The sequence below is a fragment of the Enterococcus sp. DIV0901a genome (assembly GCF_051711525.1).
Taxonomy (GTDB): domain Bacteria; phylum Bacillota; class Bacilli; order Lactobacillales; family Enterococcaceae; genus Enterococcus_B; species Enterococcus_B faecium.
Genome location: NZ_JBIOMW010000004.1, coordinates 1 through 51,687, shown reverse-complemented (window position 1 = coordinate 51,687; position 51,687 = coordinate 1). Strand labels below are relative to the sequence as shown.

The 51,687-nt window shown below is 33.5% G+C and carries 52 protein-coding genes; 46 read left to right on the top strand and 6 right to left on the bottom strand.

Annotated elements, in window-relative coordinates; genetic code table 11:
* The 4 genes from mobP2 to IGL70_RS14350 all read left to right on the top strand — a co-directional run.
* Positions 1-2,065: MobP2 family relaxase (gene mobP2, locus IGL70_RS14365; RefSeq protein ID WP_438734878.1), on the top strand; the 2,065-nt coding region annotated here is incomplete at its 5' end.
* A gap of 78 nt (positions 2,066-2,143) precedes the next feature.
* Positions 2,144-2,371 (top strand): type II toxin-antitoxin system PemI/MazE family antitoxin, encoded by a 228-nt coding sequence (mazE, locus tag IGL70_RS14360; RefSeq protein ID WP_071856366.1) that lies wholly within the window; start codon positions 2,144-2,146, stop codon positions 2,369-2,371.
* Positions 2,364-2,702 carry a type II toxin-antitoxin system PemK/MazF family toxin gene (locus IGL70_RS14355; RefSeq protein WP_081123657.1) on the top strand — a complete coding sequence of 113 codons (339 nt, stop codon included), beginning with the start codon at positions 2,364-2,366 and terminating at the stop codon, positions 2,700-2,702. The genes mazE and IGL70_RS14355 overlap by 8 nt, the downstream gene beginning before the upstream one ends.
* A gap of 84 nt (positions 2,703-2,786) precedes the next feature.
* Complete coding sequence (locus IGL70_RS14350) at positions 2,787-9,251, top strand: SNF2-related protein (protein WP_113844059.1); 6,465 nt, start codon at positions 2,787-2,789, stop codon at positions 9,249-9,251.
* A 38-nt stretch (positions 9,252-9,289) separates the two neighbouring features.
* Here the strand turns inward: IGL70_RS14350 and IGL70_RS14345 are convergent, their stop codons facing one another.
* On the bottom strand, positions 9,290-9,514 hold the full coding sequence (locus tag IGL70_RS14345; RefSeq protein ID WP_086325258.1) for a hypothetical protein: 225 nt from the start codon (positions 9,512-9,514) through the stop codon (positions 9,290-9,292).
* A gap of 131 nt (positions 9,515-9,645) precedes the next feature.
* Here IGL70_RS14345 and IGL70_RS14340 point away from each other — a divergent pair, with 131 nt between their 5' ends.
* The 10 genes from IGL70_RS14340 to IGL70_RS14295 all read left to right on the top strand — a co-directional run bounded on the left by IGL70_RS14340 (position 9,646) and on the right by IGL70_RS14295 (position 16,160).
* Complete coding sequence (locus IGL70_RS14340; protein WP_086325259.1) at positions 9,646-10,041, top strand: hypothetical protein; 396 nt, start codon at positions 9,646-9,648, stop codon at positions 10,039-10,041.
* 70 nt (positions 10,042-10,111) lie between these two features.
* The gene (locus IGL70_RS14335) at positions 10,112-10,411 is read left to right on the top strand and encodes a hypothetical protein (RefSeq protein ID WP_104853519.1); all 300 of its coding nucleotides are present in this window, start codon (positions 10,112-10,114) and stop codon (positions 10,409-10,411) included.
* Between the two features lie 17 nt (positions 10,412-10,428).
* A complete protein-coding gene (locus IGL70_RS14330; RefSeq protein ID WP_086325261.1) occupies positions 10,429-10,674 on the top strand; it encodes a hypothetical protein in 246 nt (81 codons plus the stop codon).
* Positions 10,675-10,676: 2 nt separating this feature from the next.
* Complete coding sequence (locus IGL70_RS14325; RefSeq protein ID WP_104853520.1) at positions 10,677-11,375, top strand: DNA/RNA non-specific endonuclease; 699 nt, start codon at positions 10,677-10,679, stop codon at positions 11,373-11,375.
* 531 nt (positions 11,376-11,906) lie between these two features.
* Positions 11,907-12,569, top strand: a complete 663-nt coding sequence (locus IGL70_RS14320) for a hypothetical protein (RefSeq protein ID WP_240185970.1) — start codon at positions 11,907-11,909, stop codon at positions 12,567-12,569.
* Positions 12,570-12,853: 284 nt separating this feature from the next.
* Positions 12,854-13,108, top strand: a complete 255-nt coding sequence (locus tag IGL70_RS14315; RefSeq protein ID WP_002326673.1) for a type II toxin-antitoxin system RelB/DinJ family antitoxin — start codon at positions 12,854-12,856, stop codon at positions 13,106-13,108.
* Complete coding sequence (locus IGL70_RS14310) at positions 13,095-13,373, top strand: type II toxin-antitoxin system RelE/ParE family toxin (protein ID WP_002326674.1); 279 nt, start codon at positions 13,095-13,097, stop codon at positions 13,371-13,373. Before IGL70_RS14315 ends, IGL70_RS14310 begins: the two co-directional genes overlap by 14 nt.
* A gap of 242 nt (positions 13,374-13,615) precedes the next feature.
* Entirely contained in the window at positions 13,616-14,230 is a 615-nt protein-coding gene (locus IGL70_RS14305; RefSeq protein ID WP_113844058.1) for a recombinase family protein, read from the top strand.
* 394 nt (positions 14,231-14,624) lie between these two features.
* Complete coding sequence (locus IGL70_RS14300) at positions 14,625-15,947, top strand: C39 family peptidase (protein ID WP_113844057.1); 1,323 nt, start codon at positions 14,625-14,627, stop codon at positions 15,945-15,947.
* Positions 15,948-16,106: 159 nt separating this feature from the next.
* On the top strand, positions 16,107-16,160 hold the full coding sequence (locus tag IGL70_RS14295) for a hypothetical protein (protein ID WP_219350043.1): 54 nt from the start codon (positions 16,107-16,109) through the stop codon (positions 16,158-16,160).
* A gap of 210 nt (positions 16,161-16,370) precedes the next feature.
* Here IGL70_RS14295 and IGL70_RS14290 read toward each other — a convergent pair whose 3' ends face one another.
* Both IGL70_RS14290 and IGL70_RS14285 read right to left on the bottom strand, forming a co-directional pair.
* Positions 16,371-16,757, bottom strand: a complete 387-nt coding sequence (locus tag IGL70_RS14290) for a DUF5388 domain-containing protein (RefSeq protein WP_010721052.1) — start codon at positions 16,755-16,757, stop codon at positions 16,371-16,373.
* 2 nt (positions 16,758-16,759) lie between these two features.
* Positions 16,760-17,590, bottom strand: coding sequence for a ParA family protein (locus tag IGL70_RS14285; protein ID WP_104660678.1), 831 nt, complete (start codon positions 17,588-17,590; stop codon positions 16,760-16,762).
* Between the two features lie 699 nt (positions 17,591-18,289).
* Here IGL70_RS14285 and IGL70_RS14280 point away from each other — a divergent pair.
* The 8 genes from IGL70_RS14280 (at position 18,290) to IGL70_RS14245 (ending at position 22,792) form a co-directional block, all read left to right on the top strand.
* The gene (locus tag IGL70_RS14280; RefSeq protein ID WP_113844055.1) at positions 18,290-19,786 is read left to right on the top strand and encodes a primase C-terminal domain-containing protein; all 1,497 of its coding nucleotides are present in this window, start codon (positions 18,290-18,292) and stop codon (positions 19,784-19,786) included.
* A 190-nt stretch (positions 19,787-19,976) separates the two neighbouring features.
* Positions 19,977-20,282, top strand: coding sequence for a hypothetical protein (locus IGL70_RS14275; protein ID WP_016631593.1), 306 nt, complete (start codon positions 19,977-19,979; stop codon positions 20,280-20,282).
* 892 nt (positions 20,283-21,174) lie between these two features.
* A complete protein-coding gene (locus IGL70_RS14270) occupies positions 21,175-21,432 on the top strand; it encodes a hypothetical protein (RefSeq protein ID WP_016631592.1) in 258 nt (85 codons plus the stop codon).
* A 250-nt stretch (positions 21,433-21,682) separates the two neighbouring features.
* On the top strand, positions 21,683-21,838 hold the full coding sequence (locus IGL70_RS14265) for a hypothetical protein (RefSeq protein WP_438734875.1): 156 nt from the start codon (positions 21,683-21,685) through the stop codon (positions 21,836-21,838).
* A 67-nt stretch (positions 21,839-21,905) separates the two neighbouring features.
* Entirely contained in the window at positions 21,906-22,124 is a 219-nt protein-coding gene (locus IGL70_RS14260) for a hypothetical protein (protein WP_096710568.1), read from the top strand.
* A gap of 50 nt (positions 22,125-22,174) precedes the next feature.
* Positions 22,175-22,351, top strand: coding sequence for a hypothetical protein (locus IGL70_RS14255; protein ID WP_113844087.1), 177 nt, complete (start codon positions 22,175-22,177; stop codon positions 22,349-22,351).
* A gap of 22 nt (positions 22,352-22,373) precedes the next feature.
* Positions 22,374-22,520: a hypothetical protein gene (locus tag IGL70_RS14250; RefSeq protein WP_185079731.1), complete on the top strand. Its 147-nt coding sequence runs from the start codon at positions 22,374-22,376 to the stop codon at positions 22,518-22,520.
* Positions 22,517-22,792, top strand: a complete 276-nt coding sequence (locus IGL70_RS14245; RefSeq protein WP_113844054.1) for a hypothetical protein — start codon at positions 22,517-22,519, stop codon at positions 22,790-22,792. The genes IGL70_RS14250 and IGL70_RS14245 overlap by 4 nt, the downstream gene beginning before the upstream one ends.
* A 50-nt stretch (positions 22,793-22,842) precedes the next feature.
* On the opposite strand, the gene IGL70_RS14240 is transcribed toward IGL70_RS14245, so the two are convergent.
* From IGL70_RS14240 to IGL70_RS14230, 3 genes are all read right to left on the bottom strand, one after another.
* Positions 22,843-23,046: a transposase gene (locus tag IGL70_RS14240; RefSeq protein ID WP_113844053.1), complete on the bottom strand. Its 204-nt coding sequence runs from the start codon at positions 23,044-23,046 to the stop codon at positions 22,843-22,845.
* 556 nt (positions 23,047-23,602) lie between these two features.
* Positions 23,603-24,025, bottom strand: a complete 423-nt coding sequence (locus tag IGL70_RS14235) for a hypothetical protein (RefSeq protein WP_113844052.1) — start codon at positions 24,023-24,025, stop codon at positions 23,603-23,605.
* A gap of 53 nt (positions 24,026-24,078) precedes the next feature.
* Positions 24,079-24,324 (bottom strand): hypothetical protein, encoded by a 246-nt coding sequence (locus IGL70_RS14230; protein WP_016631580.1) that lies wholly within the window; start codon positions 24,322-24,324, stop codon positions 24,079-24,081.
* A 156-nt stretch (positions 24,325-24,480) separates the two neighbouring features.
* Here IGL70_RS14230 and IGL70_RS14225 point away from each other — a divergent pair, with 156 nt between their 5' ends.
* From IGL70_RS14225 to IGL70_RS14110, 24 genes are all read left to right on the top strand, one after another.
* A complete protein-coding gene (locus tag IGL70_RS14225; RefSeq protein ID WP_113844051.1) occupies positions 24,481-25,374 on the top strand; it encodes a LysM peptidoglycan-binding domain-containing protein in 894 nt (297 codons plus the stop codon).
* Positions 25,375-25,597: 223 nt separating this feature from the next.
* On the top strand, positions 25,598-28,795 hold the full coding sequence (locus tag IGL70_RS14220; protein WP_240187871.1) for an MSCRAMM family protein: 3,198 nt from the start codon (positions 25,598-25,600) through the stop codon (positions 28,793-28,795).
* A gap of 145 nt (positions 28,796-28,940) precedes the next feature.
* On the top strand, positions 28,941-29,945 hold the full coding sequence (locus IGL70_RS14215) for a class A sortase (protein ID WP_104889626.1): 1,005 nt from the start codon (positions 28,941-28,943) through the stop codon (positions 29,943-29,945).
* A gap of 91 nt (positions 29,946-30,036) precedes the next feature.
* Positions 30,037-31,548, top strand: coding sequence for a peptidoglycan DD-metalloendopeptidase family protein (locus IGL70_RS14210; protein ID WP_338133335.1), 1,512 nt, complete (start codon positions 30,037-30,039; stop codon positions 31,546-31,548).
* A 54-nt stretch (positions 31,549-31,602) separates the two neighbouring features.
* The gene (locus IGL70_RS14205; RefSeq protein WP_113844050.1) at positions 31,603-32,466 is read left to right on the top strand and encodes a hypothetical protein; all 864 of its coding nucleotides are present in this window, start codon (positions 31,603-31,605) and stop codon (positions 32,464-32,466) included.
* 99 nt (positions 32,467-32,565) lie between these two features.
* On the top strand, positions 32,566-32,670 hold the full coding sequence (locus tag IGL70_RS14200) for a DUF3789 domain-containing protein (RefSeq protein WP_113844049.1): 105 nt from the start codon (positions 32,566-32,568) through the stop codon (positions 32,668-32,670).
* A gap of 37 nt (positions 32,671-32,707) precedes the next feature.
* On the top strand, positions 32,708-33,097 hold the full coding sequence (locus tag IGL70_RS14195; RefSeq protein WP_113844048.1) for a hypothetical protein: 390 nt from the start codon (positions 32,708-32,710) through the stop codon (positions 33,095-33,097).
* A complete protein-coding gene (locus IGL70_RS14190) occupies positions 33,090-34,700 on the top strand; it encodes an FIVAR domain-containing protein (RefSeq protein WP_438734873.1) in 1,611 nt (536 codons plus the stop codon). Before IGL70_RS14195 ends, IGL70_RS14190 begins: the two co-directional genes overlap by 8 nt.
* A gap of 2 nt (positions 34,701-34,702) precedes the next feature.
* Entirely contained in the window at positions 34,703-35,452 is a 750-nt protein-coding gene (locus IGL70_RS14185; protein ID WP_104889507.1) for a hypothetical protein, read from the top strand.
* A 360-nt stretch (positions 35,453-35,812) separates the two neighbouring features.
* Entirely contained in the window at positions 35,813-36,643 is an 831-nt protein-coding gene (locus tag IGL70_RS14180) for a hypothetical protein (RefSeq protein WP_086325195.1), read from the top strand.
* Positions 36,644-36,654: 11 nt separating this feature from the next.
* Complete coding sequence (locus IGL70_RS14175; protein ID WP_104857890.1) at positions 36,655-36,861, top strand: hypothetical protein; 207 nt, start codon at positions 36,655-36,657, stop codon at positions 36,859-36,861.
* Entirely contained in the window at positions 36,851-37,177 is a 327-nt protein-coding gene (locus IGL70_RS14170) for a hypothetical protein (RefSeq protein ID WP_207494788.1), read from the top strand. Before IGL70_RS14175 ends, IGL70_RS14170 begins: the two co-directional genes overlap by 11 nt.
* Positions 37,178-37,180: 3 nt before the next feature.
* Positions 37,181-38,272, top strand: a complete 1,092-nt coding sequence (locus IGL70_RS14165) for a hypothetical protein (RefSeq protein WP_104889504.1) — start codon at positions 37,181-37,183, stop codon at positions 38,270-38,272.
* Positions 38,269-40,806, top strand: coding sequence for a type IV secretory system conjugative DNA transfer family protein (locus IGL70_RS14160; protein WP_104889503.1), 2,538 nt, complete (start codon positions 38,269-38,271; stop codon positions 40,804-40,806). Before IGL70_RS14165 ends, IGL70_RS14160 begins: the two co-directional genes overlap by 4 nt.
* Positions 40,803-42,833 (top strand): pLS20_p028 family conjugation system transmembrane protein, encoded by a 2,031-nt coding sequence (locus IGL70_RS14155; protein ID WP_104889502.1) that lies wholly within the window; start codon positions 40,803-40,805, stop codon positions 42,831-42,833. Before IGL70_RS14160 ends, IGL70_RS14155 begins: the two co-directional genes overlap by 4 nt.
* Positions 42,834-42,881: 48 nt before the next feature.
* Positions 42,882-43,256, top strand: coding sequence for a DUF5592 family protein (locus IGL70_RS14150; protein WP_081123648.1), 375 nt, complete (start codon positions 42,882-42,884; stop codon positions 43,254-43,256).
* The gene (locus IGL70_RS14145; protein WP_104889501.1) at positions 43,253-45,805 is read left to right on the top strand and encodes a trse protein; all 2,553 of its coding nucleotides are present in this window, start codon (positions 43,253-43,255) and stop codon (positions 45,803-45,805) included. Before IGL70_RS14150 ends, IGL70_RS14145 begins: the two co-directional genes overlap by 4 nt.
* A 1-nt stretch (position 45,806) precedes the next feature.
* Complete coding sequence (locus tag IGL70_RS14140) at positions 45,807-45,995, top strand: hypothetical protein (RefSeq protein ID WP_086325187.1); 189 nt, start codon at positions 45,807-45,809, stop codon at positions 45,993-45,995.
* A gap of 24 nt (positions 45,996-46,019) precedes the next feature.
* Positions 46,020-47,192: a DUF3991 domain-containing protein gene (locus IGL70_RS14135; RefSeq protein ID WP_104889500.1), complete on the top strand. Its 1,173-nt coding sequence runs from the start codon at positions 46,020-46,022 to the stop codon at positions 47,190-47,192.
* Complete coding sequence (locus IGL70_RS14130) at positions 47,189-48,268, top strand: lysozyme family protein (RefSeq protein ID WP_104889499.1); 1,080 nt, start codon at positions 47,189-47,191, stop codon at positions 48,266-48,268. The genes IGL70_RS14135 and IGL70_RS14130 overlap by 4 nt, the downstream gene beginning before the upstream one ends.
* Before the next feature lie 12 nt (positions 48,269-48,280).
* On the top strand, positions 48,281-48,916 hold the full coding sequence (locus IGL70_RS14125) for a hypothetical protein (RefSeq protein ID WP_104889498.1): 636 nt from the start codon (positions 48,281-48,283) through the stop codon (positions 48,914-48,916).
* 33 nt (positions 48,917-48,949) lie between these two features.
* Positions 48,950-49,882, top strand: a complete 933-nt coding sequence (locus IGL70_RS14120) for a hypothetical protein (RefSeq protein ID WP_081123653.1) — start codon at positions 48,950-48,952, stop codon at positions 49,880-49,882.
* A gap of 299 nt (positions 49,883-50,181) precedes the next feature.
* The gene (locus tag IGL70_RS14115) at positions 50,182-50,502 is read left to right on the top strand and encodes a hypothetical protein (RefSeq protein ID WP_205224430.1); all 321 of its coding nucleotides are present in this window, start codon (positions 50,182-50,184) and stop codon (positions 50,500-50,502) included.
* Positions 50,503-51,146: 644 nt separating this feature from the next.
* Complete coding sequence (locus IGL70_RS14110; RefSeq protein ID WP_129160175.1) at positions 51,147-51,533, top strand: hypothetical protein; 387 nt, start codon at positions 51,147-51,149, stop codon at positions 51,531-51,533.
* Positions 51,534-51,687: the final 154 nt, after the last annotated feature.

Genomic DNA, 51,687 nt, shown 5'->3' with positions numbered 1-51,687 from the left:
AGGTAGTTATAATGCAATCGATGGAGCTGGCGAGACCATGTTTGCGACTTATAATGATTACATGAACGATCCTTTAAAAACGTCTAGTCTATTTACTCGAAGACATGACCAAGCACCTATAGAAGAAGTAAAATATTTAAAAGAATATTTTACAGAAGCACAAAAAAATGAATCACCATTATGGTCAATCGTTTATAGTTTTCGTAATGAGTGGTTGATTAAACAAGGATATTTAGATCAAAAAACGAATGAATTAGATCATGAAAAATTGATAGAAGCGATAAGACTTTCTGTAGAATCTTTAGAAAAAAAAGAAGGACTTAAAGGGGAATGGTCTGCCGCTATTCATTACAATACAGGACATATTCATATTCATGTGGGTTATGTTGAAAAGTTTCCTACGAGAGAATGGATTTATTATGAACACCCGACAGATATTGAAAAGACAGGGTGGCAATTTAAAGGAAAATTCAAACAGAAAAATGTCAACTTTGCGAAACGAACATTTGTGAATGAGCTAATACAAAATAAAGACCAGTTGGTTCAAATGGAAGAATTGTTGGCAAAACAAAAAAATCTTGCTTTAGAGCATTCCACTGATTTTTTATCTGGTCGATATGAAAAATTGTTTGAACATTTGTATCAAAAGCTACCTAGCAAGAAAAACTATTGGAAATATGGTTATGCAGAACGTCATGGTTTCAAACCAGAATTAGATCGAATAGTGAATCTATTTCTACAAACAGATGGTCAAAAAACAATGGAAAGATTATTACCACTGTTACAAAAAGTATCAGACGAATATGAGGAAGCTTATGGCAATCCACGAAATAAACCGACTTATTTTCATAATCAAATTTATGGTAAAGAAGGTTTGTATGCGAGGATAGGAAATATTATTTTAAAAGAAGCATTAATGTATGCGAAGCAACAACAAAAAGGTCGAGTAATGGGAAGTCTAAGTACGGATGATATTGAGCAATTACGATTAGAACAGGCTTGTATTCGAACGGATTTACCTGACGCTTCATTAGAAAACTTTCAATCAGAAGAAGTTTATCAAGCATATAATGATTTACAATCACTCGAAGATCAGATTCCTGATGAGATGGAGGAATCTATAGCTATTTCTGATAAAGAATACCAAGAAATCAATGACGATTTTTTAGAATCTGTTTCTTTTGACGAGACTGATAGTATGCACGAACAAAAAAATAAGTCATTATTTATTCAGGAAGAAACTTCTAAAAAAATAGATGAAGCAATGAGTCAATTAACTGACTATTTTCAAAAACGAGATGAAACATTAGAGGAACGAAAAGCTTCAGTGATTGAACAAATGAAATATGAACAGAAGTTGAATGGGAAGAACAAACGTGCGATGTATATTCGAGAAAAAGATGGAGATATCTTTTTTGAACCTGTATCTGTATTTACTCATGAAAAGTTACAACAAAGAAGAGTATTTCATAGCGGAGAAAAGCCTGACATTCAGTCACTAAATTTTTCCAGTTCAGAAGATAAGCAATTTTTTTCAGATGATGAAGAGAAACAATATTCTTCAGATTCAAAAGATAAACAATCTGTTTCGTATAAGAAAGATAAACAAAAAATAAATAGTAACTTAGATGCTTTTTCAAGAGGAAATCAGCGCCGAATTTTAGAACAATATTCTGAAGCAACTCTGGTATATGGTTCACAGCAATGGAGATTGAAAAATCGCAAAGTAAAAGAAGATGAACTTTCAAATGGTATACGAATTGTTGCGCCACGAAGAGATGAAATGGGTTATATAGAATTTATAGAAATTTTGGTTTATGACATTAGCCAAACAGAAGAATTGCCACTTCATGAGAGAAATAAAAATGATGAGATTGAATCTAAGCGACCTAAATCTAAAGTTCAAACTAGAATAGGATACAACGGATATCAACCAAAGAACCAAGAGTATGAATTAAAAAAGATAATGAATCAGCTAAGAAAAAGTTGCGACCGGAGTCTTCAACATTATTTGAATCAACGAGCATATGAAGAAATGGAATATGCAATTGAGCATAACCTTTAATTGTGTAAGCACAGATAAAATACGTTGTAAAATCTAATTTTACGTGGTAAAATATTTGGCGAACAGGGGGAATGCAGAATGATTCATGTAACAGCTAGAAAAGTTGGTAATTCAATCTCTATTTCAATTCCTAAACAATATCAAGTTGAAGCAGGAACAGAGTATGTCACCTATAAATCAAAAAATGGTGGATTGATTTTTACACCAAAAATTAAAAATCCATTTTTATCAGATGAATCTTTTCAAAAAGCAGAAGATGAGGAATGGCAATTTTTAGCTCAGGAGGAGATAGAAAAGGATGTATGAACCGCAACAAGGTGACCTTATATGGTTGAATTTCACGCCGTCTTTTGGAAGAGAGATGAGGGGGAAACACCCAGCCCTGGTTGTTTCTTCCAATGCGTATAATCGTAAAACGAATTATATTATTGTGTGTCCAATTACTTCAGGAGGAAATAATTTTTCTGGTTATATTCCATTGCATGGATACAAAATACATGGAAGAATCAATGCGACACAGATTCATAGTTTTGATACTGAACGAATTGTGAGTAAAGAGTTTATTGATCGATTAAGAGGTGAAGACTTTTTATTAGTGAAACAAATCTTAGATTATTCATTAGAAATTGATTTTTGATAAAAACTGAATAGAAAAGGGTACGCCTTTTCTAAGGAGGGGCGTATCCGCTCCTCCTTCTTTTATCTTTATGGGAGGGAAACTATGAATTATCAAAAGTACAAAGAATTAGGAAACTTATTCAAGGAGACATTCCAAACGGTTGTTTCTGATAAGAACAATTTATTTGATTTTTTTAATCAGGTTCAGATGTTTCATAAATACGATATTTATGAGCAAATATTTATTTACGGACAGAAGTCGAATGCTACCCATATCGCTGATTTTGATACGTGGAAAAAATTAGGACGATTTGTTAAAAAAGGAGAAAAATCCATTGCTGTTCTTAGCCAGTCAACAGGGAAAATAAATATAAAACATTATTTTGATCTTTCTCAAACAGATGGAAAAAAACTTGATTTTCCAGATTATACGTTAGAAAAGAACGACTGGAATCTTTTAGTTAGCCAAGAGATAGAAGATTTAATTGATGAAACAGTTGATTTTACAGAAGAACCAGATATTCGTAGACTATCTATAGAAATTGGTTTATTTTTGGCAAAAAATAAGAGTATTGGTTCTGAAGTAATTGATATAACCGAACAAGAATTCACTATGTTACAAAGTTTGCCTAACTTTTTTAAAGTAATGAATTATGCAAATAAAGTAAACCGACTAATTAGTAAAGAAATTTTAGTTTATAAAAGAGAGAGGATGAATGAACATGAGTCTAAAATATTACGAGAACGAGACAGGTCAATTGATACCAGAAGTCGAGTATCCCAATTATCCACTGGGGAGATTCGGGAAAATAGCCGTAGCCAAATTACAGGAAGAGAATCCCGTGGAGTATCAAATCAAACTAGTCGAGGGCGATTTGATGAAGTGGGGACACGAGATCAACAAAAAAGTGTGGAACAGAGTAAGCGAATTGATGGAAGCGTTGGAAGAAGCCAATCCACTGACATCAGCCCAACAAGCGAATTTCGAGGAAGCGTCGAAGATACGAACGCAATTTCGGGAACAAGCAATCGAACTCGCAATGAACGAGATTCTATAGAGGTAAAATCTAATATAGATATAAAAGACTTGGAAGAAAAACAATCTTCGGAGTCTTTTTTTGTTGAGAAAAATCATGATTACGAAGAAATTACTCCAGATTTTACAGAAGAAGAACTGACAAATGCCTTGAAAAAGGGAACAGATATATCAAAAGGAAAAATCAATATCTATCAAACGTATCAAAGGATTGTGTCTAAAAAAGAACGTGAAAAATATTTAAAAAAAGAGTATGGATGGGCAAGTTTTTCATTAAAGATGCAGGGAAGGTCTTTTTCTATATTGGCTAGTAGTCCAAGAAAAGGAATTGTATTTAAGAAAAGAATCAATGATGAAAATTATGAGCGTGTGATGAAATGGTCGGAAGTTGAGGAACGTATCGGTTTGTTAATTCGTCAAAATGAGTATCTAACTGAAGAAGAACTTAAACTTGTACAATCAAAGAAAGAAGAATCAGTTAAAGAAGAGTTAAGCCAAATGGATACTGAAGCAGAGGAATTAACGCTATTTGATTTAGAAGAGATAAAAACAGAAGAAAAAACTGTTATAACTGAAGGATATGGGACAGAAGTAGCATTTATTCCGAAAATAGAAGCTAAAAAAGAGACAATCAATCATGGTGAAACAATGTTTGAACAAATTTATCGGAATAAAACAAACGGTTTTTCTTTTGAAAATATAGACGTTGCTCAATTTTATCCTAGTAAAGCGAGAGAAAAAATCAAAGCAAATCTTGAAGCAATTCGGTTATCGAAAGAAATTAGTCAGATACCTGGACGAATCGCTACTGACAAAGAACGAGAAGTTCTTGCAAAATATGTCGGTTGGGGTGGTTTGGCAGCGATTTTTGATGAACGTGATGACCAATATTTAAGTGAACGGAATCAGATGAAAGTTTTGTTATCTGCAGAGGACTATCGAGCAGCTAGAGAAAGTGTATTGACTGCTTATTATACTGATCCACGTATTATTCAAGCAATTTATCAAAAAATTGAAGCAATGGGCTTTAAAGGTGGCACAATTTTAGATCCTTCTACAGGAACAGGGAATTTCTTTTCTGCTATGCCAAAAACAATAAGAGAAAATTCCACGCTTTATGGAGTAGAATTAGACCCAATTACTGGAAAGATTGCGCAACAATTGCACCCTGACGCGAATATTGAAATTACAGGTTTTGAGAAAACTCCTTTAAATAAAGATAAATTTGACTTAGTCATTAGTAATATTCCTTTTGACAACTTCAAAATTGAAGATGAAAACTATTCTAAAAAATATGCGATTCACGATTACTTTATTAAAAAAGCCCTTGATAGCACAAAAGAAGGCGGAATTGTAGCAGTTATTACGTCGATGTCGACAATGGACAAATCAGATTCTTCTATTAGAAGAGAATATGCTGAAAAAGCTGATTTATTAGGTGCTGTTCGCTTACCAAGTAATGCGTTTAAGAAGATTGCAGGAACGGATGTTGTGACAGATATTCTTTTCTTCCAAAAAAATTATGAACGAGAATTAGAATACTCTCCTAGCTGGGTATTTACTGGAACAGATCCAGAAATACCAGAAGTAAGTATGAATAATTATTTTATTCGACACAAAGAAATGGTTTTAGGAGAATTAGCTGTCAAGAACTTCAGAGGACAAACCCTAACAGTCAAATCACATGAAGGAGACTTAATTGATTATTTAAACCAAGCATTTTTGAATTTTAATGGTCAATTAGCCATTTCAACGGAAACAGAAGTGATTGATTTAGTTTCGGTAGAAAAAGAAGGGTTAGAGAAAGAAATTCCAATGTTCAATTATGGAGTCATTGGTGACGAAATTTTCTTCAATGATGCTGGAGAATTAGAAAAGTATGCGAGTTCTAAAAAGTCCACAGAACAAATGAAACGATTGATTGAAATTAAAGAAGCTTTGCTTTCTGTCATTGAGTTACAACGAGATACAGAATATACACAGGAAGAATTACAAGCTTCTTTAAATCAGCTTAATGCTTGTTATGATGGATTTGTAGCTACTTATGGTTCGATAAATAAAGTAGGTAAAATATTTGATCGTGATGAGTATTATCCGTTGTTAAAGTCGATTGAAGAGGTTCAAGAAGATGGCACAGTTCGAAAGGGAGATATCTTCTTTCAAGCAACGATTCGACAAATAGAAGAAATCACTCAAGTAGATACAGCTCAAGAAGCTCTACAATTGTCAATTAATCGACAAATGAAAGTAGATCTCGATTATATGATGTCTATTTATCCAAAAGACAAAGAAACGATCATTGACGAATTAGAGGATTCGATTTTTATCAATCCTACGAAGTATCAAGGTGATATTTATGGTAATGTTTGGGAAACACGTGAAGAATATCTCAGCGGAGATGTCAAACAGAAATTAGTGGAAGCAAAATTAGCGATTGAATCTTATCCAGAAATTTTTCAAAAAAACGTGTCAGCACTTGAACAATCACAACCAACACCATTAAAAGCTGGAGATATTGATTATTCTTTGGGAGCTACTTGGATACCAAAAGAGATTTATCAATCGTTTATGTATGAATTATTTGAAACGCCTCAATACATGCAGAGAAGCGGGATTATTCAACTAGAGTATGATTCCTATGCTTCTAAATATTTTATTCGTGGAAAAAGTAGAGACGAAAATGCGTTAACAACCAATAAATATGGGACAAAGCGTGCAAATGCGTATTTGATTTTGGAAAATAGTTTAAATCTTTTAAAAGTGGAAGTACGAGACCGAGTGATTGATAATGACGGTAAGAAACGATACGAACTCAATCCAAAAGAAACGATGTATGCACGTACGAAACAAGAAGAGCTACAAGAAACCTTTAAAAGTTGGGTGATGAATCATAGTGAGGTATTGGAAGAATTACATGCAATCTATGAAGAACGGTTCAATCGAATTGTGCCGAGGACTTATGATGGCAGCCAACTAGAGTTTCCTGGTTTGAATCAAAAAATCACTTTACGCCCTGCGCAACAAAATGTGGTCGCGCGTATCCTACATGAAGGAAGAGCGTTAATGGCACATTCTGTAGGGGCAGGAAAAACACTTTCCATGATTACAGCAGGAATGATGATGAAAGAACATGGACTGATCAAGAAACCATTGTACGTTGTGCCTAATCATTTAGTGGGAGATTTTGGGACAGAATTATTGCGCTTTTATCCTGCCAAAAAAGTATTGATTACCACAAAAAAAGATTTTGAAAAAAGTAAACGCAAAGAGTTTGTTTCTCGAATTGCAGTAGGAGAATATGACGCCGTTATTATTGGTCATAGTCAATTTGAAAAAATCACGTTATCGCCAGAACGGCAAAAGAAAATGTTACAAGAAGAAATTGATCGAGTTTCTGAAGCAGTTGCGGAATATCAAATGAATAACGAAGAAGAATCTTGGTCAATCAAACAGATGATTTCTTTTGAAAAACGATTAAACGAAAGACTTGAGAAATTAAATAAACAAGATAAGAAAGATCATATGATTTATTTTGAAGATTTAGGAGTGGACTTCTTATTTGTTGACGAGGCGCATGTTTATAAGAACCTTTATTCTTATACGAAACTATCCAATGTGGCAGGAGTGAACTCTTCCAATAGTTTACGTGCCAGTGATATGGAAATGAAGGTCAAATATCTGTTAGAAGAAAATAATCAACGAGGGGTTGTTTTTGCGACAGGGACGCCGATTTCCAACTCGATGTCTGAAATGTTTACAATGCAGAAATATCTTCAACCCGATATATTAGAAGCATATGGTGTCAGTCATTTTGACGCATGGGCTTCTACTTTTGGCGAGATTATTTCTTCTTTAGAGATTAATCCTGAAGGTAGTGGTTATCAGATGAAGAATCGTTTTGCTAAATTTCACAACTTACCTGAATTGATGACTATGTTTAATTTGGTAGCGGATATCCAAACACCTGATATGTTAAAACTTCCTGTGCCTAAATTAAAAACTGGAAAAGCACAAATTGTTGTCACTGAACCAATTCAGTATCAAAAAGATAAGGTGGAAGAACTTGGTGATCGTGCGATGGCAGTACGTGAAAAAAAAGTAATGCCAGAAGAAGACAATATGTTGAAAATCACGAATGAAGCAAAACTCATGGCTTTAGATCCACGTTTATTGGAAGACTATGATGAAGAAAAATATGATTCTGAAGAATTAAAGAAAACAAAATTAGCTACTTGTGCCAATAAAGTATTTGCGATTTGGAAAGAAACAGAAGCAGCTCGTTCCACGCAAATGATTTTTTCTGATTCTGGTACACCAAATCCAAAAAAATTTAATGTTTATGATGAAATGAAACGATTATTGATGGATAAGGGAATCCCAGAAGAAGAGATTGTGTTTATTCATGACGCTAAAAATGATAAACAACGAGAAGCGATGTTTGAGAAAATGAGAAAAGGCTTGATTCGCATTATGTTGGGAAGCACAAGTAAGGTTGGGACAGGAACGAATGTCCAAAACAAATTAATTGCGGCACACCACATTGATTGTCCTTGGCGTCCTTCAGATATCCAACAACGTGATGGAAGAATCATTCGACAAGGCAATGAAAATAAAGAAATTCAAATCTTCCGTTATGTGACCAAAGGAACATTTGATAGCTTTTTGTGGCAGATCCAGGAACAAAAGCAAACGTATATCTCTCAAGTGATGTCTGGTAAAGCTATTTCTCGAAGTGTTGATGAATTGTCTGAAACGGTACTAGATGCCTCAGAAGTTAAGGCATTAGCAACAGGTAATCCATTGATTGCAGAGAAGATGAAATTGGACAATGAGATTAGCCGTTTGCGGATGTTGCAATCTGCTTTCTTGAATGAACAAGAAAGTCTAAAAAGAAATGTAGAACAAAATTATCCGAAAAAAATGCAAGAAATTAAACATTCGATTACCCAATTGGAAAAAGATATCGAATTGTCAAAACAATATTCTAATAATGAATTTCAAGTTCAATTATTGAACATGACTTATGATTCTCGAACGGAAGCTACGCAAAAGCTTGAACAGTTGTGCCAAGCTTATAATCGTTCTGAAGAATTTGTAGAAGTGGGTGCTTATCAAGGTTTTAGTATCCATCTAAAACGTAGCGAAATGCAGTATGGAAAGCTTGAAATGAAATTGCAATCTGAAGGTGGACAATATACAACGTTGATTGATCCACAAGCGGGTATTGGTATGGTTCGTCGAATTGAAAATATTGTCCAAAAATTGCCTGAACGGGTCTTAGAAAAACAAGAACAACTAAAGGAAACAGAAGAAAAGTTAGAAATAGCCAAACAACAATTTGGTCAGTCTTTCCCGCAAGAAGAGGAATTAAAAGAAAAAGTAGCAGAACAAACTCGAATTAATACAGAAATCGAATGTTCACTAAGTAAAAAGACAGATAGGCATTCAACAGATGAAGAAATTATGGAAGACGAAGAAATGAACTACTCTACCGAGGAAAGTAGTGAAGAAGAAATAGAAATGGGAATGTAAATGTATAAAAAGAAGGCATAGTACTTATTGCCTTCTTTTTACTTTCTTTTATTTTTTGCATATAATTCTAAATCTGATCTTTTATAAAGTTTGATTTTAGCACTTCCTTTTCCTTCATTTTCATAAAAAGGTTGGATGTACTTTAAACGAACGGATTGTTCAAAAGCTTTAACTGATTGCCCAGTTATTTCAGCACCTTTTCTTTTATCTACTAAATTATTATAAATCCATTCTTGAATTTCTTCCTCTGTTTTAATTTCCATGTTTTATTCACTCCTTAGTAAAAATATAGCATTCCCACTATAAAAAATCAATGTTATGGTATACATACTATAGTAGGTATGCTATAATGTGTTTGTAAGTTAATTGATAAGAAATGCTAGGAGGAAAAATAATGAAAGAAACTTATTCAATCAAAGAAATATTAAGAAAATTAGAAGCTACGGATGATGGGATACTATTGATTCCTGATTCTGATGTAGCAATTGTCGACGAACGTGATTTGGAGGTTTTTGAACTCCCTGAATCATTGAAAAATTCAAAAGTAATCTGTTTTTGGACGACAGATGGAATTAGAAATTATTTTAGTATTACAAAGAATAGAATTATCTGGTTTGATAATTTTCTAAGCGAAAGTGCGACAGTTTTTGAAGGGAACGTAAAAGAAGAAATTGAAATTGTGATTGATGAAAGAACATTTGAGCCTAAAATTTTATCCAAAAATATCAAAGAATACGAAGATTTAAATTTTTATCAGGAGACAGGGATAGATCAAAACTCCGAGCTTTGAATTAGTTAAAAAGAAGTATTATGACAAGAATTTTTTCTTCTTGTCATAATATAAAGGAGGAAAATAATTTATGAAAAACTACAAAAAAATCAGTTTAATTTTTGTTTTATATTTAGCTGTTTTTTTCTCAGCAATTCGTATAGATGATTATTTATTTGATGGAAATTTGAATCAAGAGCTATCGACACTAAAAAGGCAACATAAAATTGATGATTTTGAAATAGAAAAGTCTACTCAAAGCTTTATGAAAAAGAAGTACTCCATGCAACTTTCATATTCTTCAGAAGATAATCATGCTTATCCTCGAACGATTGAACTCATTCGATCCCCATTTTCGAGTCGAAAGGTTTCTATTGAGTTTGAAAAATAGATGAAAGGAGAATATTTATGTTTTCAAATCGAGAGTGTTTTTGGGGAAGAAATTATATTCCTGTAGATTATTTTAATAAGGCACATTGCTGGCCACCAACTTATGTAAAATGTGATTGTTCTGAATTAGCGAAACACAAAACTTATATGAAAAATGGGCATTTTTATGATACGTATGTTTGGGAATGCTTAAAGTGCAAAAAGAAATATGCTTTGGTAAAAGGAACGACGCATTTTGAAGAAATAAAAACAGAAGGAGAGTAGTTTTGAAAAAAATTATTTCAGGCATTGTCGTATTTATTGGTGCGATAGGTATTGGAATTGGTGTATTTCAGCCACAAGAAGTAAGGCAAATCACTTCGATTGTCGATCAAACATTTAACGAGTTATCTGATAAAAAAGTGGAACATACTTCAGATCAAGTAGAAGTAAAAAATCATAATAAGCCAACTTTTTCTTCGAAAGACTTGTCTCTAGATAAGGGGAATTGGCAAGTATTTTCTGATTTAGATTCACTAAACCGAGTAGGTGAAGCGAATGCTATGTTGCACAAAAGTATGATGCCGACTGAAGAAAGGGAACGATTATATATCAAACCAACAGGTTGGAAACAAAAGAAGATGAAGAATGGTGATTATCTATACAATCGTTGCCATTTGATTGGTTACCAGTTGACTGGAGAAAATAATAATCCAAGAAATTTAATGACAGGTACACGCTCGTTCAACACTCCTGCAATGGTAGAGTATGAAAACAAAGTGGCAGAATATTTACGAAGAACAGGAAATCATGTTCGCTATCGAGTGAGACCAGATTTTCGAGGAAATGAACTGGTTGCTAGAGGTGTACAAATGGAAGCGCAAAGTATAGAAGATAATGGACTTTCTTTCAATGTTTATATTCATAACACGCAGGAAGGTTATGTCATTGACTATCAAACAGGAAATTCTAGGGTTCAAAACTAATCAAGGGCGTAAAAATAGAGGTTACTTCCGTAAAAAGTAACCCCCAACAATCTACTATCCACGCCCATTCTAACAAGAGAATGGAGAGAAATCAAGATGAAGAAAATAAATAGTAATTTAGCAATGCTTATATTAACAGTAGGTATTTGGATTAGCTTTTTATCCATCGAATGGAAAGTTATTTTGTCTGCAGGAACAATGATTTACTTATTTTGTTCGTGGGATGTATATGTTGTAGAAGAACTACCGAGAAATTGTAAGAAGTCATTGAAAAATCTTCAGATAAAATATGTAAAATAATAAAAAAGATAGGTACTGCTTAGTAATGAAGTTTTAAGCAATACCTATCTTTTTCATTTGACATATAGATGTTATACTCAAGACGTAGTAAGTTTACGATAGCATTTTTTTGTTTCTAAAGCAATTTTAGAGGTTATGTTTATACATAGTTTTTTTCATAGTATATCATTGGAGAAATTGCCAATATAAGAAGTCAATATATTAAATGAAGAGGAAGTGAACTAGTTGTTAGTGGAAGCTGTTCATGTTCAGCCAGCACATGGAAGGATAAATGATTCCGTCTACTTAAAAAATAAGATATTTACTTTTCGTGTAGCTAAAAAACTAGAAAAAAAGATTCAAAAGGGAATGCTTGTGTATTCTAAAGATGGTCAATTAGTTTATGTAAAAAACATCATTACAGGTAGATCTGAAGAAGAAGAAAATAAGTATACTGCGATTATTAGTAAAATTTTTAATAAAGCACCGAGTATTCTCCCTGTAAAAAAAGGAGAAAAGCTACCTAAAATACGATTAATAAACAAAAAGACAATTTTTGAAGGGCTATTTTTAGAATTGAGAGATAAAACCTTACACAAAACTAAGCAAAAGGTTTATTTTAAAGCACCGCCAACTATTCATAAGAAAATTGGCGTAGGAGATATTGTGATCTTTTCTGTTAAAGGTAAAAAGTACCATTTATTAATTATTCAAGTCTATAAACCGACAGAATTGAATAAAGAAGTAACTTTCACTCAACCGAAATTTAAACCATTTTTTTTGAAAAAAGTTGCGAAAGGGTTCAAAAAGACAGACTATATCACTATACCAAAGGAAGAGAATATTGTAACTTCTAATCAAAAGAAACAAGAAAATCGTAAACGTCCATTTATAATAAGAAAAACAAGTAAATAAGAAGTTATAGTTATAAACGAATATTTAATTTGTGCATTTGAGGTAGAAATGCTATAATACAATTGCGAAATGTGAAGATTTTGTACAATAGAAGCACAAAGACAAGCCTACTGCGAATAGGCTTGTCTTTTTTTCATTCGTTGTACTCTTATATTAGGTTGAGTGGCAAGTATTGATTATTCAATATACGTTTTTAGGTTTACTATGTACATACGTTGTACATACAATGTGTGTACAACGTGTTTGATTTGTGATATAATATAATTATTAAAGGGAGTGATAAGGTGTCAAGACTAAGTATTCGAATTGATGATGAATTAAAAGAACAAGCGAGAGAAGTTTACGAAGAAATCGGGATGGACTTATCAACTGCAGTCATTGTTTTTCTGAAGCAAAGTGTACGGGAGAGAAAATTACCTTTTCAACCAGGTAATGAACCTAGAGAAGATATCATAGCTAGATATGAAGCAGAAAATGGTATTACTACAAAAGTTTCTTCTGTAGATGAGTTGATGGAGAAATTAAATGCTGGCGATTGAGTTTACACCAAGTTTCAAACGTGATTATAAACGAATGATGAAAAAGCATTACAATGAAACAGAATTTAGAAAAGTGATTAATCTGTTAGTTAATCAAGAGCAAGAAGTATTGAGAACGAAATATAAAGATCATGCTCTTCAAGGCAACTGGAAAGGTTTTAGAGAATTACACGTACAGTCAGATTGGTTGCTTATTTATAAAATAGATGGTAAAAAACTAATTCTTACGTTAGTTAGAACAGGTAGTCATGACAAAATTCTATAAAAACTTGAAGTGGGGGAAGAAACTTAAAAGTTTCTTCCTCTTTTTTGATTCTTCATTCCACAAATCTTTCAGTAGTCCAAATAATTAAGTCAAAAAGTCCCACTTTATAAAGTCCAACAGAGTATACCCTGTTGGACTTTTAGTGTGTTCATGATATACTTGGATTTCTAAGAGGTCAACAGAGTTGGGCAACAGGATTTTTAAAATAAAGTAATTTTTTTATTTTAGAGGAGAATTTTTCTATGGCAAAAATTGGATATGCTCGAGTAAGTAGCTTAGATCAAAATTTAGATCGACAATTAGAATTGTTATCAGAGTGTGATAAAATTTTTACTGATAAGGCAAGTGGAAAAGATACTAATCGTGATGGATTTCAAAAAATGATGAAATTTATTCGTGAAGGTGACATTGTCGTTGTAACAGAATTAAAACGTCTTGGACGAAATAATAAAGAGTTAACAGAAACGATGAATTTGATTCAGTTGAAGAAAGCTACACTGGAAGTTTTGAACTTACCAGCGTTAACAGGTATAACTGATGATAATTTGCGTCGCCTACTCAATAATCTAATTATCGAACTGTATAAGTACCAGGCGGAAGAAGAGCGCCGATATATTCGTGAAACGCAGCAACAGGGAATTGTGCTTGCTAAGGCTAAAGGAAAATATAAAGGAGGGAAGCCTAAATATAGAGAAAATGATCCACGCCTTCAGCTTGCATTTGAATTATTTTTAGAAGGATCTACAGACAAAGAAGTGGAAGAAAAAACAGGGATTAATCGCAGAACATTTAGGAGATACAGGATGAGATATGGTATAACAAATGAAGCAAGGAAGATAAAAAATGATGAAAAATAATATTATCAAAAGGAATGGTTTAATAGCGTTAAAAAAATGTGTTCACGCGACGATTCTAAGATCATTTTGAATTAATTAGCTGTATAGTTGGGTGAACAAGATAAATTATGATGTGTAGATTCCTTTGAGCGATGATTCTATGAAATCCACGAAAGTAAGTAATCAGTTGATTTTTAGGCATGTAAGAGATATTGCAGTGTTTTAGAATGTTTGATATACTTTTATCGTCAACGATATTTCTGTCGTTGTTCCCACTCCTAACCGTTTGAATATTTTTTGCAGTCTTCTGTTCAATTATGGGCAGAAGTTTTTTTGTTTTTCTTCATAAATATTGAATACGTTTTTTTTAGTCGGTATAATTTTATTGTGAAATTAATTTTATCAGGAGGAGACAATGAAGCGTTATCTTTTTTTGTTAGCAAGTATCAGTATATTGACTAGTATTAGTGTAGGAGAATCTATATCTGCAGAGGAAATAAACACAGAAAATTCGACAGTTGTTACTGAAGAAACGATGATTTCTACTGAAGATACACAAGTGACCAGTGAGACACAATCTTCAATGGAAACAACAACTACTAACGAGACAAGTAATGTAGAACAACCAAAAACAGCAATTATTAATGGACAAGAAGTTACACTGGAAGCACCAGAAAAGGCAGGACAAAGTGAAGCGAATGCAACACAAGCACCAAAAGAAGCACTAATGGATGGTTCGATGAGCCGTAGTGCAAGAGCTGCAGTTAAAACAATTCCTATGTATCGTCTATTCAACCCTAATAGTGGAGAACATTTTTACACACGAGATACTGGAGAACGAGATCATTTGAGAAAAATCGGTTGGAATTATGAAGGAATTGGTTGGCAGGCGCCCACAAGTGGTGATCCAGTTTATCGCTTATACAATCGCTATAACGGCGAGCATTTCTATACGTTAAATGCGAAAGAGCGAGATAGCATTACAAAACAAGGCTGGACATATGAAGGAATTGGTTGGTACTCGTACAAAGGAGCGAATGGGATTCCAGTCAGTCGTTTGTACAATAAAAAAGTTAATTGGCACCATTATACGCTAGATGAGAACGAAAAACGTGTGATTACCAAACAAGGTTGGAAATATGAAGGTGTAGGTTGGTATGCAGTTGGAAATGGACAACCAAGTAATGATGATTACAGATTGTTAGGTGTAAAAAATTATAATCAGTATGCTTTAGGTGCGCCAAGTGGTTGTGAAGGAGCTTCTCTCTTACAAGCTTTGCAATATAAAGGAAAGTTGACAAACTGGAGTTTGAGACAATTCTTGAACACGATACCTAAGTCACCGAATGGAAATCCGAATAATGGATTTGTTGGTAGTCCGTTTGTCGAAAATTCATGGACATATTCTGCTATCTATCCTGCCCCACTGACTACTTGGGGACAAAAATATGGGAATGTACAAAACATTTCAGGAAGTTCTATGAATACGTTGTTGAATGAAGTGAAGAACGGAAATCCTGTGGTTGCATGGGTTACGATTAATTTCCAACCAGTTCGTTGGGGAAATTGGAGTTTTGGTGCAGCAGTGAATAATAATCATGCAGTGACATTGGACGGTTACAATAAAGGAAGTAATCAGGTACATGTATCTGATCCAATCAGTGGTTCTTATTGGATGAGTCGTACGACATTCGAGAATATCTATAATGCTCGTAAATATGCGGTTGTTGTTCGTTAATGAATAGCAATGTCATGAAGAGTTAGATATGCTATAATTGAGCGGTAGAAAAGTGAAAAGATGGTGGCAATCCATTCTAGGAGGTGGTGCTTATGTGTGTAAGTATCAAATCTAAGGAAAGGAGAGCCTGAGTTGTCAGTGTTTGAGGCGCTACAGCTAATGATTGCATTTGCGATGTTAGTTTTAGCTATCAAAAACGACAATAAAAAATAAACCATCTTTCGCTTTGGCTAGCAAGATGGTTTAAAATAAGAACTATTAAACTGCCACCGTCTTTTTAACGGTTCTACATGGGGCTATGTTAGTGCACAGCTCCTTTTTCTTGTTTTAAGTATAGCAAAGTAATGTGAAGTTTGCAAATATAGCAAAGTAATCTTTTTTACTATTTGTATATTATACTATTAGTAGTAAAATATACAAATATTATTTGTTTTCTTTTTTCTTATTGCGCGCCTCATAAGTTTTCATATACATATCAAACATTAACCGTTGTTCTTGAGACATAGAATTTTCTAGTCTATCTAATAAACTAGCAACTAAATCGTCTTGTGTTTCATAGTCTAAGGTATTCTGTAATGCATTTACTCGATTAACATTATATTTTTGAATCCTAATTGTTCCATAGACTTTATTTTTTTTAGGTCTTCCAACTTTTCTTTCTTTTGTATTATCGGTTGTTTGACTTTCTTGTTTGTGCTGTTCTACAAAATCATCAATACTAAATGTTTTTTTTGGTTTAGAAGTTTCTGTTTCTGGAATTTCTCGTGTAATTTTTTTACGTGAAGGATCTTTTTTAAATTGTTTAACCATAATTACTCTCCTATTCGTTGAAGAAATTCGTCAGTAATTTCAGAATAAAAATCATGCAATTTAATATCATGAAAATCCCATTTATCTGTGAAATCTTTGTCAGCGATTCCTGTTCTATCATAACCTTTTAAACGCTCCATGTGTCTAACTATATGAGCAAAGACATATTTCTCACCAAAACTTTCTAAAGCATCTTTAATTATTTGATTATCTACTCCAGAATCATTTTTCATTAATACTGGTAATACACCAGCAATATCAAAATCTACTGTAGGATACTTATCATAAAAAGTTTGAGCATATTCCCAAAAGGCTTCTGCTCCATCTAGAGAACGTTGCTGAGTTTGTAAAACGATAATTAAGAAATCCGATGTATATAAAGCTGTATTGGTGTACAAAGATATAGTTGGTGGACAATCAATAATGATAAAGTCATAATTTTTCTCAATCTCTTTGAGAAGCTTTCCAAAATGAGCTATTCTTTGTTCTTTATAATGGTCAATGGTCGGTGGATAAACAAGTTCCATATAGTCAGGATAGTCAACGAAGTCTTTGTGTGATGGTAATAAGTCAAGATTTGGCATAATATTGACTATTGCACTTGATAAATCTTCTTCTTGAATTGCTACCATCATGGTTTTTTCATTAGGCATTTCAGCATTGTGTAATCTAGTATAAGTTCTATTAAGTAATTGAGTAGAATTTGACTGGGGATCTAGATCACATAGTAATACTTTTTTTCCTTTTTTTGCTGATTCATAACCAAACATAACTGAGTTTGTTGTTTTACCTACCCCACCTTTGAAATTTCCAAATACGATTTTTTTAGCCATATTTATCCGCTCCTAACGATATTTTTTTACTACATAAATTATTTTAACATAGATAATTTCTTACTACAATAAATATTTTTGCAAATTTACTATTTGTATATTGTACTATTTGTATATTATACTATTTGTATATTGTACTATTTGTATACTTAAATTATTTTATGAACCTAATAAAAAACCCTTAAAAATAAGGAAATATTATTTGTATATTATACTATTTGTATATTATACTATTTGTATATTATACTATTTGTATATTATACTATTTGTATATTGTACTATTTGTATATATAAATAAAAAAGAACTATCTAAAAAAAATTTAGATAGTATAATAAAATTAAATTTGATGGTTTACAATTTTATTCTGAATGTGATACTGTCATTAATGAAAAAAATACATAAAAAAAGAGAGACGGAAATAATTGACTTTGGTCGGATCAATTATTTCTGAATCACATGAAACAGACTCATGTGTTCGCGCTCGTCTCAATAAATAATTAAGTGGTCTCGCAAACCACTTAGTTGTTTTACAAATGTGCTTAAATTATAGCACATTTAGAGCGAGCAGTTCAATAGATAAAGCGACATTTTTCTAGGTTTTTCTAGGAATTTAAGCCGAATATTGAAAGAGAACACAGAACCATTTTTTAAATTGGCATGTGTTCTCTTTTTCAATACAATTCGGAGGAAATTTTAGGATGGAAAACTTAGATCAATGCTATAGAGTTTTGCTAAAACAAGGCATTCGTACATACAAATATCGAAACAGCACCATGAAGCCTGTCGGTTATGAGAATACCAGTAGGAATGGTGCTATCTTTGCGTACCGCAGCAAACAATTGATGAACGCAGGACGTGGCATGGTTATTACGTCTGAAGAAGCGATTTTAGAAAATCAGTCAAAACTGACCCATTGGACACCAAACGTTTATCGCTATGGGACTTATACAGACGAAAACCGTTCGGTTGTCAAAGGACACTCAGAAAATAATTTAAGCCAAATCAATACTTTCGTCGTGGATATCGATTCTAAAGAAAACCATCAAGGAGAAATTTTCTTAGCTTGTGTAGATGAATTAGGGTATATGCCAACAATGATTTTAGAATCGGATCATGGCTATCAAGTTTACTTTGTGTTAAAAACACCTGCTTATGTGACGAAAAAGAGTAATTTCAAAGTTATTGAAGTGGCAAAGCGTATTTCTACAACGATTCGGACACAATTAGCTAACCAATTACCAGGTATCGATGTAGGTTGTAACCATTTTGGGATTGCTCGATTCCCAAACCACCAAAATATCGTATTTTGTGAGCTAGAAAATCAATATTCTTTTTCTGATTGGTTGAATTGGTCAATGAAAATGGCGTCTAACCAAAAAACTGAAGCAGAAAGAAACGCTAAATTGATTGTTTTTCCTGAGAAAAAAGAGTATCGCCAAATCGATGAGCCTTGGTTTGATTTGTTGCTACGAAAAGCAGATATTATCGGGGGAGAAGGTCGTTTAGGACGGAATAACGTGATTTTTACACTCTCTTTGGCTTATTATTCTTCTGGTTACGGACAAGAAACCTGTGAGTATAACATGTTTGAGTTTAACGAACGCTTAAATGAGCCGTTGTCTGAAGGCGAAGTGCGAAAGATTGTCAAAAGTGCGTATTCTGGCAATTATCAAGCCGCCAATCGTGACTTTATTTTGGAATTATGCCAAGAATGGATCGCTTCAGACATTCAAGAAAGCGAGTTGTTTATCCAACGTCGTGGGTGGTGGAAGTTCAAGAAACCACGTGAGCAACGAGAATATAGTCATAAACATGAATGGCAAGAAGACATCATGCGCTATTTGAGCGAAAAAAGTGATCTTCGTATGCCTTATTTGAAACTGTCTAAAAAAGAATTGGCGGAACAATTAAATATGCCACTAAGCAGTCTGGATCGTGCATTAAGTTCTTTAAAACAAGAACACAAAGTGTTCTACCATGTCAAAAAAGGGCGTAGTGGCGGACTTTTACTTGCTTCAGTACGTGTGTTAGTCGCAAGTTTGATCCAAGCGAAGAAAGAAGCCAAAGAAGCCTTTATTCAAGGAATCATTGCGCAGTTTAAGCTAACCATCGATGAATGGACAAGTACAATCCAACAACTAATCCCTGAGAAAGAAGCCCAAGGAATCAGGTTATTTGAAGTCGATACAGGTTGAAAAAATAAAAGACGTCAATTGCCTTTTACAATATATCTTTGATACTTCTAGAGGTTTTCTTAGTCTAGTTAGTCTGTGTTATATCTGCGAGTGTTTCTTGGTCTTTTGCTGTTTCTCTTTCTTTTGTTTGCTAGTTATATGCTATTATTACGTATGTAATGATGTGTAGCTATCTGAAGGAGGGGTTTTTATGTCTATGAAGTTGTATGTGTATTCTCATGCGGTAAACGTGTATATCTTGCGGTATTTAGGTATGCCAGTGGAGCAGTTTTGTGAACTTTATGGTTTTAATCAAGGTACGGTGGCTAGTTGGGTAACAAGGGAGCGTTCGGTAGAGACATTACCTGCGTCGTTTATTTATGCTTTGAGTTTGGCTTCTAGCCGAAGTATGGGGGAGATCTATGAGGAATTGTTAAAATTACAAGATGACTATTACCGTTATCGTGAACGTGTAGGATTCAAGAAGGGAAAGAAGGTGAAGAAACGTCTGGATTGATTTTAAATACATTTCAAATATTACGAATGTTACAACTATAATTCGTAATTGTAATGTTACAAGAAAAACGAACTCTTGTTCGCTAAAATATTTTGTGATATGCTATATTTGTAAAGATCTTTATGGGTAAAGCGCTTTATTTTCATTTGTCAAGTACCCTTAATAAAAATTTAGTATAAACATTTCAGGCATTTTCCCTGTTTTTTTTAAGGTTTTTTGGGGTTCTCAAACGAAAATAAATATGCCATACTTAATTTGTCAATTGATCGAGCAGCTGTTCAAATTTATTCATGAGTAAATCATTTTGTGAGTAGAGGAGGATGCAAGCCTACTGTTATCGACTTTTTCAAATGTGGAAAATAAAAATAGCAAATTTATTTGCGCATTGTGAATGAATATGTTATCGTTTTTTTAGAAATTTCCTAATTGAAATGAAATTAAAAGTAAATATACTTTTTTTGTTGCTGTGCAATGTAGAGCTCAACAAAAAAAGGAGTGGTTTAGAAATCTCGCTGAGAAAGAGCGCCAACTCTTTCAAAGGTCATCGATTTCTACCCCGACCGTTACAGAGACTAACGGTGCTGCTCCTTTTTGCCGCAGGGGCTTCCTGCAACGTGAACAATAATACCATAAATTTGTAGTAATGAACAATCATGTCTTTTGTACTTGTATTAGTTTTATTAAAAGTTTATGGAGTAGTGTATCTAATTTTATCAGGTACAGTGCGTATATTATTTTCGTGTTGTGAGGAAGGCTCTGGTGGCATAAAGAGAGAGACTGTTATTATCTTTGAAGGTAGTAGCTAGTCTCTCTCTTTTTTGTTGAGTTCCACATTGTTCGACAACAAGTGGAACAATGATTTGACACTTTTTTATTTAAAGGAGGTCAAGGAATGTATGGGAAATTTTGTACAGTAGAAGATCTGAAACAGCAAGCAATCACAATTAAGCTCTATGACAACAGTGTTTGGGCAAATTTAGGGGACGGACGATTTATTGATCGTCAAACAAAGAAAATCCGACCAGTTTCTTTGCTTTATCGTTCCACTCGAACCGTTGTCGGTGCAGGAAATTGTGTGATTGCGAAACGGAAAAAGAAACGAGAAGGACTGTTGTTTTTATCTCGTCCATACAAGTTGAAACGTAGCTAACCTTGAAAAGATTTTTCTTGTTTACAAGTAAATCTCTTTACTTGTGAACACTTTGATCCTTGAAAACTGAATAAAAAGAACACAGTTTAAGGGTGTAAGAAAACCGTCTGGTTTCTAAATGAGGAGGTGTAAAAGATTTAGAAGGAGATATGAATGTTTTCTTACTAGTCGTAGATATTCTCGCTGTCTAATCTACGGTCGTGTTTGGAAGGACAGTACCTAAAGACGTAGTGAACCTTTGGGAGATTTTGTGAAGGCAAATGGCGGAGAAATAAGTAGCGCAGGTAAGGGTTACTCTGGTAACTATCTGTTAGCAGAAGGATTTCTGATACTTGAAACATTTCGAGTGATTTGTGTTTCACAGGTTGAGCATTTACCTAACATGCCAGGTTATCGTTTCACCTAACAACGAACACTAACTTTTATTTGATTTACTTGTAAACAAGAGAAATTTTTTACTAGGAGGCGTCCAAATGACGGAAATTCAACGATTGATTTGCTTTTTAGAATCTGGAAAACGCAAGGAAATTTCAATGGCTGAATATGTTTCTCTGCAAAAGAGGAAACATAAGTGGTCAGAAAGACGTTATCGCCAGTTGTTGGCTGAATTATCAAGAAGCCAGGCGATTCCTCCAAATTATGTCACTCAAAACGGGCAGGTTGTACGAATATTGAAATTACGAACTGCTTAGATATTAAAAATAGAGGGGACACCTACTAATAGAGAAGGGGACACCTGAATATGGGAACAAAGAAAAAAAGGATCAAGATTGCGGTCACTGAGGAAACGATTCAAAAACTTCAGTGGATCGTAGAAGAAGACCAAAAGAAAAACAACAAGAGAATTTATCCTTGTGACTCTTTAGAGCGAATAATCAATAACGAATATGTTATACGTAAAGCATTTCGAGACAAGTAATTAAGAGAAGGAGTGAATGCCTATGGTAAAGGTTATGGGGAAACATACCGGACGTGTGTATTATTCCTGTCCAAGCAAAAAAGAAGCCAATGAATGGATTCTTGCGAAAAAAATCTTTGAGCCATTAGTTATCCTTGTTCTTCCTCGAAAGAAGGAAGTGACAACATGAGAACAAGTTATCATTATCGACCTCTAGTCGATGGGTTTAGTCAGAATTTCAATTTACAGGAAGAGCAAAAAATGATTCGTCGTTTCGAGAAAGACATTTTAGCTGAGATCAAGAAGAGAAAGGATCAAAAGCTTCCAGTAAGTCAATATATCGCGAATTTTTCACCTAAAGAAAAACGTTGTTTTTTCGGTCTTTTGAAGCGATTTGAACGAGTGAAGGTCTATTACCAATTGGAAGAAGGTATGTCGCGTCAATATTTGATTATGGCATAGGAACTCGTTCCATGAGCTGTGAAATAAAGCAATTCTATAAAATACGACCATTATGGGAGATAGCAGAGGTGGAAAAAGGATGATTCAAACATTTTTACTTCAGAATATTGTTTGACCCAACGAGCAATTGAAGAAAGAGCAATGCCGTACTCCTTAGCTAAAGCATTTTGAGTTTTACCACTTTCGTGAAGTTTTACAATGGATTTTTTAAACTCTTCGTCAAATTTACGTGGTGATTTTCTGTTATTTACCATATTAAAAATTCCTTTCAAAATTTCTGTCTATTTATTTAATAGTATACCAAAAAATGTGTCTACTTTATTAGGATACATGCAGTAGCTTATGCAGTTATTCGTATATATCAACAAAAAACAAGGAAAGAACGGATGATTATATGAATGGGTATTTTTTAATTTTTTTTGGACTAGTTGGTTTCATGATATTTCTTTTGCAAGATCGACAAGAAGTATGTGAGAGAAATTCTGATAGAAAAAATCCATGAAAATGGAAAAAGAGATTTTACTGTTTTTGTGACGTATGGCAAATCTAAAGGAAGGAAAATGAGTGTGAAATTCACTTAAACAGGAAAATAACTAACAAATTTCAGTTACTTTCTTATGGAAGTAATTGAGATTTGCTAGTTATTTACTAGTACAACTAATTTCATTTTTTCTCCTTTCTTTTCATAAAAAATCTTACGAGGGTACTTCCCTCGTAAGTAATAAACGATTATGACTCCAAAATGATCTTTTATGAATGAAAGCGTAACATTCTATAAAAAATTTGTTATAATTAGAAGTGAAAGTATGCTCATTTTTCTCTATAAGCGAAATAAGAATCTTCTTTTTTTGCTAAGCCAAAAGTATCCCCTATTTTTAGAGATTTTGGAGCATATTTCAGTTCTGGAATTTCAAATAAATTTTTCTCTTTGTCCGTTACTTTTATTGGTAACTGAATTTTTTCTCCAGATTCAGGGGAAAGAACCGCAATATTTTTATCTTGGAAGAGTACAGTAGTAATTTGAGTCTTCCCCAAAACTTGAATATCCGCGCCTTGACAGGCTTTGACTTTCGACAAAGATGGATAGCGATAATTAGCTGAAATAACCGAGGAAGAAGATTCAACGGTTGATTGGTTATTTGTTTCTGTTTTCTTCGACAGAGAAAAAGCAATGATAAGTACAGATATCAGTACAATACTGAGTGATAGGATTATGAGGGATTTTTTCTTCATAATAGTTATTCTCCATAATAAAATTGTTTTTTCGATAAAGAAGCAGAAACGACTTATTGTTGTTTCTGTTTTTTAGCTTTCAGTTGTTTAGCATAGGTCTCTATATCGCTTTTTAAATACAAGCGTACGATGGCAGGGCCTTTACCATCCTTGCTCTCATAGAAAGGAACAATCATATTAGTACGAACAGATTGTTGAAATCCTTGAGCAGATTGTCCAGTAATTTTTAGAGCTTCTTGTTTAGTAACAAGATTATTATTCATCCATTGCTTTATTTCAGCGATGTTTTTAGTATCCATAGTTTTCTCCTTGTTCTATTAATTAATAAAAATCATACTAAAGATATTATAAAAGAAAAAAATTAAAAAATCTAATATAAAATGGTTGTAATTATATAATAGTAATAGTATTATATAAATATAATATAAAAACAAAATGAAAGAAGGAATAAGAATATGAAATTAATGAAAGTACTAGCTCTTGGAGTAACAGTTGGTGGAGTTGCGTTAGCAACAGCTCACGAGAAAGTAAGTGCAGCAGAGTGGACACCAAGAACAGTCCAACAAATCTCAGCAGATATTGCAAAAACAAATGGAAAAGAATATACGATTGTTTGGGGAGATACGCTAAGTGGAATCAGCCAAGCAACAAACATTTCTGTACAAAAATTAGCAGACATGAACAAAATTGCGAATGTAGACTTAATCTACGCAGGCAATAAACTAATTTTCTCTGGAAATGTAGCAACTGTTCAGAACAACAAAGGAGAAACAGTGGCACAATCAGTTATTAAGCCACAAGATAAAGTAGATTCAACGAAACCAGTTGGACAACCGGCAACTTCACAAGGAACAACCAGCAATAATACAACTAATTCAGTAACTCAAAATACGACGACACCTTCAACTGGTAACACAGTAACAGGGAACACACAAACTGGTGGTCAAACAACTGGAAATGCTGGAACAACAACGCCAAGCGCACCAGAAAACAATAGCGGCACAACACAACCAGATAATAATCAAAATGGTTCAACAGGTGGAAACACTGGTGGAGGACAAACAACACCATCTAATCCTGGTAATAACGAAGGAAATCAAGGTGGATCAACTGGAGGAAATACAGGAGGTTCAACAACCGATCCAAGTCAACCAACAAATCCAGATAAACCAGTAGAAATGCAATATACAGTTTGGTATGACGTATATGAAGGTTTAGATACTAGCTATAATATAGTACAAGGGACACATGTTTTCGATACTGAAGCGGAAGCAACTGCATGGATTGATAACTATGCTGATAACTGTCCAGTCAGCGGTACATGGGGAGTAGCTGCAATAGAAAAATAAAAATTAATATAAGATATAAAGACACATATTTTTTGTATGTGTCTTTTCTATTATTTTCAAGGAGGTGACGAGTACAATGAAACTGGCTCATTATGCTTTTTATGGTTATTACTCATCGTATTTAAGAAAGTTTGTATTAAATCATTTTAATATTGTTTTTTAAGACGCTAAAAAATCTTTTTAGTGTCTTTTTTTTATCAAATTTTTAGGAGGGAATTATGCAGTGAAAAAAATAAATGATTGGTTAAAAAAATTTTTTCTATCTAAGCCCATAATGATGGCACTTTTTTTAATGTGTAGTATTGTGGGGATTGGTTTTGGCAGTGGGAATGTTCAGGCGGCTGTGCCAGATGAATTTACCATGAAACCAGGAGAAACAGGAAATGTTTACTATGATACTAGTAATGTCTACATGATGTACGGAACTCGTAATGGTCAAGCATGGAGCGATGCTACTGCGCCAATGGCAGTGAAACCAAATGATGGTGGCATTGATATCATGACTTTTTGTGTTCAACCAGGTGTACCATTTATTTCTAGCGATAATCCTGGTTACCAAGCAGTAACTGCTGGTGATATTCCGAGAGATGCGCAAATTGCGTCTGCTATTTGGAATAATCCGGATTTAGGCATTTCTGGAGATACGAATGAAAATGATCGTATTGTCACACAATCAGTTATTTGGGAACTGTTACCTTACGATATTCATGTCAATGATATTCCTCGTATCCCTAATTATGCACAACGAAAAGCATTGTTATATCAAAAGATTGCGGAATATAAACAACGACCAGAATTTGATGGTAAAACGATTGATTTAACTTATGGTGAATCTAAAACATTAAATTCTGCTATTAATTTAAATTCATTTGAAACACAAATTTCAAATACTGCAAAAGTAAATTGGGCAGTTGCTCCAGATGGAAAATCTGTAACTGTTACTCCAACAGACCCTAATATACAAAATGGTAAAGTTTCATATAAGCGTTCATATATGGAAGGAACACCAATTGCATTAGAAAAACAAGGATCACAACGTGTATACATTTCTGCAATTAAAGATCCAGCTAAATATGAAGTAAATTTCAATATCAAAACATTTGGCGAATTTCAAATCAAAAAAATCGACAAAGAAACAGGGAATCCAGTACCAGGTACAAGATTCAAATTAGAATATAGTAATCTTCCAGCAGGTTCAACTGCACCAACTCAAACAGAAGTAACTACTGACGAAAATGGAGTATCACCAAAAATTAAAGTGTTAAATGGTGTTCATGTTAAAGCAACTGAGACTGCTGTACCTGCTCCTTATGTATTAGGATCAGTTATTGGTGATTCTGATGTAGTAGAAGGTGATATTGTCGCAGGTCAAACAATTACATTGACACAACGTAATAAACAAGCAAAAGGACAAATCATTATCGAAAAATCAGGTGTAGAATCTGGTAAAGATATGTGGAATGGTAATTATTCTCTAGCAGGAAATGTGTTTGAAATCCATGAGAATGATGCAAACGGAAAAGTTGTCGCAACAGTTACAACGGATGTAAATGGACATGCAGAAACAAATAAAGAATTGCCATTAGGTACTTATGTAGTGACGGAGAAAACAGCTTCTAATGGGTTTGCTAACACATTCAAACCAGTAACAGTAAAAATAGAATATGCGAATCAAACAACTGCGGTTATTGTAAAAAATACTGAAGGTACGAATCAAGAAGTGACAGGATCAACTGTATTAACAAAAGTTGACACTGAAACAGGTTCAGAAACACAAGGGCAAGCGACATTCAACGGTGCGCAATATGGCTTATTCCACGAAGACGGAACTCCAGTGAAATGGTCAGAAGCGTTTAAACCAGAATATGTGGAAGGAAACAAATTAGAAGGTGACGAAATTGCTTTTGAAATGACTGATAAACTTCAAAAAGCAAGTGTTAAACATTTAGCTTTAGGAAAATATTATTGGAAAGAAACAAAAGCGCCAGAAGGTTACCAAATTGATAATACAAAACGTGAATTTGAAATCACATATAAAGATCAAGACACACAAGTGATTGCGACAGAATCTGTTTCTAAAGAAAATGTCGTGAAATTTACGTTAGATGGCTTTAAGTATGTAGAATCTAAATCAGGTAGCACAAAATCTGGTTACAACGGAATCGAGTTCAAATTAACACCAATCAATGACACAAAAGGCGAAACAATCAGTACCAAAACAGTGACAAATAAAGACGGTTACGATGGTTACTTTGCATTTGAAAATGTTCCTTATGGTGACTATGAATTAACAGAAGTGAAAGCGCCAGAAGGCTACAAAACAATTAAAGATTTAATCATTAACAGCAAATTTGATGCTGAAAAACGTGAATACACATTTACCATTACTGAAGACGGACAAAAAGAACCAATTAAAACATTGACTGTACCAGAAGCTAAAATCAATGAAGGTTCAAATGTGATTCATTTAAGCAAATTATTCTTAACTAATAAAGTTAAAGAAATGCCAACTATCCGCACAAAAGCTACTGTTGACGGAGAAAAAACATTTACACCTTCAAAAGAAACACCAATGCAAGACGTTGCTACAATTACTAACGTTGAAAAAGGTGTCGAATATACAAACAAAATCAAACTTTGGAGAATCGTTAACGACGACTATGACAATGCTAAAGTTGTTTGGGAAGGTTCTCATGATTTTGTAGCTGAAGGCGATACAGCAGAAGACGTTATTAAGCAAATGGTAGATACTTCAAAAGATGACAATACTGTCTCTTACGTATTTACGGAAGAATTATTCATTAAAGATGGAGCAAAAGTTGCAGAACACAACGACTTAACGAATAAAGAACAAACGATTCGTCCAGTCGTGCCTGAATTGCCAACTATTGAAACATTATTCGTAACAAAAGATGGTGGAAAAACATTTGATCCAACGAAAGATCAAACATTAATTGATGAAGTAAAAGCAACTGTACCTAAAGAAGATATCGGTCAAACATTCTACTATGTAACACAATTCCATAAAATTGATAAAAATGGAAAAGTTACTGTTGTAGGTACGGACGAATCAGAACACAAAGCAGGCGAAATGACTTATGAGTTCAAAGCGGTTTATAACTACAAAGCGAATACTTTGAAAGACGGCGAAAAATTAGTTGCGACTCATATTGCCTATACTGACAAAGAACACAAAAATGAGTATGCAAAACACTTTGATTTGAAAAATGAAAAACAAACGTTAACTGCGAAAACTCCTGCTAAAGCAGTAACTCCAAATACTCCAAGCACTCCTAAAGCAATTCTTCCACGAACTTCAGGCGAGTTAAATGGGGCAAGGGTATTTGGCGTATTTGCTGTAGTAATGGTAATTGCCGTAGGTGCTTTCATCTATGTGAAAAAACAACATGCGAATAAGTAATTCAAACTAGGCTAAACGTCTGAAAAGGCGTTTAGCTTTTTCTATTTTGTAAAATTTGTTTACAAAGGTGGGCAATCAATATGACAAGAACATTCACAGAGTACTTTACTAAAAATCAATCGCTTAGAGAAAAGAGCGATGATTCATGAATAAATGGAGAAAGTCTTTTTTGATTATCTGGATATTATTTGGATTTTTTATTGTAGGATCGACTGCTTATGGCTATTTTCTTTTGCAAAAGCCAGACAATCGTAGTCAATCTTTGCGTTCGCCAATCCAACAGGAAGAACAAGTAGAAAAAAAGCAAGAGAGTAAAAATGCGAAAGCTTCTTTCAATCCACTGTTAATTCAGCCTGTTCATGCGGAAGAATTTGCGGAAGCTCAATTGCATTACGAGGATATTGTGAACCAATGGGGAATTGGTGCGGTGTATATTCCAAGTTCATCTATCCAAACCAAAATTTTGGCTGGTATGAGCAACGAAAATCTAATGGTAGGCGTTGGAACATATCGAGCAGAACAACGGTTAGGAAAAGGCAACTATGTATTACTGGCTCATAACCTTGTACGAGGTGGCGGTGCATTAAAAAATCTTCGTCAGACTTCAGAAGGGTCTTTGATTTATGCTACGGATTTTGCCAATGTTTATGAGTATCGAGTAACAAAAAATCAAGTAGTAAGTCAATCAGAAGGGGAACTCTTAGACGAGCCTAAGGAAGAAGAAATGCCAATCATTACTTTTATCCGATGTGAAGGAGGATTAAATACGACTCAACGAGCGGTGGTGCAAGGAGTGTTTATTTCTTCTTATCCTGCAAGTGAAGCAGATAATGAGATAAAAGAGAAGTTAGGACTTGATTCTGTTGTTCAAGATCAAGAACAAGTAGATAATACAATTGTGCCAAATTCGACGGATACCGTGTCGGATTATGACACTATTTCAGAAAAGCATGAGTCTACGAATCAATTAGTAAAAAAGGATAACAAAACTAGTGTATCGAAAGAAGAAAAAGAAGTGTATTCTTCTTTTGAAAGGTACTGTATTTGGTTAGTCAAAGAATGTAATGATATGTATGTGCTAATAACAGCTTCAGTAGTTTATCTGTTGGTGTTATTCGGTACTTTCCAGTGGAAAATCAGAGTAGAATAATTTTTTATTGAAAGATTTTATTCTTTTTTTACAAAATCTTCAAAAAAATTTTTTATCTTATAAAAAAATGGACAGAAGGGAATTAGAAGTGTTGAAAAAGAGAAAATTTTCTATATTAACGTCAACGGTTGTATTATCTCAACTGTTGGTCACAACACCTTTACAAGTATTAGCAGACGAAGAACAACCAACTGTTTCGACAGAACAATCAACTACAGTAAATAAAGATCATTCTACAACAGCTAGTACAGATATAACTAAGGAAGAAACCACAACTGATTCTTCCATTGAACAACCCGAGCAAAAACCAAGTGAATCAATCGATCAAACGACAGATAGTTCACAGACAACAGAGTCCAAACCAGAAACAACTACTCCTGGTACGACAGATTCTAGTCAATCAGAAAATAATACACAGGATACTACTAAGCCTTCAGAAACGAAGCCTGTGGAACAGCCAACTACCAAACCAAGTGAATCAGTTAATCAAGAAGTGACACAGCCAACAACCCCTGCGGAAGTCACTCCTTCACAATCAGTTGCGACACAGCCTTCAACAACTGAACAAAATACGCAACCAAAAGCAGAAACAAAGGCACAAGTCCAACCAACTGTGCAAGAAGAGTCAAAAGCTTACCGTCAAGCACCAACTGCGCCTATTCAAGAATTAGTTCCTTCTAGCAAACAGGATAACGAAGGAAACATTCATTTTGAAAAAGACGAGTCTGTCGAAAGTTTTATTCGTAAAATTGGCGAATCTGCTCGTAAGATCGGACAAGAAAATGATTTGTATGCTTCCGTCATGATTGCTCAAGCGATTTTAGAATCAGCTAGTGGTCAAAGTCAATTAGCTCAAGCACCTAATTACAACTTGTTTGGTATTAAAGGCACACATAACGGAAAAGGCGTTTCTTTTGCGACACAAGAAGATTTAGGTAATGGGACACTTTATACTACTCAGGCAACTTTTAGACAGTATGAGAACTATGAGGATAGCTTAAATGACTATGCTCAACTATTAAAAGAGGGCTTAACAGGAAATAGCTATTTCTACGATGGGGTTTGGAAAACCAATGCAAAAACCTATCAAGAAGCAACGAAGTTTCTAACAGGTCGTTATGCGACAGACACTAGCTACGATAAAAAATTAAATGGGTTAATCGAAACTTATGACTTAACCAAGTATGATAAAGAAGTAGCGGGCCCACAACTAAACAAAAAAGGGTATGTCGTTCCATTAAAGAATTACACGATTTCTAGTCCGTTTGGTACTCGTGGGGGAGAATTTCATCGAGGATTAGATTTAGCAGCGCCACAAGGTGAGCCAATCTATGCCAGCAAGGCAGGAACGGTCGTTAAAGCAGAGTTTCACCCATCATGGGGGAATTATGTAGCTATCGAGCACGAAGACGGTACAACGGCCTTATATGCGCACCAACAAGAATATCAAGTCAAAGTTGGTGATAAAGTGGAACAAAATCAAATTATTGGCTATGTCGGTTCAACTGGAAACAGTACAGGTAGCCATTTGCATTTTGAATTATGTTTAGATCACAGTTTAAATCAATCACAATTGGTTGATCCAGAAACAGTCTTATTCTAAGGAATAGGGCTGTTTTATTTTAAAAAATAACTATGATAAAATTAGGAGGATAATTTGTTAATCATAGGAGTATTTTTATTATTTATGGATTTAAATTTATTGATAAAAATATATCAGAATATAAGAAAAATAAAGAACGGAGGACATTTTTTAGTTTTTTTTAGTCTTCCAATAGTATTTACAACTTTTATTTTTTTTGTTGACCGACTTATTGCTTCTGTTTTTAATGGCAATATATTATCAATACAAGTAGTAGTTGCTTTATTTTATAAGCCATTGAATATAGCACATTATTCGGAACAAGATCCATTGATTTTGGTTATTGTTTCACTATTTCTTAGTTTAATTGCTTATGTTGCTTTATTTTATCAATCAATCAAAATAAATAATAAACAATATTTTTATTTTAATAAGATAAATTTATATGTTCCATTATCCGAATTTTTATGGACTTTTACATGGAATTTAATAACTATATTCCTGACATACTTTTTTCTTTATCATTATTTCTATTCAGATCAATTTACTCCATTTTCTAAACAAATATATCAAGGACTATTTTGCGTACTAGGAATTATATGGGGAGTGCTAACGGTTATTTTCTATATATTTATCAGAGAAGTTATATTTTGTGTAACTTGTATAGATATTATAAATAATCAGTCAGCGTATAATCAAATACGTGAATTGCTAAATCGATCTAAACACAATGAAATTGTTTTAGAAGGTAGTGAAATTACATTGAAAATAGAGCGATATATTGAAAATGGTTTATTGCAAATTAGACGAAATCAATCACTGTCTGAAATAAAAGAAGATGATAAGGTACGCTTATATTTTGAACAACCTTTTGTAAAAATAGTTCAAGACAGGAAACAGATATTAGAAAAAGGTTTATTTATAGAAAATTATTTTTAGCTTCTTAAACAATCTTATAAAAAATAACTTTTGAAACACAAACAGTCTTATTTTAGGAAATAAGGCTGTTTTTATATTGCCATGAAGGGAGAGATTCATATGTTATTTTGTGCAGGTCTGTTTGTGGGTGCTATGTTTGGAATAGGAATCATGGCACTATTAGTTGCAGGAAAACAAGAAGATCAACAATTTGGAAGAGAATAAAAACAGATTTATCTAATTTGTAGGAGGAACTTTTATTTTGGACAACCAAGAATCGAATTTATATCCTGTGAGGGATCTTGTATTAAAAGAAAAGGACTTAATTTTTACTGTTTATAGGAAAGATATTATCAAATCTCGTGTTTCAAGAAAAATGAGAAAAGGAAAGAGCGGTATAATCGAATCTGAATATTGCTATTGTTTGCCAGAAAAAATAATCAAAAAGAAACGATTTTATCAAAACCAATTGCCAAATGCTCGATACATTAAGAAATTATGTATTTTAAATAATGAGAGAAGGATTGTTCAAGAAATTCCTATATTGAGGGTTCTTCAGTCAAGGAGTGGGTCATTAAATTTTGGGATTGATCGAAGCAAATTTACTGAAGAAGTAAATAAATATATTAGAAAGGAAGAGTGTAATGAATAAAGAACAAAGAACTAAATTCATTGGTGGTAGTGTCGTAGGCATTGCAATGATTAGTTTGTGTTCAGTAGCTTTATTGAAAGGTTGTTCTGCTGAGCAAGATACAAAAGAGCCAACCAGTTCTAGTATTGTAAAGAAATCAGAAAAGAAAACAACTAGAAATAGAGAAACGAAAAAAAACAAGGGAAAAGAAACTACTAAATCTGAGAATAGTACTGAAGAATCGGTTTCCAATTTATATGACAGGGCAGGAATCAGTTATTCTACTGAAAGTAGTTCTCCTAATTTAACACGTCAAGAATTACAAGAAATCTCTCATGTTTCACAAGTTTTATCTAACAAGAAAGAGGAAGCTAAAAAACAAGAAGAAGCAAGAGAAAACTTATTAAATTCTACAGGTATGAATTGGTTAAACAATCTTTCTAACAAGGATGATACAAAGCCAATAATCAATAAAGTAGAGAACGATAAGCAGTCCAATGATAAAATTGAATCCAGTAAACCAATAGAAGAACCAATTGTGAAGCCAGATAATCCACAACCTGAACCCAACCCTACACCTGTACCACCAGTGGAAGTAGTTGATTATCAAGCATTACAACAGGTTCTTTTTTATGCTGAAAATATTGATGGTTCAGCTTATCTATCTGGTAGCTATCAAGCTTTACAAACAGAAATCAGTATTGGACAACAAATGTTAAATGCCCAAAATTCAACTCAAAGTGAAGTGAATGCTCAAGCTACACGTATTCAGCAAGCCATTGATTCATTAGTTCCTAAAGGAAATAAAGCTTCATTAGCTGAAGCAATTGAAAAAGCACAGTCGATTAATTTAGAACTATATACTACTGCTTCAGTCGAAGTCTTTAATCGAGTATATGCGCAAGCATTAGCTGTATATAATGAACCAGAATTGACACAACAAGATATAGATTCTCAAGTATCTGAATTAAATCATGCGATGGATCAATTAGTGAAACGTGGAGATAAAACGGAATTACAGGAATTGTTAGAAAAAACTAAGCAAGTCGATCGACAAATTTATACTGTTGAATCTCTTCAAGCGTTAGATGAAGCAATTGGTGAGAGTGAAGCTGTCTTGAACAATAAAGATGCTACTCAAGAAGATGTCAATCAAGCATATAACAATCTCAAGAGTACATTTGATTCATTGAAGAAAATTGATGAACCAGATTTAAGCTTAGTCTATTTAAATCGTTTGATTGAAGAATGTGATTCTCTGAAGTCTGAAGACTATACGAGTGACTCTTTTATGTCATTTGAAATTATCCTAAATCAATCAAAAGAATTGGCTAAAAAAGAAGGTGTCACGCAAGAAGAAGTACAAAAACAAATCGAGGATTTAAACCAAGCAAAACAAAATTTAGTGAAAAAGGCAGATAAAACAGCTTTGAAATCAATGATTGATACGGTTTCGGCACTTCAAGAAGAAAAATATACACCGGAATCATGGGCTGAGTTACAAGAAACTTTAAAAACTGCTAATAGTGTGTTTAGCAATGAAAATGCTACACAAGAACAAGTGAATGAAGCCATAAAAGCACTTGAAAGTGCTAAGAATGCACTAATTGAAAAAGAGGTGTGAGAATGTATACGGACTGGAAGTGGCAGTATCAATTTTTAGTTATGAGAAAATGGCTACTTGCCTTACTCAAACTAAGTTTAGTAGCTAGTTATTTTTATTGCTGTTATTTAGGTTGGCAACAACTGAAAGAACTTTCGATGACTAGTTTCCAACTATCAAATGTAAACGGCATTACATTGCAAGAAATTGTGGAGACAATGTTATACCTACTTGTAGCAATGCTATTAGTGTATTGCTTTTTTTCTTGGTATTTCGGAAATTCAATAAGAATCATTTTAAAAAATTGTATAGGGATTTTTGGACGATTTTATGGGATTGGTTTGTTTGGTTTATTCGTACTAAGTACAGAGGATTTAATAGAATCAATTAGTAAATTATTGATTTCGTATTGTTTATATATTATGTATCGACAATATAATCGAATACATGATGAAGAATTAGTTAAGAGGTTGAAAATGGAAGGAGTTGATTTATCTGATACAAATATACGATATGGACTGAAACATAGAGAAAAGTATTTTCCAAGACATCTTTCAAATATGATATTAGATAAATTAGAATTGACTGAAAGAACAATCAAATCAAGGTATTTATCAACGCTTATAACAGAGGAAGTGACTATTTTCATTTATAAAGTTAAATGGTCACCATATCCTTTAAAAATTACTACAGGCTTTCAAAGTCCAACTGTAGAATCAGAAGTCATGAGAGTGGCTGTTAAAGGAGCAGAAGAAAATGAATGGAATAAGTAATTGTTTTTCTCTTTTCTTTTTAGTTTTTCTATTGCTGACTATACTTGTAGAGAGACGTTTTATTTTTAAGACAAGTTTGAAATGTCAAACGGTTTATTTTTTCTTTTCTATATCATTTATTCTAGCGAATCTGGTGAATTTTTTTGAGGTTTCACTACTTGCTAGAATCACTTATATCTTTTTTAGTTTTTCTGTTTTAGGTATTTATTTGCCTGCTGTAAGGCAAATGAAATTAAAAATCAGTAGAATAGTGAATCGACTATTCAAAGTAAAGCATAGATCTTAGGATTTATGCTTTTTTTGTTACGGTGAATAATATGAAGAACTATTGGGTGAGAGCACCACCAGAAAGGATTTTTTATGAACGAAAAAGAATTAGCGATAAAAACAGCGTTTATAGAGATTATTGATCGAATCTTTGAAAATGCTGAAGCTTATAAATATTTTTTGATTTCAGTTCTATTAAAGGAATTAAAATCAAGAAATGGTCGTTATCATTCTTTTGAACGAACAATAGAGATCAATAATTTAACTAGAAAACCAATTGAACAATGTTTAACAGGTTTATATTGCTTAGCTTGTCACATTGAAGAAATTAATAATGAACTGTTTGACGACTCCAAAGGAGTTTATCCAATTTATCAAGAATTAATGGAAGCTGCTATATCCAGTGGCTTTTTTTCATTAGATGAATTGATCGAATTAGCAGGAACAGGATGTATTAATGATATCGTTGAAAATTGTGGAGAATTTTCAACATGGAATATTGAACAGTCTGAAATTCCACTATATGTAGTAGTAAAAAATAGTTATTCAATCAAAGGGAAACTTTATCGATCAGGGTATCAATGGAACTCTTCTCAAAAAGCGTGGATAAAAAGTTTTTCTACTCAAGAAGAAGCTGAAAATGAAAAAATAGCTTTATGGGAATTAGATAGTGAAATTGTCGTATCCATACAAACACGATTAGAAATGCTCTTTGATTTTGATTATTACGTGGTTGTTAAACCTCAACTGGAATTAAATCAGACATTTCAAGTACATGGCTATCGCTATGAAGAATATGGGGTCAAAAAACACTATGTTAAACGAGTTCCTACAAAATATTTCTTTCATGAGCGAGATTTCTTGTTACGCTTAGAAGTTCCATTCAAATTAATAACCCCTAAAATAATACATGAAACGAATTAGGAGAGATAAAAATGGCAAAGAAAACAAAATCAGAACAAAACATGTTAAAAAAACGTGTACAACAAATTATGACACTAAAAAATGTTGATTACGACACGTGGTTGAACCAACAACATGAGCTTTATCTCAATGAAAACATGGAATGTATTGATGAAATTATCGATAAAGAGATTAAAAGAAGACAAAATAATCAAGGAGGAATTCAATATGGTAAATAATCAAGTGAAACGTTTAGTGGCTTCTCTTCAAATGTTTTTAGGTTTAGCATGGGTAGATTTTTCTCAAGCCCATCCTGTGTTTGCTGATGTACAAGGAACGTTGAAAGACGTTGAAACAGGGTTAGGTGGTGAGTTCAAAAATTATGCTAATATTGGATTAGGGATTGTTCTGTTAATTTATGGAGCTTGCCGATTTTTTGGAATGGAGCTTGCTCAGTGGGCAAAACGTATTGCGTTTGGTGCATTTGTAGGAGCAATTGTTATCGTAAACTTTGATTGGATTAGAAATACAGTATGGGGTTGGATTGGAGGATAGATGATGGCTGTAGAAGTGGAGATTCTAACGACAAATATCTCTGTTTTTGAAAATCAACCGCCAATGACCTTATTTTCTTATGATGAGTTTCTTGAAATCACTGAAGCAATGAAAGCTGGAGAATACATTAAGTTTCAACTATTAATCGTTGAAGGAGAGCCGATTTATCAAGGAACCTATCATAAAAAGAAACATTTGCAGACTTTTGAAGAAGATTTAGAAGAAAAGTTAGAATTATTAGTTAAAAATAAAAGCATTACAGAATTAAAGAAAGACGAGATTTGGCAAGCTATACATGATGAGCCAATTTCTGAAGCTAATAATTCTAATTTCAAAAGTAATTCAAGTTCAAAAGTAATCAAGAGAAAGTATCCTAAGATTTCTTTCCCTAAGTTAAAGAAAGTAGAATTTCATTTAGAAAAAATGAGACCAATGCTGAAACGCATTGGTCTTATTTTTCTTTTCTTCTTTTTGGTTTTAGGTATAGGGATTGGAGTGAAAAAGACTTTTTTCAATACGGATAAAAGTAATCAAACCATTGTATCTGGCGATCATTTTAATAAAGAGACAGAAATTACATTGGATAACTATTTAGAAATTGCGGAAAAAGTTCCTTCACGTCAAGAAGAGATTGCGGATTTTTTAGCTCAAAATCATGCTTTCAAAAAGTTAGAAGAATATGAAGAAAAATATCCAACGGAAATAGGGGCATTTGAGTTGGCGTTTAATCATCAAGAATGGGAGAAAGTAGTAAAAGCAGATGTTTCTCATTTGACTGATGAACGAAAAATGATGTTAGCTATTGCATTTTTAGAACTGGGTAATAAAAAAGAAGCAGAGCTAATTAACAAACAGATTCAAAGTAAAACATTATCTAAAAAAATAGCGATTGCTTATTTACAAGATCAAGATATTAATGCAGCTAAAGAAATACAAAAACAATTAAGAGACAAAAATTTGGAGGAATTGATTGATACAGCAGCTATTTATAAAGAAATGGTTGACTATTATAAAGCAGAAAAAGACACGACTAATCAAGAAATTTGGGAACGTAAATTTAAAAATTTAGGTATAGAGGAAAGTGAAAGCTCATGAAGCGAAAAAAAGAAGTGAGTAAATCACAGAAAAAAAACTATCAAAAAGGAAAACAAAATCCACTACGCTTTTTATCAAATAAAAAATTGCTGATTAGTGGATCGATTATTGCTTATTTTTGTTTACTGATTTTAGAAGTGTGGCTTGTAGAAAATTTCTTTGCGCTAACCAGTCAATCCTTATGGGATTTTGAGGTACTTTCACTTTGGAAGATAAGAATTATTCACTCCATTTTTTCTAACCTTTTACTGTATATGATTTTATCTGTCATTAATATTGCTGTATTAGCCAAAGTGAGCTATCAGCTATATACGTCGTTTCGCCCATTAGAAGAAGATCTTGTTCAAGGCACAATGCAATTTGAAACAGTAGAAAATATGGACAAACAATACGAGCTTGTACCTGTTCATATGAACACTGACAAGGACGACTTTTTTGATGGTAAACCTGGTTATCCTGTGGGAAGGAAACCGCAAACAGAAGAAGATAGACGATTGAATCGCTTTTATTATTATGTAGACACTAGTGATTCGGACTCTATTACATTGGCAGGGACACGACAAGGGAAAGGAATTTATTTTGTTGATCCTTTCATTGATATCTTAACAAGAGCTAGACTGATTGCTAATCGTGCTTCTTTTGTAATGACAGCCACTAAAGGAGACGAACCCCGTAAATGGTACAAAACGCTAAAAAGACGTGGTTATCGTATAAGAGTGGCAAATACGGTCAATCAATTTTACTCTGATCCCATGCCAGTTTTAGGGGTCTTTAATCATTATTATAAGCATTATAAACGTCTAAGGGAAGAATCCATTCAAGAAAAAGAAAAAGGGCATGAAGATCAGGCACTGAATCTCTCTATTCAAGCAGAAAAGCAATTGGCAAATGCAGAAAAAATGATTAGTCAAATTGCTCATATGTATTTTAAAGAAGTAAATGAGGGAAAAGATGGTGGTTTTTGGACGAAAGCTTGTCGTAATTTATTTAAATCAGTAGGGATGGCATTAGCAGATCAAGAATACGATCGTGGGGAAACATTAAAAGTAAATCCTTATACGATTTATACAGTAGTAAATGAAATGCAAAAGAGACGTATTAAAGAAAAAAGTCATGATTTTTTGAAAAAATATGCGACTTCTGAGGAACATTTAGCGAAGCTTTTGGCTGACTATGATGGAAAAAGTGAGCTAGACGTATTCTTTGGAGAATTACCTAGAGAACACCCCGCAGCTCGTTTCTATGACGCAATCATGGCTTCTGCTCCTGCTCACGTCACATTAGGAAATATTATTACTCATTTTGACGGCGACTTAGAGCCTTTTATTATGTCTGCCAATGCGAAAATGACCGCTTTTGATGACGGATTTGATATGGAACTGATAGGATTTGACCGAGAACAGCCAACCGCAGTTTTCATTGTGATGAGTGACGCAGATTCTTCTAATAATGATTTAGGTGTGATGTATCTCGACCAAATTTATCAAGTATTACTGAATCGTTGTAATTTAGAAACTTCATCGCAATGTTATCGTGATGTTCACTTTATTTTAGAAGAAGGGGGAAACTTAGGTGTTCCGATTCGAGATTTATCAAGAAAATGGACGTCTGGATTAAGTCGACACTTGTTTTTACATTTGGTATTACAAGATTTACAACAATTATCCATGCTTTATAGTGAAGATACGAAAGATACGATTATTGGTAGTACAGGGATTCTGACCTATATTCGTACAGCTTCAGATAAAACCAATCAATATATTGCAGGACGTTTGGGTAAACGCTCGAATTATTCTAAAACAAGGCATAGAAGCCCTCTGTCTATTGAATCAACAGAAACAGAAAGTTCGGAAAGAATTGATTTGATGGCTTCTTTTGAATTAGAACGAACACAAATTGGAGAATCGATTATTTTGCGAGGAAACAAACATACTGATTTACAAGGAAAACCGATTTATCAGTATCCGATTTATAATACACGTCAGAATGATACTCATATGATTCCCTTTTATGAATTTCGGAAAATGGAAAAAGTATCATGGGATGAAATACCTGTCAATAATGAATTTATGGCAGTAGAGTTAAGGGATTTAGCTTGGTCATTAGAGCCTGAAGAAATTCAAGAATATCAGGCAGAGGAAGAAAAAATTATTCCTGATATTCCGGTTTATCAAAAACCAAAGAGAAGGGAGGAAACGCCAATGGCTATTCAATCAATTAAGGATTTAGGTACACAAGAACAAAAAGAATTAAATATGAAGGAAAAGAAGGCGAGAGCATTAGAAAAGATTTATCATGCAGAGATTCGTAAGCGAAGTATCTCTGAGGTTTTTTCAAAGGATCAGATTCGCAAGATTCGTCAATTAGTGAAAGGTTCTCTTTTTAATGTTCCAGAAGCATTTAATGAATTTAATCAAATCGTGGCAGAAGGAACATTAGATTCCTTATTTTCATTCTTAGTGTCTAACGGAGACGAAAAATTATTGAACTTGTGTATTCAACAATTTAAAGAATGGCAAGGTGGTCATTTATGAGCAATGAACAGCTATTAGATATTCTAACCAAGTTTAATGATTACCTCCATATTAGTGGGATGATTAGAGATATTGCACGCTCTTTTTTAGATTGGATTGTTTCTGTTTTACTTTGGGTAGTAGACCATATTAGTGGTATTTTGTATGAAACAACCAAATTCTTAGGTTTTTACAATACGGAATCTATGGGTGATAAAGGATTATTTGGTACATTGGGGAATTTCCAAAAATTTGGTTTAGGAATCAGCATATTATTAATTGGTGCTGTTTTATTTTTTGGGAAAACTTCCGAAACAAGAGAAGTACCTTTAAACTTCTTAATGATGTTAATTATCACGTTGATGTTACCAGGCATGATGAGAGATGGCATTAAGATTGTTAATTCTACAACAGATTCTTTAAAGGTAGAACAAGGAGAATTAGGATTTAAAACATTTAAAGACAATCTGACCGATGTCTATGTTTTAGCAGATAATGGATGGACAACCACTACTCCAGATCCCCCGAATTATTTAAAAGATCGAGATAATTTTGATATCAACGAAAAAGTATTAGAAGCTCCAGATGGAGATAATGGAGACCCCTTAAAAAATAAATTGGTTGATAAAAAAGGGGGCGAAGGAAAAGAAGTGGTTGAACTAGAAGATGGTGGTGGTGGGATTTTTGGTTGGATCACAAAAAAACTATTTGCAGAAACGTATTATCGATGGCGTGTCGATTGGGTAGCTACTATTGGTACGTTATTAGCATTAAGTTTTGCGATGATTATTTCCATTTTAAGAGCTTGTCGAGTCTCTATCGAAATGGCGTTTGATTATATTTGGGCAAATGTGATCGCCTTTTTTAGTATTCGAGACATTAAGAAATTAAAAATGGCATTGATGAGTCTCTTAGGAGGCTTTATTTTATTACTATCTATTTTTACGATGTATTACGTGTTTATCAACTGGAACACGTATATATTCCAACAACCAGATGTTTCTTATTTAACTAAGATTTTTGGATTGATTGCAGGTGCATGGTTTATTTATGATGGCCCAGCAATTATTCAAAAGACATTAGGAATTGATGCAGGATTATCAACTGCAGGTGCCTTTTTAATGACTGCAGGTGGTGCAAAAGCTATTAAAGGTTCAACTGATTTAGCGAAAGGAACAGTAGAAGGTGTAGCTAATAGTACTGTTCGTACTGCTGGATTCCTTTCAGGTCTATTTTCTGATGGAAAGAAAAATAGCGAAGATAACGGTGTGAACTCTGAAATGGAAGAGGAAAAAAATCATAAAGAAGAAAATGAGCAAGACCCAGAAACGAATCACGAAAATGATGAAAAACCAGAAAACGAATCAAACGAAACGACTGAAACAGAGGAAAATGAAATGGATACCCATGACTCGGTAAATGAAGAAGAATCTGAAGATAATGGCGATTCATTAGAAGATATACCAGATGAAAATACAGAAAATGAAAATGTATCAGAGGATGAGTCTTCAGTAAGTATCCAAGATAAAGAAACTGATGAAGATACTTTAAATGAAGAAGAGCCTAAAAACACCACAAATGATTTTTCTGAGTTTTCAGATACTGAAGAGACGGTTGATGAATCAAAAGATAAAAATGAGTCAGATAAAAACAATGGATTTACTTCTTCAACTAATCAAGAAGATGACGTTGAAAATGATAAAAACACTTCAAAAAACAACCAAAATAAAACAGAAAGTTCTGATTCAAATAAGAATAAAGCGAATGATTCGTCTCATTCTAACCAATCGGACTTTTCAAATTCAACGAAGAAAAATGAGTTTTCAGTTTCTGATTCACAAGATACAAATACGACGTCTCCAGAAACTCCTAATCCATTTAAGAAACGTATGAATCAAGTGATTCATCGTTCAAAATATGAAAATCAAGGGAAAAGCTATATTGGTCAACAGGTAGATAGATACAATAGAAATAAGGAGTTTGGTCAAGATGTACGTGACTGGTTAAAAGAAAGGAAAAATCAAGAAAATGACAATCATAATGAGTAAGAGAGAATCGTATGATATTCTCTCTTTTTTAATTTGAGGTGAAAGAATTTGCGACATGACATTCAAGAAGAAATTTTTACAAAAGCAAAATTTGTAGGGAAAATCTTAGCTCAAGATGCCGTTTGTATGTTTATTATTTTTCAGTTAGCAACTGGATTACAAGAAAGAACTTATCGACCACTAAGTACTTTCGCTTTTCTTTTTGTGAATTTGATGGGAATTTTTTGGCTATTTCCTAGTTTTGGAAATAAGCAATTGAAAAACTACCATCGTTTATATTTTATCCTAACAAATAATCGAGAAACCTATCATTCGATTGATCGGATTGATTTCAATGTGGAAGAACGAATTGATATGGTCATGGGAACGGAAGAAGAAGTAGCAAAAGAAGATTCAATGATTGAAGGAGAGGATTATTTGTGATTGATGCCGACAAATTACTTGCAGAGCCAGTACATGAACCAGAAACTAAAAATAAAAGAAAAGAGAAATCTAAAGTAAAAAAAATCAAAAATGAAAAAACGGTGTTGAAATTTTTGCCTTTTCGTAGATTAATCTCTGAAGAGTGTATTGCACTGGATAAGGGAGTAACGAATTTTTATCGAATCGAGGACGCTTCTGCTCGAAGAGGTAGTTTGCAACAACAGCAAGAAGCCCTAGATAGCTTTTTGCAATTTTTACGGTCGATTCATTCAGATATTAAGTTTATCTTTACGAGTTTTCCATTAGATATGTCTGAAAATATTGATTATGCGAAACGACGATTCAAAATGCGTGCAGTTCCCAAATCTGTTCAAAATGAACAGAAAAAGTCATTAGAGACCTTAGAATATTTAGATAATAATCGTTTGATTGATACGGTGTATCTTCAAGTTTTTGGGGAAGATGAAGAGTCTCTAGAAGAAGTTGACCAGGAGATAAGAACTGCTCAGAGTCAAAATTTTCGAGTATTACCAATGACGTTGGCACAGAAAATCAAGTTACTTTTCCGACGATATAATCCATTGTCACCATTACCTTTAGGTATTCCTTATCAACAAACTGATAAAACAGGACGAGATCCTGCAATTCAAAAAATTGTCGATAAAAAAGGGTATGATCCTATTTTTATCGGACAAATTCAACCATTAGGAGGGATTCGTCCATGTTCTTCTAAGGATTTGCAAATTTCAGACGGCTATATACGCACGTTAAATTTAACTGTTTATCGACCAAAAAATAATCCTAATTTTTGGGGAGAAAGAGTTTTTTTAATGAAGAATGTCACAACTACTGTGGATGTTCATACGATTGATATTTCTAATCCGATGGTAGAGCAAAATTTAAATCGTAGTTTGGGAGAGTATGAAGATCGTATAGAAAGTTCCAAAGATAAGATTTCTAGGAAGAAAGCAATCAAAGAATATCAAAAATTAAATGATACAGTCGAACATGTGCTTGATTCTACAGAATTGTTAAAGGAAATTCATGTTCGTTATATTCTTTGTGAGCCTACGATTGAGGAATTAGATGCTAGAGAACAAGAAGTACACCGTAAACTGAAAAAATCACAATTTCAAGCGTCTTGTTTTTTAGATGAACATGAACGTCAATTCAAAGCTACATTTGTCTCCCATAAACGAGGGCATGAGTTTGTAAGGCGAAAGGGGAAAGAAATCAAAGGAACAGCTCTAGCCGCAAGCTATGCATTCAACTATGCCAATCATATTGATCCGGATGGACTATATACAGGTTATCCCTTGTATGGGTCAGGAATTGTCGCATTTAATCGATTCCATAAAGATAATCTTAGAAAATCATATTCTACGATGATTATTGGAAGTCAAGGATTTGGGAAGACCACTGCCGACAAGAAGATGGCAAAACAAGCGATTGAAATGAATAACAATCATTTTGGTTTTTATATGTCTGATGAAACGAAACGATTAACAGAATATATGGGTGGTACATTTTTAGATGGAAGAAAGGCTGTGATGAATCCTTGTCAAATTTTTGCTTCAGAGGTAGATGCACAAACGAAAAGGACATTGGAAGAAGAGTCCTTTAAAACAAATTTAGTGAAAATGCGTTTAGTTTTTGGAATGGCGTCGAATTTACCAAATAATAGTGTCACTATGAGTAAGGCAAAACGATACTTCAATGAAGGATACCTTGAATATATTGATAAGAACCACTTAGATATTCAACGTATTACGCAATATGAACCGGAACAATATCCTATCTATGGTGATTTATTAACTTATATTAAAAAAAGATATAACGAAGAATCCGAACCGTTTGAAAAAAAAGAGCTTTATAAATTGATTGAAAGTATGGAATCGTTTATTTCTGACGCAGGAGATATTTTCAATCAAAAATCTGTTTTTGATTTTAAGGATAAACAGTTTGTTACGTTTGATATGGATAAATTAAACAAAAGTGATACTTCTACTTACAATGCACAATACTACAACTTATATACGGCGGCTTTCAGTGAAGCTGTACGTGTTGGGCAAAGGGAAAAATATTTATTTGACCGAAAACAAAAAAGAGTCGATGAACTCGTTTATACCAATATTACTTCTGATGAATTTCACAATCCGATTCGTACAGGGAACTTAGAGTTGATTAATCAATTAGATAAATATAGTCGAGAAGGACGTAAATTGTTGATAGGGCAGACTTATATCTTTCATGATATCTCAGACGCCTTTCCTGATTACTCACCTGATACAGGGCGTATGGGCGCTATATCAACAGTTGTTTCTAAACTCTTTAAATTATCGACTTATCGTTTTATTTTCAAACAAGATGAATCTTCACGTAACCTCTTAGAAAAGGTATTTGGTGCGCAATTAAGCAAATATGATATTGATGATATTGTGAAATTTGAAGAAAGGGATGTTCTTTTAAATATTAAGGGCGCACAAAATATCAAATTTCAATTCGATTTAACAGATATTGAAAAGAAATTATTCGATGGAGGATTATAATATGGCAACTCCAAAAATAAAATTAAAATCAAAGAAGATAAAAAAAGGGGTAAAAAAAGCGATTGATCTTGGAAAGCTGATTACTTGGGGAAGACCCGTTGAAAAAATGGAAAGAACACGAAGCAAAAAACTTTTCTTCGTTGTTCTTTTCATTTTTTTATTACGTTTAATTTTTTCAGCTTTTGCTTAAAAAGTGCTAAAGGAGTGAAAGAAAATGCCTTCAGCTATTGATGTATTTACGGAAAAACAAATTGCTTATGCTAGACGAACGAATATGTTTAAGTACATGTTAGCAAGGGGAGAAGATTTTGATGTGGTTAGTAGTAAATTTGTAGAACATACAGTACATGATAGTTTGCGTGCGAATATCAAAACGGGTGTAGTCAATTGGTATTCAAGAGGGCTTACTTCTTGGAACAATTCGATTGATTTTGCCATGCAATTTTTTAACGAACCCTATGAACAAGTCGTTCAATCCTTGTTAGATTTTCAAAAATATCAACGTGTGCAACAAAGATTTAATCAGAAATGGAACGAACAAGAGAAGACAATAGCTAAAAACAAAAAGCCTGATTTTTCACTTGAAAAGCTAACAGAAACAGGCAACTATGATACGAATCAGTTATCAGAAAAAGGGAGAAAATACTTAAAAAGTCGTTTTTTATCTGAAGAAATCATAAATATGTTAGCACAACGAAAGTTGATTTCTAGTGACAATCGAAACAATATTATTTTTCGATTTAGTGGCTTAGATTATGGAAATTTTGGTAAACCAGTAGGTGCAGATGTACAAGGAACGTATGAACGCCCGTTAGAAAAAAGAATTAACTATAACAATCCCTATAAATTAGAATTAGAAAGAAAATATTTTAAAGGTGTAGCTTTGAATAGCCAGGATAATTACGGTTTCTTATTTGGATGTGAGTGTTCCTATAAACAAGATGTCACGTTATATGTTACGGAAAGTCCCATTGAGTCGATGTCATTATATGAACTGACTAAAGACTCTTTACCAGATAATTCTTGGTTTTTATCTTTATCTGGATTGAAGGAAGAAACCATGTGGGCAACAGTCAATAAATTACAAGATTATCTACTTGCGCCAAGAGTTCAAGTTGTTTTAGCACTGAATAATGATACTCGTGGAAGAGAATGTATTGAAAAAATTCATCAAGATTATTTAAAGAAGAAAGAAGACTCTCAATTCGATGAAAGGGTTAAGTTAGCTTTATTCTTGCCTGATTTAGAAAATGGGGATTGGAATGAAATATTAGAGTTGAAAGAGACTGGTCAATTAGCTAGTCGGCAAGAAAAACTAAAAGAAAAACATTTGGCACAAGCGCTGTGGACGGAAAAGATCAGGCAACAAATGGAGGCTTCTGTATGATTCGTTCATGGAAGTGGAAAATTTTGGTCATTGTTTTAGTCGGGGGAGGAATAATAGGGATAACCGTTTCGACGATTGAATATATTCAACAATCAGTCATTGTTTTATTAGGTGGTTCTGAGACTCAGCAACAATCCGAAATAAGTACTAATTCAAACCTTTCAGAAGATGTTTTAGCACTAAAAAGTATTGTCGAAAAATATGCTAAAATAAATGGGATTCCTGATGAAGTCCCATTTATTTTGGCAATTATGATGGTCGAATCAGGCGGGAAAGGGTTAGACCCTATGCAAAGTTCAGAGAGTGCAGGTCTAGCACCAAATGCTTTTACAAGTCCAGAGCAATCCATCAAACAAGGGGTCGCTTATTATAAATCTTGTTTAGAATCAGCTCAGAATTTAAACGTTACAGATAAGAAAGCGGTCATTCAATCTTACAATTATGGTGCAGGTTTTTTATATTGGCTAAGTAAGAATAATAAGAGCTATTCTTTTGAAGCAGGAGCGGAATTTGCGTGTCAACAAGCAGGTGGTAAGAAAGTCGTTTATACGAACCCTATTGCAAGTTCTAGAGGAAATTGGCGCTATGCTTATGGAAATATGTTTTATGCTGATTTGGTTTATCAATATATCGAAAATACTGAAAGTAATCGTTCTGAAGGTGGTTCTTCTTCGTACATTTTGCCAGTAGATAATCCAGTTGTTTCAAGTCCATTTGGTTGGCGAGGTAGTCCACTCACAGGTGGTTCTGAATTTCACCGAGGTCTTGATTTTGCCAATGCAGCAGGTAGTTCTATTAAAGCAATTGCTTCTGGAACAGTGATCCGATCTGAGTATCATTATAGTTGGGGAAATCATATTGTTATTCAACATGATGATGGAAAAGTGAGTCTCTATGCACATCAATCAGTATTGATTGCGAAAGCTGGTCAGAAAGTGAAACAAGGAGAAGTCATTGGAAAAATAGGAAGTACTGGTGACTCCACAGGGCCGCACTTACACTTAGAAATTGCTAAGTCAACGGATTTATCGCGAGGAAATCTAATCGACCCTAAAGGAGTTTTAGGAATACAATAAGGAGTGATTGAATTGAATCTAGGAAAGAAAATATTGTTAGTTAGTATTAGTTTTCTGGTTGGGATAGTAGCAACTATTTATTTGATTAATCCTTTTATTCAAAAGAAAGAAACTGCTAGTCAAGACCAACAAATTGAAACGTTGAAAGAGGAAATAAAAACGAAAGAATCAACAGCTCAAATCAAAGAAGAAGCAGAAAAAAATAGCTATGAAGGATTGCCAAATGATACACGAACGGCAAGAGAATTAGAAGCTATTCAGGCAGTTGCGTCTGATTTTTTAACACTGTATTATCAAACAACAACAGAAAATGTCGATAAAAATTTAGCTGAACTCAAAAAGTTAACTATTGATAATAACAGTGAAAAATATCGTCCAGGATGGTTGACACAACATGCTTCAAATGTGCTTGTACAAGAAGTTGTATCAGAAAAATATTACACTGATTTACATGCAGTAAATGGGAAAGCAAGCGTTATGGCATTTCTGAGTTTACAGGCAAAAATAGGGGATGGCGACGTTTTTCCTGAACAATTTTTGAACCGAGTGGAGTTGAAAAAAGACGAAAACAATGTTTGGAAAGTAACAGGATTTAAGTGGACAGCAACTAGTGATGATTACATTAATGTGGAGGATTTCTACTCTTAAAAAGATACAAAAAAAGAATAAGAGGGGGATACTTTGGATAAAATTTTAGAACTAAAAGAAAAGATATTCGATTATCGTGAACAAGTCCAATCGAAAAGCAGAAGTAAATCAAAATTCAGTAAAAAAGTCGAGAAAATTTCTTCTCGGCTTTATATTTTTCTCTTTATTTTAACGATTGTGGGTTATTTCTTTTTCTTCTTTTCAAGAGATATTTTTGTCGATGATAGTCCAATTATTGACAGTGGGACTGGCACAATGAGTACACAAAAAATTGGCGAAATTAATGTACAAGTTTTATCGAGAAAAGTGAATCCTTCGAGTCATTATGGGGAGTTTCTTTTTGAAGTTGAAGGAGATCAATTAAATACGAATCGAGAATTTCAAGCGGTTGTTTCGGAAGAAAAAAACAAGACACAATTGAAGTCGCATTTGATGAAAATTTACGATAATTATTATGTTTTACAGGTTGAAAACATTCCGGTAGATTGGAAAAAATTAGTCGTTGATTTTGGTTATGTAGAGACCGATTTAGCTGATTTTGATTTAGAAAATTCGACTAAGCAGGAGGAAAAAACACTCCAAACAACTTTTAATTTTGATTATCGAAAAGTAAAAGAAACAAACGATTTGGAGAAAAAATCAAAACAAGAATATGTGATTGAAATGACTCAAGAACAGATTGAACAGACTTTAAAAACTAGAAATGAAGCGGATAAAACAATCGAAGAATTAACAGAAGAAATGAAAAAAATTGACCAAAAAATAGAAGAAAATCGTGAAGAACTTGAGTACAAAACTGGTGAAGAAAAAGAAGAATATGAGCGAGCGAATCAACGACTAGAGTCTCAAAAACAGAAGTACGAAGATAAAATAAAAGAATTAAATGAGACCAAAAAATCGTTAGAAGAAAAACGCCAAAAACTGATTGAAAAGAACCGAGAAGCACAGAGTGAAAAAACAAATTAATCCCTTTTTAGATTGGGGCGAAAACAGGGCGACAGTCGGGGCGAAGATAGGGCGAATAAGGATGAATTTGGGGCGACAGTCGGGGCGAAACTAGGGCGAAAAGGGGCGAATTTGGGGTGACAAACTGTAATTTTGGGACCCATGGGAAAGCCTTGCACTGCAAGGCGGGACACCTTGTGTGTCCCCCATTTCCCCTTATGCTCATACAACAAACAGGAACGTTTAAGTGAGTGCTAAGAACTGACTCAATAAAAAGAGAAATAAAATAACAAAAGTGTAAATAGAGCGGATGTGACGATGTGACTAAAAGAGACATGAAAATACGTGACGTAGAGATAGAAATACAGAAAAAGTTAGTAGAAGTTGCGAAGAGAAAAGGGTACAGTAGTCGGGACGAAATGTTGCGAGAAATTTTAGAAAAAGTAGCTTATGAAGAGTACCAAATGGAGACGGAAATACGGTACAAAAATTTGATTAGTGAACAGACAAAATTTCTCAAAGGACTGCAAGAACAACTGTTGATTCAGCAGAAAGATTTTATGTACAGTTTGGCGCAACAATTTTCCGATTATGAGATTTCAAAACTAGAAAATTACTTTATTGTTCCAGACGATTCATGAGATCGTTTGGAACAAAATTTTATGGGAAATCTTTTGACTGTTTGGTGAGAAAAATAAAGTTAAACTGGAAGATCAATTGTCAAAAATAAGGTGAGAATCTATAGCTCTAAAACAAATGTCAAGCATATAATGAATCACTCAGAAATGGAAACTTGTTTAAAATTTTAAATGTATGTTATAATCATTGTGCAAACACAAAATTTATTGAATACCAAGAAAAGAGCCTTAGCAGTGGCACCTGCGTAAGGTTCTTTTATGTTCTAAACTTGCTTTGATTTTGAAGTGTATGCTATAATTATTATGCAAACATATAAAACATTTAACACCAAAAAAGAGCCCTAGCAGTTGCACCTGCATAAGGCTCTTTTCTTTATTCTCTATGTTAATTTAGAGAACAGGCTAGCTGTCTTTCGTGAATTTAGAATCTAGCCATTTGTTAATGAGGTGTGATACCACATTAACCATAATTCTAAAACAAACGTCAAGCATATAAAACATTTAACACCCTCCTTTCTGGCTGAAGATTTCAACCAAATAGGAAGACAGCAATTTAATTATAGCATATGACTTTTCCAAAATTTTATTTTCTCCAAGTCAAAAGATTTCTTTCTAATTTCAAAAAGTTAGAAGGGAATTTTTTATTTATGGCAAAACGCAAAAAGAATTATTATGTTTCAGAAGAAACGATCCAAAAAATAAAAGGTTACTCCGATTCAATGAATAAAAATGAAGGAGATGTACTCGACTTTCTTATCGCTTTTTATGAGCGTCATGCGGAAGAAAAGAGAGAGACTCAAGATGAGATTTTACACCAACTAAAAAAATTATATGCTAGTCAAAAGCGTATTGAAGAAGATGCTAACTTGACGTTAAGGCTGACAGATAATTGGTTACTTTCCGAAAATCTACCAGGTTATCGTGAAGAAGAATCGGTGACATTAATGGAAGCGAGGAAAGCCTATAAACGTGAGAAGAAAGGATTGGTTACAACTGCCAATCATAAGGCAAAATATTATCTTAGGAGAGACTAATGACTAAGAAAACTGCAGGTATTATTATGACCGTTGCGTTTACTCTTCCTAGTAGTAAAGCATATGCTGAATTTCTCTCATATATGGATCGAAGTGAAGCGGTTCGTAACGAAAATTTTCAAAAATACAATCTATATTCTGATCAGAATCGAGC

Coding starts and splice junctions, on each gene's coding strand:
- IGL70_RS14245 (WP_113844054.1), top strand. CDS start 22,517: ATGAGAACAAGTTATCATTATCGACCTCTAGTCGATGGGTTTAGTCAG.
- IGL70_RS14240 (WP_113844053.1), bottom strand. CDS start 23,046: ATGGTAAATAACAGAAAATCACCACGTAAATTTGACGAAGAGTTTAAA.
- IGL70_RS14250 (WP_185079731.1), top strand. CDS start 22,374: ATGGTAAAGGTTATGGGGAAACATACCGGACGTGTGTATTATTCCTGT.
- IGL70_RS14140 (WP_086325187.1), top strand. CDS start 45,807: ATGGCAACTCCAAAAATAAAATTAAAATCAAAGAAGATAAAAAAAGGG.
- IGL70_RS14135 (WP_104889500.1), top strand. CDS start 46,020: ATGCCTTCAGCTATTGATGTATTTACGGAAAAACAAATTGCTTATGCT.
- IGL70_RS14200 (WP_113844049.1), top strand. CDS start 32,566: ATGTTATTTTGTGCAGGTCTGTTTGTGGGTGCTATGTTTGGAATAGGA.
- IGL70_RS14155 (WP_104889502.1), top strand. CDS start 40,803: ATGAGCAATGAACAGCTATTAGATATTCTAACCAAGTTTAATGATTAC.
- IGL70_RS14180 (WP_086325195.1), top strand. CDS start 35,813: ATGAACGAAAAAGAATTAGCGATAAAAACAGCGTTTATAGAGATTATT.
- IGL70_RS14285 (WP_104660678.1), bottom strand. CDS start 17,590: ATGGCTAAAAAAATCGTATTTGGAAATTTCAAAGGTGGGGTAGGTAAA.
- IGL70_RS14130 (WP_104889499.1), top strand. CDS start 47,189: ATGATTCGTTCATGGAAGTGGAAAATTTTGGTCATTGTTTTAGTCGGG.
- IGL70_RS14165 (WP_104889504.1), top strand. CDS start 37,181: ATGGCTGTAGAAGTGGAGATTCTAACGACAAATATCTCTGTTTTTGAA.
- IGL70_RS14340 (WP_086325259.1), top strand. CDS start 9,646: ATGAAAGAAACTTATTCAATCAAAGAAATATTAAGAAAATTAGAAGCT.
- IGL70_RS14300 (WP_113844057.1), top strand. CDS start 14,625: ATGAAGCGTTATCTTTTTTTGTTAGCAAGTATCAGTATATTGACTAGT.
- IGL70_RS14280 (WP_113844055.1), top strand. CDS start 18,290: ATGGAAAACTTAGATCAATGCTATAGAGTTTTGCTAAAACAAGGCATT.
- IGL70_RS14175 (WP_104857890.1), top strand. CDS start 36,655: ATGGCAAAGAAAACAAAATCAGAACAAAACATGTTAAAAAAACGTGTA.
- IGL70_RS14215 (WP_104889626.1), top strand. CDS start 28,941: ATGAATAAATGGAGAAAGTCTTTTTTGATTATCTGGATATTATTTGGA.
- IGL70_RS14235 (WP_113844052.1), bottom strand. CDS start 24,025: ATGAAGAAAAAATCCCTCATAATCCTATCACTCAGTATTGTACTGATA.
- IGL70_RS14275 (WP_016631593.1), top strand. CDS start 19,977: ATGTCTATGAAGTTGTATGTGTATTCTCATGCGGTAAACGTGTATATC.
- IGL70_RS14270 (WP_016631592.1), top strand. CDS start 21,175: ATGTATGGGAAATTTTGTACAGTAGAAGATCTGAAACAGCAAGCAATC.
- IGL70_RS14350 (WP_113844059.1), top strand. CDS start 2,787: ATGAATTATCAAAAGTACAAAGAATTAGGAAACTTATTCAAGGAGACA.
- IGL70_RS14290 (WP_010721052.1), bottom strand. CDS start 16,757: ATGGTTAAACAATTTAAAAAAGATCCTTCACGTAAAAAAATTACACGA.
- mazE (WP_071856366.1), top strand. CDS start 2,144: ATGATTCATGTAACAGCTAGAAAAGTTGGTAATTCAATCTCTATTTCA.
- IGL70_RS14355 (WP_081123657.1), top strand. CDS start 2,364: ATGTATGAACCGCAACAAGGTGACCTTATATGGTTGAATTTCACGCCG.
- IGL70_RS14190 (WP_438734873.1), top strand. CDS start 33,090: ATGAATAAAGAACAAAGAACTAAATTCATTGGTGGTAGTGTCGTAGGC.
- IGL70_RS14310 (WP_002326674.1), top strand. CDS start 13,095: ATGCTGGCGATTGAGTTTACACCAAGTTTCAAACGTGATTATAAACGA.
- IGL70_RS14225 (WP_113844051.1), top strand. CDS start 24,481: ATGAAATTAATGAAAGTACTAGCTCTTGGAGTAACAGTTGGTGGAGTT.
- IGL70_RS14185 (WP_104889507.1), top strand. CDS start 34,703: ATGTATACGGACTGGAAGTGGCAGTATCAATTTTTAGTTATGAGAAAA.
- IGL70_RS14230 (WP_016631580.1), bottom strand. CDS start 24,324: ATGGATACTAAAAACATCGCTGAAATAAAGCAATGGATGAATAATAAT.
- IGL70_RS14110 (WP_129160175.1), top strand. CDS start 51,147: ATGGCAAAACGCAAAAAGAATTATTATGTTTCAGAAGAAACGATCCAA.
- IGL70_RS14255 (WP_113844087.1), top strand. CDS start 22,175: ATGGGAACAAAGAAAAAAAGGATCAAGATTGCGGTCACTGAGGAAACG.
- IGL70_RS14160 (WP_104889503.1), top strand. CDS start 38,269: ATGAAGCGAAAAAAAGAAGTGAGTAAATCACAGAAAAAAAACTATCAA.
- IGL70_RS14170 (WP_207494788.1), top strand. CDS start 36,851: ATGGTAAATAATCAAGTGAAACGTTTAGTGGCTTCTCTTCAAATGTTT.
- IGL70_RS14345 (WP_086325258.1), bottom strand. CDS start 9,514: ATGGAAATTAAAACAGAGGAAGAAATTCAAGAATGGATTTATAATAAT.
- IGL70_RS14305 (WP_113844058.1), top strand. CDS start 13,616: ATGGCAAAAATTGGATATGCTCGAGTAAGTAGCTTAGATCAAAATTTA.
- IGL70_RS14330 (WP_086325261.1), top strand. CDS start 10,429: ATGTTTTCAAATCGAGAGTGTTTTTGGGGAAGAAATTATATTCCTGTA.
- IGL70_RS14335 (WP_104853519.1), top strand. CDS start 10,112: ATGAAAAACTACAAAAAAATCAGTTTAATTTTTGTTTTATATTTAGCT.
- IGL70_RS14260 (WP_096710568.1), top strand. CDS start 21,906: ATGACGGAAATTCAACGATTGATTTGCTTTTTAGAATCTGGAAAACGC.